A 56,332-nucleotide genomic window follows, 5' to 3' on the forward strand; every position below is an offset into this window, starting at 1 on the left:
GAGCAGTTGCCGACACCGGAAGCGAGGTGAACACCGACACGATCATGGCCCTCAGCGCCTGAAACGAAGGATCAGCAGTTACACCACTACTTGGGACTTGACCCGCAGCAGCCCACTCTTCCGTCGACCAAGGTGAAACGATTCGTGGTTGTCCTCGCCACAGCGACCGCTCTGGTGGCTGTGTCTTTGTCTAACGGCATGGCGGCAGTGGCGGCCAATCCGCAGACGGTGTTCGCGACCCAAAGTTTCACTGGCGCGACAGCTCCCGGATACATCAAGCCAACCGCTCCGGCTGGTGCTAATTCGGCCTGCCTGACCGCGGGGACAGATGCCGCGGCGAACGTGCCCGGATGTGCGAACCCAGCGACAGACTCGGTCGGTAGCGGGGCGTTGCGGCTCACCACTGCGGGCAACGGGCTGGAGGGTGGGGTGGGTGCTACCCAGTCAGTGCCAATATCTAAAGGCCTTGATGTCGCGTTCGACTCCTACCAATACGGCGGCAACGGCGCAGACGGCATCGCGTTTTACCTTGCAGTGACCGACCCCTACAACCCGCAGGTGCCGACAGCGATCGGGCAGGCGGGCGGTTCCCTCGGCTACAGTGCCACCGGTGCCAGCAGCGGCCTAGCAAATGGGTACCTCGGTCTGGGGTTGGATGCCTACGGCAACTTCCTGAACTCCGGCTTCGACGGGACCGGCTGCAGCTCCGCCCCCGGCAACAGCACCCAGCCAACGAACGTGACCGTGAGAGGCCCGGGCAACAATGCCGCTGGCTACTGCGTGCTGCCCGGCTACAACTCGAGTTTGGGCGGCCGCACCGCTCTGGAAGGGACAACCCGAGCGAACTCAGATGTGCCGGTGGAGGTTGCGATCAACTCCGCGGCCGTCGCGGTCGCTTCGGCTGGGACCAGCAAACTCTCCTCCGTCTCGGTTCCTGCCCGCTCGTATGCGATCGTTTTCAAAACCATCGGCGCCGCCTCCCAGACAGTTGTCAGCGGCACTCTTCCTGACCTTCGCTCGAATGCGTATACCGGTCTTATCCCTTCGTCGTGGTTCGATTCCAACACCGGCCTGCCGTTCAAGCTGACTTACGGATGGGTGGCCTCAACCGGCGGCTCAACCGACACGCATGAAATAAACCAGTTCAGCGCACAGTCCCTCGCCGGGCCGGTACCGACGCTGACAGCAACGTCCGCCGTGACCAACTCCACACCAGCACCGGGTGCGACCGACACTTACACGGTGTCGCCCGCGGTGGCCGCAGCCGGCGGTCCGGAAAGTGCCCCAGTGCAGGTAACCACCACGTTCCCCACCGGCATCACCCCCACCGCCTACCCGGGCACCGACTACACCTGCACAATAGATGGCCAAACAGAGTCCTGCACATACACGGGGACAATCGCCGCAGGGTCCGCGCTTCCTGCCTTGGTGTTGCCGTTCACTGCGACCGGGCCGGCAAGTGCTTCCCCGCTGTCCATCTCCTCGGTGGTGTCCTCGACGGATGCCACAGCGGTGCAGACATCATCGTCCGTCACGATCACCAAAATTCCGACGACCACTACCGTTGCGGTGTCTCCCGCCACCACGCAGTACGGCACGTCCCAGACCATCACCGCGAACGTCGGCCCCGTGCCGGATGGCGGCACCGTCGCCATCATCGATACGACCACCGGCCAGACACTGTGCGCCGCAGCACCGGTGACCGCCGGAGTCGCCACCTGCGTGGCGACCGCGACTGGACCGATCGGCGCACAGACCATCACCGCCACCTACTCGGGCGACGCCACCTACGCACCATCCTCCGGGACCACCACTTCCACCGTCACCCAGGCCACCTCGACCATCGGCGTGACCGCATCTCCGGCTGACATCTCTTACGGCGGCGCCTCAACACTCACCGCTACCGGAATGCCCGCGGGAGCTACCGGAGCGGTGACCTTCACCGACGCGAGCGGCACCGTGCTCTGCACAACCACCGCGGCCACACCCTCCTGCACCACGGCGACGACCCTTCCGGCAGGCACCTATGCGATCACCGCGCACTATGCCGGAGACGCCAACCACACGGCGGCCGACTCGGCCAGCACCGCACCCCTGCAAGTAGATCGGGCGACTACGACCCTCGCGGCAGCCGTGAACGGTGCCGCTACCAGCACCATCGTTTACGGCGGTACCGCAACCCTGTCAGCGACCGGGGTGATCGCGGGAAGCACCGGTCAGATCACATTCACCGACACCTCCACCGGCGCTACCCTCTGCACCGCAACTCTGCCCGCAACCTCCTGCGCCACGGACGCGACACTCGCCGCCGGCACCTACACCGTGGAAGCCACCTACTCCGGTGATGCCAACCATGCCGCGTCGACGAGCACAAACCAGCCGACGCTCGTAGTGACCCCGGTTGCGGCTCCCGCGATCGTCGCGTCCGTCGACCACCCGTCCGTTCCATTCGGCACCACCGCGACTTTTGCCACCAGCGGCATCCCGACCACCGATACCGGAACGATCACCTACACGACCGCGGATGGAACGGTGCTCTGCACGGCCACCCTCCCGGCGGTCTCCTGCGCCTCACCGGCCAGTCTTGCCGCCGGAACTTATGAAGTCACCGCCACCTACTCGGGTGACGCAAACCACCAGGGAGCGGCCACCACGCCGATCGCTTTCGAGGTGACGAAAGTCGCAGGCACATTGCTGGCCACGGTCAACAATGGCCCGAACGCGACAACGGTCCACGGCACCTCCGCCACCCTGAATACCTCGGGCCTGGCAGCTGGGGCGACCGGCACGATCACATACACCGCCTCCGACGGCAGCGTACTCTGCATCGCCACACTTCCGACTACCAATTGCGCTACCGCCTCCAACCTCGCCGGTGGCAACTACACGATCACCGCGACCTACAGCGGCGACGCAAACCATGTCCCTGCGACGGGGCCCACTGTGAACCTAATAGTTGCCCCGCAGCCCACCGCAGTCGCCGGGAACGGAACTGCCAGCCTGCGCGGGTCTGAAAACCTGACCACAGTGAACGCGACAGGAATCCCGCCGGCAGCGACCGGCACCATCACTTTCACCTCGAACGGTGCGGTTCTCTGCACCGCCACCCTGCCCGCGACCTCCTGCACGACGACTGCCCTCGCCGCCGGCACACACACGGTCCTAGCCGCGTACTCGGGGGACCCGTCCTACGCTGCGAGCCAAACCACATTCGCAGTCCACGTCAGCCCGTCGGTCTTTGCCCGAATACTCGGCTTCACCGGCGCAAACCCGGGCCCCACCGCAGCATCTGGCATCTTCCTGCTCCTCCTCGGCCTCGGCGCATTACTTATCACACGTCGACGTCGGAACCGCCTCGAAGCGTAACTACGCACTGCGCGCCGCAACCCGGCGGCGCGCACAATAAGGTCCAACGCCCTCCTTGCAGCTCAAAATCACTTGCAACTCAGGTACGCCCAGAGAACTTTAGCCCGCCCCACTTAGCATGCTTCCGAGGCCGTACTCGACTGCCCGCAAGCCGGACGACCAGCGGGCGGGATTTCGAGCGCTCAGGAGAGCGCCCTGGGCACCACGTTTTAGCCAGATGGGCCGCCCGTTAGCGGAACCTCATGTGCACCACCGGTGTAGCGTGAATCCCCTAACTGGCGAGGGAGACGGCGACGATGATCATCGGCTCACACCCCCTGCAGGCGAACGGCGGATCGCAGTCCTTTAGCGAGAGCACCGCCGCGAGACCATGGATGCGCGTCGGTGGAGTCTTCATGCTCGTTGCCGCTGTCTTCATGGTCGTGGTTCTTGTGATCTCCGGCGCCTCATTCTTCAGCGGTCAAACATACGCCGCCATTAGCGCACTATTGGGTGCGTTTCTCCTGATCGCTTTCGGCATCATCAGCATCCTCAATAGGATCACGCTAGAGGTGGAAGGGCACCAGGTGACTTTGGCTTTCTGGCCAATCTGGAAGAAACGTATTCCGCGTGACGACATCAAAGAAATGACAATGGCCGACCTCAATCCGGTCAAGTTCGGTGGCCTCGGCCTGCGACGAGTGCCAGGCCGAACGTGGGCGCTTCTCTTCTCCGGCGGTCCTGGGCTGGCCATCACCAGGGAATCGGACGGCGCTACCTTCTACATCCGTACCAACCACGCTACCGAAGCCATCGCAGCATTTCACGGCACACAGCTCGCATGACCAACCTGAATCCTGAAGGACGGCCGTCATCGTCGCCATCATCATCGGCACTCCCTAGGTCCTGCTCGAATCGCATCTAAGCCTGACCTCGGCTCGAAAGCGGCCGCAGGCGGGACGATGAGCGGACGAAATTTCCCGCCGGCGCAAGAACGCGCTTGAGACCACTTTTCGCCCCGATCGGCCGCCCGTAAGGGGAACGTCAACTGGCGCTGTGACCGTAGAGTTGAAGGCCATCTCAGCGAGTTACCGAGTCACTCGCTTCCCGGGACTTGCTGGTGAGAAATTCGTTTCGCTTGATTTGAGTGCCGCAATCCATCGTCAACGAATTTGGTCAGAGCCGATGTTGGCGACGCGTGAAGCGCAAGCACTTGCTCGATCTGTTTTGCGTACCGCCCACCTTCGTGTCATTCCGATCCAGGGAGCCTGATCTTTATGAATAGGCGGTGAGTCAGCCCACTCGACGGCGGATTGGGAAGCGCGTCAGCGGAAGGCTTCCCTGGAGGTCAGCCCACGTGGCCTGAGTTCGTCGAACGCATCCAGCCAGGGCTCAATACCCGCGCTGGCCCGGAGCGCTCGCTCCAATCGCGCGGGTCCGACGATCTTCCGGTTGGGCAGTCGGGCAACCTCATCCTTGTTTGCTCGCCGTCGCTGAGAGCCCGAGTAATTCACTACATCGAAATGGTCGGCCGACGCCACCGCCTCTTTAAACGCGGGAAGCGGTAGATCGTCACGAACGGGAATCCAGTCCACCACCCTCCAATGGCCTGCGTGGATCTTGGCGTCCAAGGATAGGGTGAGGAATTCGACGGGACCGGCCAGGACCTCGATAAGCCGGGTTGGCAAGTCGGCGGCGGACAGTAGGGGTCCGAAGACAGCGAAGAAGTAGGCGTCCTTCCCGTAGGTCGCGACGACTTGGCCGACGCCGAACCGACCATCTCCTGTCGGGATCGTGAAAACGTCACCGATCCTAGGGCGCTTTATCACCACGGGTTCCCTCCTGCTCCGAGGTATCTGGGACAAGTTCGTCTCGGCTCAACCTTGTTGCCGTGCCTGTTTGAGAACTTCGGGTCTCAGGTTTCGGCGAGCAGTGAGGAACTCCAGCCCGATCAAGTGACCATCATCATCGAAGTCCAGGACTATATCTTCACGTACGTTGGTATCGAGGAGGGTTTCGGATCGTACGGCCCGACTCCATCGACTCTCCTTTGTGAGGAAGGAGATATACGCCGAATCGTTATTAGCGTCAAAGGTGAAATCCATTCGCGAAGGCTACCAATGGGTCGCATTAGAGGTACATACGGATCACGCCAACCCGCGTTCCCCTCACATCAGAGCTGTGTCCGGATGCGGAACGTCCAGCGGGCGGTCCTTTGGACCTCGTGAAGGTGGATCGCAGCTGCACCTCAATCCTGGATGGGGTGCGCGAGGCAAAACACCGACAATGGGCACATCGCCGGTGTGGCAACCCAAAATGTAACCCCCTGCCGAGAGGCCCGCCAAGAAGTCGCAGGCCTAGCGGTAGCGCTTGTCGAGGTCGGGCCTTCCGTCCACAGGGGCACTGAGTCCAGCCCTCGTGCTCATGACGAAGTTGAGAATGATCAACGCAGATCCAACTAGCGAGAACGGCCAGATCGGATAGTTCCAGATCAGAGAACCAAGGGCGCCGAGGAGGCAGATCACCAGAGCGACGAGAAGGACCCACTGAAGCCTTGAAAGTCGCATCCACCGTCTATTCATGAACGTCACCCTACGCGCGCTCCGCTCTCGAAGGCTCCCAAGACGGCAACAAGGAACTCAACGTCCGACGGTGCCCGTGGGGGAACGTGAATCGCGCGAATTCAGTTCTCTGCCAGAGTGGCCTGATGGACGGTCTGAGGCTCTCGCTCAACTCTTTCGCGGAAATGACCAGTGATCGGGCGGCCGCGGTGGGGCGCGCGTTCGATGCCCATCCGACCCTTCGGCCAATCAAGGTCGGCGGAGACCCGGCTCGAATCACAGTTGGTCTATCCCTGGAGGCCGTAATTCGCGACCACGGCCTACCGGTGGAATGGCAGACCGTCCGCCGAAACGGACGATACCCCGACCTTGAATGCGGTTCGATCGACCTACTGCCCGGCAGAGGAAAATGGTTCGGCACCCCGCTGGAGTCACCCCGCGCCGGGCAATATGAATATTTGCTCGTCGGTCACGACATCGAACAAGATTGGCTGCCCGTGACCATGGAAAGCCCGGGCAGTGTGAGCGAAGCAGCCGCACTATTCGAGGAATTAGCTCTCGCGATCGATGCGTCCTATGGCTTCGTGGCTGCAGACTCGGCCCTCAACAGTCACTCGCCTAATAGAGTGACGGCAGATTTGCCGGGTGTCTTCTGGCTGAATTACTTCGGTCCCGCGTTTGTCGTGATGTACCCGCACCTTGCTGAGCAGGACGGAGCGCGCGTTCTGTCTACAGGCGGTGTTCTGATCAAGACAACGGCATTGCCCTGGCGCGACCCCACGTCCCCGCCCCCGCCAGGCGAAGCGCGGCTCGCCAGCATGTTCGGGCGGACGGCATTTCAGTTCGCCAGGCCGAATCTCGTCCTTCCCACCGTTGAGCAGCACATACTCGCATCCCCAGGGACAGGCGAGATGCCTTGGGAAACGTGGCAGTCGAGCCGGGACGTAGCCGCGCAGGGACGTAAGTATGAGTCGGCTCGGAGACGCCTCGCCAAAGCTCTGACCGATCGGTCGACCCCGGTCCTCGCGCCGAACCCTGTTGAATGGTCTAAGTCGCTCGATAGGAGTGATTGGCCAGACTTCGTCACTCACATTGCGCGGCGAGTCCGAGGAGACCTCGCAGGGACCGTTGGGCGAGCAGTCGCCGCGATCGTTGTGAATTCTCCCGTTGGACACGAACAACAGATTCTCATCGACACCAATCTAGGCGCCGTACAGATCAGCTGGTACGTCGAGGACGTCACTACGGTGGAAGTCCGGCTTTTGAGTTCATCCGGCCTAGTCGAGGTCTGTGAAACCTGGTCCGACTTATGACCTGGCGAGCTAGTCGCCTATCTTGTCAACGCAAATCACGAACGTTCAGCGAACCATGCGGTGTGAGAGTCTCGACAAATGATCGACAGCGTATTTCTAAACGGGACAGTCGGCGTCGGAAAGTCGACCGTCGCCGAAGCTCTCAGCACGCTGGAGACGAAAAGTGGCCACCATCATGCTGTGATCGACTTGGACCAAATCAGCCGTGCATGGCCACCGCCCAAAGGCGACCGCTTCAATCATGAATTGGAAATGGCGAATCTGCGCGACCTTGTCGTCAACTATCGCCGTGCCGGCGTCGAGCACTTCATCCTCGCCGGCGTTGTCGAGGAAGCCAGCGAGATACCGCGGTACGAAGCCGCATTGCAGAGTAGCGGGTTCCTTATCTGTCGGCTGGAAGCCGACGCTGCCACCCTGACAAGACGGCTCAGATTGCGCCATGCCGACAACGCTTCCGACCTGGAATGGCACCTAGGGCGTGCAGGGGAACTTGCAGCCATCCTCCGAGTTGCTTCGATCGATCACTTCGTCGTGGATAACTCAGGAAGTTCAATCACTGCGACGGCAACAATTTTGAAGGAGCGAGCGGGCTGGTAGGGAAGCGTGCAACCGGTCCGCCGAAGGGACCATCACCGGGCGGCTTTCCAGACCATCTCGGGAGCGCGGTGGAGGCCCGAGTTCGACCGGAAGGGCGCCCGGAAGCGGAACCCGCGCTGCGAAAATGGTCATACCTTGCAGGCGAACTCAGATGTCACCTATCCGAACAGCGACCCCCTAGTTAATGTCGATGCTGTTCTGATTCGTCCGCATGGTGTTCACTTATCCAAGTGAACGAGCGCGTCGAGCACAGCACGGCCGGTCTCAGCCACCACCTCGGGATAGGAAACAAATCCGAGTGCGCCTCCACTGCTGGACTCGGCTCGAACCTCACTTCCGCCTTTTGGCCGGCTGTGGAAAGAGAAGCGGGTCGATTCTGAAGCTATGGCGAAGTTCGTTTTACGGGCAACAAGCGCACCGTCCGGGCGCACCTCGATCAGGGTGGCTCGAGGGATAGTTTCCACCGCTTGGCGAATGAGGTCGGGAAGGGCTTCAAGCGGTGCAGAAAGGACTACTTTGACCATGATTCACGCTCTCTCGTACCCGACATTGATCTCGCTAGAACGGTACGACTGATGCTCCTCCGGCGAGCGGCGGGGCAAATAGGAATGATGTGACTCGGATCCTGTCGGGGTCCGCCAGTGGTGGTCAAACGGAGTCATCCTTGTTAGCAGATGCCCACTCCGCCGCGCTGCGATGATTTGTGCGTTTCAGGAACCCATGTTCGGGATACGACAGTCTAGGTGCAGTTCAGGGCATGGTGGCTAACACTTGTGGGGCTCGCTCCGTTACGAACGGGATCGATCATCTTCAGCCTTGGCGGTAGAAATAGCCGAATTCACTCGCCGCCTCGTCCGAAATGCGAGCCAACCGATCAAAGCAGTCATCGCCAGACCGACGACCCATGATATCCAGGAGAACGAACCCATAAAGGCAGATATGGTGAGCCCCACCATCCCCAACGCTGCTATGCCGAATGCCACAAATACAACGACGCTTGCCGTCCTCATACCGCCTGCTCCCGATAACGATGGCATAGAAGGCGCTCCTTCCAAGCCTGCGCTGAATTGTTCGCGATCATTGCGAGATCCCAGAGCTATTACAACTGTTGATGCCGTCGCCGATGAAGAGTACTCCACCACTCACAAGGCCAGCAACGGCGAGGGCCTCTCCCGCCGATGCCAGAATAGCGACTCCTCCAGTGAATACATCCGCAAGACCAGCGGCCACAGCGGTTCCAACACCCGCCACAATCGCGGCAGCGCCTACTGAGATCTCGCTCGCGGAGGTGTGAAAGTGCGGGGCGAACTGGTTTCAGAGGCAGGATGGGACTCTCCCACGAACGCCGAATCGTGATCCGCAGGTCAACAGAACAGCTCGGAGGACGGGTTTTATCAGCCCACGGTTCCCTCCGTTGGAGGAAAGTATTTTCCACGCACTACCTCCCGCGCCCCGAGCGCCGACGTCGAAGAGACAGCAGACGTCTGCTGGTCGTGTGGTACCCCCAGTTTGAGACTCACTGGGATGCTCTGCACCCAACTCACGTGTCCGGGAAATCTTCGTTATCACTGGGCTCAGCAGATTTCTTGGGTGGGTGCAAAGCTAGCGGCATGCACACGGAGTCGAACGATCCGAAAGGCGCCGGTCTCCAGGCAGCTATGCCGGAACCGTACATCCTTGGCGGCACGCTGTTCCTTGACGTCGCTGGTGTGATCGCTCCGAACCGTAATCCTCGTGGCGGAGAACCCAGCACCACCGTCCCTGCGACCGGACCGTCCCGGCTAGGCGAGAATCCGCAGCCAACACTCACCATCTCCCCGGCAGTACGGGCGGCGCTGGAACGGGTGATGGGAGACTTCGACCTGGAACTCGTCTTTCTCACGACGGGTAACGAAGAACACTCGATCTCGCTGCTGACAGCCGCTATCGGGTCTTTCCAAAAATCTCGTTCGCTACTGGTCGCCCCGTCCGGCATGACCGGCTCCCCGTATCTTTCGAAGGTTGAGGCCATCGTTCGGGATCTCGGGAAGTCTCCGTCACGGTTCATTTGTGTCGACGCTGACATGGGCAGCCAAGGCAAAGAAACCCTGAACGCCTTGCCCGTGTCGTCCCTCTTGATAGAACTAGAACGGGCAGAGGGGCTCACGAAGACGCACCTGTTGTCGATGCGCCAGTTCCTTGAGGAGACGGTCCGATCGGGTGCCAGGATGGACCGTCGCGAGCAACGCGTTTCACTTGAACTTCATCGTGAAGTGCTTAGAAGACTCTTGGAAAACCCAGCCGCAGTGCTCGGCGTCGTCCCCGGAAATTTGCGCCGCCTTCGAGCGAACGTGCGCGGGGACTCTGGCGAATCGTGGCTCAACGAATGGGAAACATTAGCGGTGACTAACAATATGGAGGGCCTGCGCTCTCGGCTATTGGGAGTCGACCGACGCTCGATCGATATGCGCCAGGTAAGTCCGTTCAGTACGGTACTCACCCAGAGTGAACGCCTCGACGCGATCTATCGGGCCAGCAACGCATCGCTGCCCGAAAATGGAATCTCATTCGAGATGTGGCGCGAGATGGTTTTCGGCGACGACCCGAACACCGATAACAGTTCGCGGCGCGGATTCGAAACACAACTGTGAAGGACGACCTCCAAACCCAGACGACGTCGGGCAATCATTGTTCCGACCGGCAAATGGACCCGTCCCGCCCGCCCCACCTCCGCGGTCGCTAGCGCACCCCGAATAATCAGGTCGACAAACGCGCACTGGCGCCACTATCAACGGACGATCTGGTGAGGAAACTGGGCTCTCAAGATCGCTCCCCACAAGCAGCCTGGAAAGATTCGAGGCTAAGGCTGGAACGAGGCTACGAAGGCAGAGAAACTGCCCAATGATTACGGGGGAAATTAGATTTCCGGAACCACCCACAGAGGAAAAATGCAACAGAAGTAAAACCCAGAAGGCCCGGAATCCTCGCGATTCTGGGCCTTCTGCGTTGGCGGCCCTTTCTTGTTGGCGGGCCTTCGCCAGGGCTGCCGCCCGCACGCCGCGGAAACGGGCGGACAGGTCACCTGTCCCGCAGAGTTTTCGGCCGCGGGCTGAGCTTCGGGCCCGGTGTTGCACGGAGCCGCTCCGGTTTCCAGGGCGCGCACGACGACAGCGTGAAAGCTCGATCTCAGTTGAGGTGATCCCCGTTCACAGTCAGGTCGGCAGTCGAGTCGATCTCCAGCGCTTCGATGGTGCTGCTGCCGACCAGCTCATCGATGAGTGCACGGCTGCCGGCCACGATCGTCGAGTCGAAGTCGACCTCGGTCGCGGATGCCCAGGCGAGGTCGTCCGGCCAGATGATGCTGGGGCCCTCCGCATCCCACGCGTGCCGCACCCAGGGGGCTGACTCCGGCCAAGCGGCAGCGGCGAGCTCGCTGACGCCGGCATCGAACATCAGGTGCCTGCGCCACGGTGTTTCGAAAAAGGTGCCCTCCTCGGCGCCGCCCGGCCGGAACATGCCGCCCCAGCCCTCCCACACGGCGATGATTCCTGCGTGGGGTGTGGCGGTGTGTCCCTCGAGATGCCGGGCGAGCGCGGTCACGGATGCGGCATCCAGGCGTCCCTGCCGAGGTTCGTTATATCGCCAGTCGTTCGCATCGAGGAAGTGATTGTTGCGATCAGGATCGCCCGCCCGCAGCCGGTCGAACTGCGCCAGGGGATGCATGGTGGTGCCGAAGGCCGTCGCGACTGTCGCCCAGCTCACCCGCTCCCGTTCGATCTCCCCCAGGTGAGTGTCACCCGGCAGCCATCCGCGCCAAGTCTCCGGGGCCGCGAGGCGGTCGCGCTCAGCGGGGTGGAAGACGCGTGCGTAGGCATCGAAACCGCTCGGAATGACGAAGTGGATGCTTTCCCAGCGTTCGATGAGGCGCTCTCGATACCAGCGCCCGCGCTCCACCTCACCCGTCCATCGCATATCGACACGCTACTGCGCGAGCAGCTACGACAGGACGTCGCGCAGCAGTTCCTCGTTCACGGAGGTGCGGGCGCGGGAGACCAGGTACCCGATGCCGAGGAGGGCGAAGGGCAGGATCACGAGCACCCAGCCGATCACGCTGAGACCCCAGGGGGTGACGGTCGGGTCCACGCCCTCGGCAACAGTTCCGGCGAGCAGGCCGAAGCGTGACATGAGCAGGTACTCCCCGAGCACGAGGCCGACGGTCGCCAGCACGGGCGCGATGACCGTCTGGAACACGTTCTCGTCGCCCTTGTTGCGGCGGAAGTAGACCATGATCGCGATGCAGACGAGGATCTCGATGAGCACGATCGCCACGACGGACAGCCCGCTGAACCAGTAGAAGAGGTTCAGCACCGGGTCGAGCTGGAAGACGGCGAAGATCACGATGACGACTCCGGTGATCACCGAGGTGACGACGGATGCCGCGGCCGGCGCTCCGCGCCCGTTGACGGTTCCGAGTCGCGCCGGAAGCACCCCGCCGCGACCCATCGCGAACAGGTAACGGCTGGCCGCGTTCTGGAAGGCGAGAAGGCCGGCGAACAGGCTCGAGAGCACCAGGATCGACATGACCGTGGCCATCCACGGTCCGACGTACTGGGTGGCGAGCGAGAACAGCACTTCTGCGGGGGCCGCGAGCGGCACCTTGGCCACCGTCGACAGTTCGACGGTCTTTTCGACGACTCGGGAGGCGCCCATTCCGGTGACCATCGCGAAGGCGGTCAGGGCGAAGAGCACCGTGATCACGACGACCGCGAGATAGGTGGCGCGCGGCACCACCTTCTTCGGGTCGCGGGACTCCTCGCCGTAGATCGCGGTTGCTTCGAAGCCGATGAACGAGGCGAAGGCGAAGGCGAAGGCGATGCCGGCGGAACCCGCAAGTCCTCCCGCGATGATCGCCGTCGGGTTGAACGACGCCCAGAAGTTGATGCCTTCTGGTCCACCGTTGGCGAGGATGACGATGGACGTGATCACGAGAGCCGTGAGTTCGAGAAGCATGAGGCCACCGAGCACCTTCGCTCCGACATCCACGCGCAGAAGCGAGAGCACGGTGACGAGCGCCCAGGCGATGAGCGACCAGGCCCACCACGGGAGGACGCCAACCTGGCCGGCCATGACGGCGCCGAAGAATCCGAAGATGGCGAGCTGGATTGCCACGTAGGCGAGGATCGAGACGAATGCGGAGGCGATGCCGGCATGGCGACCGAGACCGCGGCCGATGTAGGCGAAGAACGCGCCGGCGTTGGTGACCCGCTGGCTCATCGCGGCGTACCCGACGCTGAAGAGCAGCAGGGTGATGCCGACGACGAGGTAGGCGCCAGGGGCAGCTGCGCCGTTGCCGAGCACGATGGCCACCGGAACTGCACCGGTCATGCCGACGAGAGGGGCGGCGGCGGCGACGACGAAGAAGACGATGCCGACGGTGCCGAGTCGGCCCTTGTTGAGAGAGGTGTGGGCGTCCATTTCGGAAGCGGGGGTGTCTTGGGCGAGTGCCATTGCGATACTCCTCGTTGAGTTCGGGCTGAAATGCTGGGTGGGTACGCAAGTCGTCCGTATCCGAACGAGTTAGCTAACAATGGCGAACCTCGGCCCCGTCGTCAAGTCATTCGGAGAATTTCATTCGGATACGAACAAGCCGGGATCTGGGCTACACTCTGGCGCTATGACTGCTCTGAACGGATTTCTCGCCCCGCTGACCCCCACCGGAGCGAGCGCGCTCGTGCCGAAGCCGCCGTGGTACTACTCCGGGACGCTTCTGACCGTCGAATACCTCACCGATCCCGCCAATGTGCGAGCCCTCCTGCCGCCAGACATCGACCTCGCCCCCGACCGTCCGGGTGCCGTCGCCATCATCTGGGCCGACTGGCAGTCCTGCAGCGAGGGCGGCCTCGAACTCCTCGACCCCGTGCGCGCGCAGTACCTCGAGGCCTTCGTCGTCGTTCGCTGCTCTCATCGGGGAGTCACCTACAGCCGCTGCGTCGCCATCTGGGTCACGAAGGACTTCGCGATCGGCCGCGGATGGTTCCAGGGCTACCCCAAGAAGCTCGGTTCAGTGCACGTGACGCGACTGTTCTCGCACGGCAAGGCGACACCGCGGCTCGAGGCGGGAGCGCAGATCGGCGCCTCGCTTGCCGCCTACGATCACCGCCTGGCTTCCGCCGTCGTGACGCTGCGCGAACCCTCCGAAGACAACGGATTCGTCAATGGACACCGGATGCTGCACAACCGTTTCATGCCGTCGATCAGCCAGGGCCAGGGTCTGTCGCTCGACCAGCTCGTGAGCATGGGCGGAACCGACGCCGACCTTGGCCCGGCCTGGCGCGGGGACGCCGAACTCTCGCTCGCCGATTCGCCCTGGGACGAGCTGCACTCGATCCTGCCCGTCGACGAGATCCTCGGGGGGTACTACCGCGAACTCGGTGTCACCTTCGCCGGGGGAGACCTGGTGGAGGACCGCTCGCGCGCCGTGTGACGCGCGAGCCCTGAGGGCTAGTAGTCCTCGAGGTACTCGTCGAGCTCCCATCGCGTCACGTCCCGGGTGCCGGGATCCTCACAGGCCCGCTCGTAGCGCTCGACCTCGTCACGCTTCAGGATGCTGAACACGTCGACGACGGCCGCGCCGAGCGCCTCCCGCAGTACCGTGTCGGCGTCGAGGGCATCCAGGGCCGTGGCGAGGGTGGTCGGCAGTATCGCGGACGACTCGTTCTCGTACGACCAGCCGTCCGCGGTCGGGGGCACCTCGAGCTCGCGAGTGAGCCCGTCGAGGCCGGCCGCCAGCACCGCGGCGATCATCAGGTAGGGGTTGGCAGCACCGTCGCCGATGCGCACCTCGAGCCGCGTGCCGGCTCCGCGCTCCGGCGGCACCCGCACCATCGAACTGCGGTTGTCATGGCCCCAGTTGGCGCGGTAGGGCGCGAGGGTGTCCGGTCCGAGCCGCTTGTAGGCGTTGACGGTCGGATTGGTGAACGCCGCGAGGGCGGGGGCGTGCGCGAGGATGCCGGCGATCAGCCGGTTCGAGGTGGTCGTGAGCTGCCCATCCGGCTCGCACATGAGGTTCTTGCCCGAGGCGTCGACGACCGAGAAGTGCAGGTGGAAGCCGCTTCCGCCCTCGTCGCTCCACGGCTTGCCGAGGAAGGTCGCGAGCTTGCCCGTGCGCGCAACGATGTCCTTGATCGCGGTCTTGAACAGGAACGTGCGGTCGGCTGCGCGCAGTGCCTCGCCGTGCCAGAGGTTGATCTCGTACTGCGAGGGGCTGAACTCGTGGTTGCCGGCCACGACCCCGATGTCCATGCGGTCGAGCATCCGCATCAGATGGAGGAAGGTGCCGTCGGGGTCGACCCAGGCGCCGGTCGTGTACACGCGTCCGGTGCGGCTGAGGGCCCGCTGCCAGTCGCCGTTCTCGGCGCGCTCGGCGATGTAGAACTCCAGTTCCGGGCCGACGACGGGGGTGAGCCCGAGCGCGGCGTACTGCGCGATCACGCCGCGGAGCACGGATCGCGGGGCGAGCGCGCTCGCGGAACCGTCAGGCTCGAAGGCGTCCGCGATGGCGAAGGCCACCCCCGGCTCCCACGGCATCATCGTGACGGAACTCGGGTCGATGCGGCTCACGAGGTCCTGCAGCCCGTCGGACATGATGTCGTTACCGTCGAGCACTCCGCCGCGGGTGGTGGTGACCCAGACGCCCTGGCAGAAGGTGGGTCCGTTGGCGGCCGTGCGCTCGAGCTGGCTCACCAGCAGGTCTTTCGATCGCGTGATCCCCAGGATGTCGGCATAGATCAGGCGCAGAACGTCGATCCCTTTCGCCTCGAGATCCGTGCGAAGAGCGGCTGCGTCGATAGTCATTGATCCTCCACCAATAAATCGTTCGGCCCTGAACGATTAGTGCGATACTAGGGCTAAATCCGTCTCGACGACGACATCCGTGACATTCGCGGGCTTCCGTTCGACCACGAGCGGGGGAGAGGATGCCCATGCGCGCGCTGTTCATCCAGCACGACCATGTGAGCCCCACCGGCCCGGTTTCCGAGCGATTGCGCGAGCGGGGATTCGACGTCGACGAGGTGCTCATCGTCGATGAACACCATGCCGGCAGCCCGAACGTGCACTTCGAATTCCCGGATGCTTCCGCCTACGACCTGCTCGTGCCGATGGGTGCCCCGTGGGGCGCCTGGGATGACCGGGGCATCGGCCGGTGGCTCGTGCCGGAGATCAGCTGGCTGCGGGGCGCCCTCGACGCCGACATCCCGGTGCTCGGCATCTGCTTCGGTGGCCAGCTGATGTCCCGTGCCCTCGGCGGAGCTGTCGCCACCGCGATGCGGCCGGAGATCGGCTGGACGGTGCTGCACAGCGACGACGACGAGCTCGTGGCATCCGGCCCCTGGTTCGAATTCCACTACGACCGCTGGACGGTGCCGGCCGGCGCGCGCGAGATCGCGCGAACGGCATCGGCCAGCCAGGCCTTCACCTTCGGCAGGAGTCTCGCGGTGCAGTTCCACCCCGAACTGACCGCCGCGAGCCTGGAGGGCTGGCTGAACGCTGGCGGCACCGAGAAAGTGCTCGCTGACGGCCAGGACCCGGATGCCATGCTCGCCCACACCCGTGCGGAAGAGCCGTCGGCCCTCGCCCGCACCGCGACCCTCGTGGACGCCTACCTCGACCGGGTCGCCGGGCTGGATCCGAGCCGCTAACGCAGGGTGTCGAGGATCTCGATCACTCGCGCCGCGTCCGTCGCCGGGTTCACGAACGCCAGCCGAAGAACCGTCTCCCCGTCGAGAGTCGTCGGAACGCAGAGCATCGTGCCCTCGACGGCCGTGGCATGCGACCAGGCCTCGTAGTCGGCGGGTTGCCAGCCGGGACGGTCGAAGACCACAACGGAGAGCTCGGGCTCTCGAACGAGCCGCAGGTGGTCGGATGCCCGGATCGCCGCCGCGACGGCACGCGAGGTCTCCAGGGACGCCTCGATCGCATCCCGGTAGCGGTCGGTGCCGTGGGTGGCGAGGCTGAACCAGAGGGGGAGTCCGCGGGCGCGCCGACTGAGGTGCAGCGCGAGTTCGCTGGGGTTCCAGGACTCGCGGTCCACATGGTCGAGGTAGTTCGCGTGCTGCGAGTGGGTCGCCCGCGCGAGGGCCGGATCCCGGTAGAGCAGGGCGCAGCAGTCGTACGGGGCGAAGAGCCACTTATGCGGGTCGACGATGAAGCTGTCGGCCTGCTCGATGCCGTCGAAGAGCGCGCGCACGCTCGGCGCGGCAAGTCCCGCCCCGCCGTAGGCGCCGTCGACGTGCAGCCAGACCCCGAATTCGTGGGCGACCGCAGCGACCTCGGCGAGGTCGTCCACGAGCCCCTCGTTCGTCGTGCCAGCGGAGGCGACGACGGCGAAGACGTCGGGGGAGTGCTCGAGCACGGTTCTGAGCGCCGCGCCGGTGAGGTGTCCCCTGGCGTCCATCGGCACCTCGACGACCTCCACATCGAGCGCTTTCGCGGCTGAGCGGATGGACGAGTGCGCGTTGGCGGTGCAGGCGAGCTGCCAGCCGCCGGCCGGCCGACCGCCGCGGCGGGACTTCGCGGTCTCGCGCGCGGTCATCAGCGCGGAGAGATTGCCGGAGGTGCCGCCGGAGACGAAGCATCCGCCCGCGCCCTCCGGCCAGCCGAGCAGACCGACGATCCAGGCGAGGGCCTCATTCTCGGCGTAGATCGCTCCCGCTCCGGCCTCCCACAGCCCCCCGAAGATGTTCGCGGCGCTCGTGACGAGATCGAAGGCGATCGCGGCCCGGGTGGGTGCCGCGGCGATGTACGCGAGGTTGAGCGGGTCGTCCTGGGCTCGGGTGGCGGGTTCGAGCACGCGGTCGAAGACCTCGAGCGCGGCATCCGCTCCGATTCCCGTCGCGGTGATCGTCGGGCCGGCCGCCGCCGCGAGTTCGGAGGCCGAACGGGCGGTGGACTGGGGATCGGTCTCCCGCACCAGCCGTCGTGCGGCCCAATCGGTGGCGAGTTTCACCGTCGCGGTCTCGTCCCCCCAGATCGAGTGGTCATCGACAGTCACTTCGCGCTCGCCAGCTCGACTCTCACGGGGAACCGTTTGATGCCGTTGACGAAGTTGCTTCGCAGCTTCGAGACCTCGCCCGTGCGCTGCATGCCGGTGATGCGCGGGAGCAGCTCTTCGTACATCACGCGGATCTCGAGCCGCGCGAGCGCATTGCCGAGGCACATGTGCGGACCGCCGCGACCGAACGACATGTGCTCGTTCGGGTTGCGGGTGACGTCCATGCGGTAGGGATCGTCGAAGACCAGCGGATCCCGGTTGCCGGCGGCGAACCAGGTGACGACCTTGTCACCCTCCGCAATGGCCTGACCGTTGATCTCGGTGTCGCGGGTGGCGGTACGGCGGAAGTGGTAGACGGGGCTCGCCATGCGCAGGAACTCCTCGACGGCCCACGGGATGAGTTCCGGCTTCTCCTGCAGAAGGGCCAGCTGGTCGGGGTTCTGCATCAGGTAGTCCATCGAGTGGGTGATGGTGTGACGGGTGGTCTCGTTTCCGGCGACGACGAGCAGCAGGAAGTAGCTGTTGAAGTCGCGCTCGCTCAGCGGGATGCCGTCCATCGGCGTCTGGTTCACCAGTCGCGACACGAGGTCGGTGCCGTCGCCACCGCGGCGCTGCCTGGCGAGCTCGTTGCCGTAGTCGAAGACCTCCTGGGCGGCGGGCGAGCGGAAGGGCAGCAGCCGGAATTTCTCACTCTCTTCCGAGTGCGCGAGCACGTCGGTGTGCTCCGGATCGGTGTTGCCGACCATGCGGTTGCCCCAGTCGATGAGCTTGTAGATGTCGGCGTCGGGCACGTCGAGCATGCGGGCCAGCACCCGGATGGGGAAGTCGGCGGCGACCTCGGCCACGAAGTCGAACTCGGTCTTCGCGAACGCCGCGTCGAGAGTTGATGCCGTGAGGCCGCGCAGGAAGGTCTCGTAGCCGGCGACCGCCTTCGGGGTGAACTCGCCCTGCATGAGCCGGCGAAGGGAGCGGTGCCGAACGCCATCCGTCTCGAGCATGGACTTGCGCGCCTCGATCTGCTCGTCATCCAGCTCCTCGAGGTTGACGGTGCCGCGTTCGCTCGAGAAGGTCTCGGTGTCGCGGAGCACGCCAACGATGTCGTGATACTTCGTCAGCGACCAGAAGCCGTGGTTCGGGGCATCCTCCTCGTCCCAGTGCACCGGCGAGTTCGCGCGGAGTTCGTCGAAGACCCGCCAGGGGTCACCGGTCTCGAAGAGATCCAGATCGGCCAAGGTGACATTCGTCGTTGAAGTCAACTGAATCCTCGCTATCAGTTCAGGGGATGTTGTTCGGACACGAACAAGTTATACCCGACGATAGGGCATTCTGCCGTCGCGCGACAGGGAGGAGGAGCGCGGCGGACGGTCAATTAGAGTGAGCGGAGTCAGCATCGTCTGTGAGAAGGAGTCCCGATGGCCGGAGCGCACACGCTTGCCGAGACCGAGCGCCAGGTCGACGCCCGCCTCGGTGACCTGCGACTCGACTACTCGGCGATGGCCGTCGCCTCGAACCTGTTCCGCGCGGCCAATGCGGTGCGCAATCACTTCGAACGCACCGTGCTCTCCGAGAACAATCTCTCGTGGACGGCCTTCGTCGTGCTCTGGGTCACCTGGATCTGGGAGCCGATCGAGACCCGCCAGATCGCCCTCGAGGGGGGATTCTCCAAGGCGACCCTCACCGGTGTGCTCTCGACGCTCGAGGGGCGCGGATGGCTCCAGCGCGAGCGGAGCGCGAGTGACGGGCGCCTGGTGGTCGTTCGGCTCACCGCGGACGGTCGCACCCTGATGAACACGCTCTTCCCGGCGTTCAACCTGCAGGAGCAGCACATCGCGACCCCGATCGATCCCTCGCGCCGCGACGAGTTCGCCGAGATGCTCCGTCTCGTGACCGCTCACGTGGAGAAGCCGGAGTAAGAGCCGCCGGGGTGGTTGTAGACCCCTCGCGGATTCGCTATGGTCGTTCATTAGCATCCGAATGACTTAACGAGGAGTCTTTCGACACGGGAGGCGGCTCGATGACCAGCACCGAAAGCGCGACGTCCCACCACATCGAGGTCGCGGGCGTCGCGGTCGACACCCGGCACTACATCGGCGGGGTTCGCGTCGCATCCGCCGAGACCTTCACCAACACGTCTCCGATCGATGGCTCGTTCCTCGGCGAGATCGCGCGAGGCACCGGCTCAGAGGTGCAGCAGGCAGTCCAGGCCGCACGGGAAGCCTTCCCCGGCTGGGCGGCCACCGCACCAACCGCGCGCGCCGCGATCCTGCACCGCATCGCCGACCTGGTCGAGCAGAACGTCGATGCGCTCGCCACCATGGAGACCCTCGACAACGGGGGGCTGCTGCGGAGCAACCTGCGCGGGGTCATGCCGCGGGTGGCCCACAACTTCCGCTTCTTCGCCGACTGGCTGGTCGAAAACCTGAAGCATGACGACTTCGAGACCCGCGGCCACAACAACCACGTGTCCTGGGATCCCTCGGGTGTCGCGGCGATCATCACGCCGTGGAATGCTCCGCTGATGCTCGCCACCTGGCGCATCGCCCCGGCGCTCGCCGCCGGCGACACCGTCGTGCTCAAACCGGCCGAGTGGACTCCGCTCACGGCATCCTTCTTCGCCGACCTCACGAAACAGGCCGGCCTGCCCGACGGTGTCTTCAACGTCGTGCAGGGCTACGGGGCCGAGGCCGGGGCCGCGCTCGTCGCGAATCCCGCCCTCAGCCGCATTTCCTTCACCGGCTCCGTTCCCACGGCCAAGTCGATCGCCCGTGCGGCCGCCGATAACCTCACCCCCTGCAGCTTCGAGCTCGGGGGCAAGAGCCCCTGCATCGTGCTCGCCGACGCCGACATCGAGCTCGCGGCATCCCTCGCGGTGGAACAGTACGACAACGCCGGGCAGGTCTGCCTGTCGGGCACACGGCTGCTCGTGCACGAGAGCATCGCCTCGGAGTTCACCGCCGCCTTCACGCGCAAGGTCGAGTCGCTCGTGCAGGGGGATCCTCGGGATCCGCTCAGCGACATCGGCCCGCAGGTGCACCTCACTCACTTCGAACGCATCACCGGTTTCGTCGACCGCGCGAAGGCGGATGGCGCGACCATCGTGTTCGGTGGCGAGCAGAATTCCGGGCTCGGCGGTCTCTACTTCCGTCCGACCCTCGTGGACGAACCGACACCCGGGAGCGAGATCGTGACGCAGGAGGTCTTCGGACCGGTGCTCACCATGCAGACCTTCTCCACCGACGAGGAGCTGATCGAGCTGGCGAACGGCACCGAGTTCGGTCTCGCGGCGGTGGTCGTCTCCGGCGATCGCAGCCACGCCGAGGCGATCACGACCCGACTCGTCGCGGGCACGATCTGGGTCAATTGCTTCTTCGTGCGTGACCTTCGAGCGCCCTTCGGCGGTTCGAAGAAGTCCGGGGTCGGTCGCGAGGGCGGCACCTGGTCATTCGATTTCTATGCGGACGTGAAGAACACGGTCGTCGCTCCCAACGGTTGGAAGGAATAGCTCATGGGTGAAGTAGTCGGGGTGGGCCTCATCGCCCATGTGCCCACCATCATGCTGCCGAAAAAGACGCGCATGGAGCTCAACGAGGGCAAGGACTCCACCCTGGTCTCGGGCCTCGAGAAGCTGCGGGCGGATGTCTTCGAGACCGCGGACTACGACACGGTCATCGTGCTCGACAGCCACTGGGCCTCGACGGTCGAGTTCCTCGTCACCGCGCAGGAGCGCCGCCACGGGCTGTTCACCTCGGAGGAGCTGCCGCGCGGCATGCACGGAGTGCCGTTCGACTACCGGGGAGACCCGGAACTCGCCGAGCTCATCGCCGCCCAGGATGAGAAGAACGGCACCTGGATCACTCCGATCGACGACCCCGACCTTCCGGTGATGTACGCCACCATCAACCTCTGGAAGTACCTCGGCGAGGGACTTCCCGATAAGAAGTGGATCAGCGTGAGTCTCTGCCAGACCGCGACCGACGAAGACTTCCTGCGTGCCGGTCGCGCCATCGGCGAGGCGATCGCGAAGAGCGACCGTCGCGTGATCCTGCTGGCCTCTGGTGCGCTCTCCCATACCTTCTACAAGCTCCGCGAGCTGCGGAAGCACGAAATGGCCGACCCGAGCCACATCTTCTCCGAGGCCGCCCGCGTGGCCGACTATGAGCGGCTCGACTGGTTCACCGCCGGCGACCACGCGAAGGTGCTCGAGACGATGCCGGCGTTCCACAAGGTGCGCCCCGAGGGCATGTTCGGCCACTGGCTGCTCACCATCGGCGCGATCGGCGAGGAGGCCTGCACGGCTCCCGGCACCCTCTACAGCGAATATGAGAACTCGATCGGCACCGGCCAGGTGCACGTCTGGTTCCCGCGTCCCGAGGGCGGATTCCCCGCGGCGAAGGACCTGGTGCTGTCGCGTGAGTGAATCGTCCACGGGATCGAGCACAGTCGAGACCCGCCGCATCCTGCTCGACGGATTCGCCACCGAGGTGGTGCGTCACGGTGACACCCTCGTGGCCGCGGATGGGCGCGAGGTCGGCGTGGAGGACGCGCAGCATCTGCCGCCAACGGTGCCGTCGAAGATCATCGCGGTGCACCTCAACTACGCGAGCCGCACCGACGAGTTCATGACGAAGCTTCCCGCGGCGCCGACCTACTTCCACAAGCCGGTGACGGCACTCAACAGCCATGGTGGTTCGGTCGTGCGTCCACAGGGGTGCAAGTGGCTCAACTTCGAGGGCGAGATCGTGATCGTGATCGGTCGCACCTGCCGCAACGTCTCCCCGGACGAGGCCGGCGACTACATCGCCGGTTACACGATCGGCAACGACTTCGGCCTCCACGACTTCCGGGACACGGATGCCGGCTCGATGCTGCGGGTGAAGGGCAGCGACACCCTCGCGCCGGTCGGGCCCGGGCTCGTGCGCGGCTGGGACTTCCGCGGCAAGCAGATCCGCACCCTCGTGAACGGTGTCGTCAAGCAGGACGACAACACCGCGAACATGGAGTGGGACATGAACTACCTCGTGGCGGACATCGCGCGCACCATCACCCTGAGTCCCGGTGACCTGCTCTTCTCCGGCACTCCCGCGTTCTCCCGCCCGGTCGAGCCGGGGGATGTCGTGGAGGTGGAGGTGGAGGGCCTCGGCACCCTGCGCAACTTGATCGTCACCGGACCCACGGCCATCCGAACTGACGTCGGAGCCCAGCCCACCGAGAGTGAAGAGGTGGTCTCCACCGCGCTCGGAGGCGATTGGGAGTTCCGGGGCATCCGCACCCCCTCCAAAGACCTGTACCCGTCGACCGTAAAGGAACAATCGTGATCAAGATCGAAGTCGACATGGATCTCTGCCAGCACTACGGGCAGTGTGTGTTCGAGGCGCCGAACCTCTTCAAACTCAACGAGGACGACAAGCTCGAATACCATGCAGAGGCCGATGACTCGGAGATCGAAAACGTCGAGGCCGCCGTCGATGTCTGCCCGATGCAGGCCATCCGAATCGTCGAGTAGAGCCATGCCCGACGCTCTGCCCGTCATCATCGTCGGGGCGTCGATGGGGGGACTCCGCACCGCCGAAGCCCTGCGCCGCGCGGGCTACACCGGCCCCATCACGGTGATCGGTGAGGAGTTGCACGCTCCGTACAACCGTCCGCCACTGTCGAAGGACGTGCTGTCCACCGGTGTCTCTCACGAGGCCGTCGCCTTCCCCGCGCGGGCGGCAACCGCCGATGTGACGTGGATGCTCGGAGCTCGTGCCATCTCGACTGACCTCGAGGCCCACACCGTCACGACGGATGACGGACTCGAGCACCCCTGGCGTGCCCTGGTGATCGCCACCGGACTGCGTGCCCGACGGCTGGACCTTCCCCTGATCACCGGACGGCACTGCGTGCGCACCCTCGACGATGCGATGGCGTTGCGAGACGAACTCGATCCCGGTGCCCGGGTCGTGGTGGTGGGCGCCGGCTTCATCGGCTGTGAGGTCGCGGCGACGGCACGCAAGCTGGGGTGCGAGGTGACGATCGTCGCGCCGGGTGCGGAGCCGCTCATCCGCCCGCTCGGGGCGACGCTCGGCGCCGAGCTCCGCCGACGGCACGAGGAGCACGGGGTGTCATTCCACCTCGGTCGCACCGTGGCCGCGATGCTCGGCGAGTTCCAGTTCGAGGGCCTCCAGCTCGATGACGGCACGATCGTGCCGGGAGACGTGCTGGTCGAGGCGATCGGCTCGGAGTGCAACACGGACTGGCTGGACGCCACCGACCTCGACCTCACCGACGGTGTGCTGGCGGATGCCGCGCTCCGCGCCGTGTCGACGGATGGAACGGTGAGCCGCGACGTATTCGTCGTCGGCGACATCGCGCGCTTTCCCAACCTCCTGTTCGACGGCGTCGCCCGTCGCGTGGAGCACTGGAACATCCCCACCGACACCGGCAAGCGGGCCGGCGCGGTACTCGGCGCATGGCTGGCCGCGGATGGGTCCCTCGACGAGGTCGTGGCCAAGGGGTTCACGCCCATGCCCGCGTTCTGGTCGAACCAGTTCGAGATGAGCCTGCAGGCCTACGGGCTCCCGGGACTCGCCGATGGCGACATCCGCATCCTCGAGGGGGAGCTCTCCGGGGCGGTCGCCGTCGGCTACTACCGGGCGGAGCGACTCGTCGGGGTCGTCGGGCTTGGTCTCAAGGCCGAGCTCTTGCCCTACCGCCAGGAGATCGCGGCCCACGCGGCGAGCTGACCCCACGACTCGCGCAACGATCATCGAGTTGCACTCTTTTGTGGCCTTATTTCCCAGGAGGCCGCAAAAGAGTGCAACTCGCGGCCCGCGACCCCGGCTTTCCGGCGTCGCGGCCTGGGCGAATAGGCTGGCGGCATGAGCGACAGAGGCACACCCGTTGCGATCGCCGTCGCACAATTCGCCCCCGGCGAAGACAAGGCGGCCAATCTCGAGCACCTGCGTGACCTCGCGACGACCGCGGCATCCCGAGGCGCAAAGCTGGTGGTGTTCCCGGAGTACTCCTCGCACTTCTCGCCCGTGCTGGGGCCTCAGTCCCTCGCGGCGGCCGAGACCCTGGACGGTCCGTTCGTCGCCGGGCTCGAGGCCATCGCGAAGGTTCTCGACATCCACATCGTGGCCGGAATGCTCGAATCGTGCGAGGAGGACGACGGCCGCTTCTTCAACACCCTTGTCGCGATCGACCCTCACGGCGCCCTCGTCGCCACCTACCGCAAGATGCACCTGTACGACGCCTTCGGCCAGAGGGAGAGCGACTGGGTCGTGCCCGGTCCGATCGATGAGCCGGAGACCTTCGAGCTCGGCGACCTCCGGGTGGGCTTGCAGACCTGCTACGACATCCGCTTTCCCGAGGTGACCCGGCGACTGGTCGATGCGGGTGCTGACCTCGTCGTGCTTCCGAGCGAGTGGGTGCGTGGACCCCTCAAGGAGCAGCACTGGCGCACACTGGTCACCGCGCGCGCCATCGAGAACACGGTCTATGTCGCCGCGGCCGACCAGGCCCCGCCGGTCGGAGCCGGCAACAGCATGATCGTGGATCCGATGGGCGTCGAACTCGTGACCATCGGCGAGGAGACCGCGGTCGCCGTCGCCTGGATCTCCTCCGCACGCATCGCCGAAGTGAGGACCGTGAACCCCGCACTGGGGCTACGACGATTCGGGATCCACCCCGTCACGACGGATCCTCTTCCTTCCGAGTAGACGGACCAGCGGCGGTCGGGGGACCCCGTGGTCGATCAGCCCCATCGCATGGTCGTCGTCGAAGACCATCCCGACGTCGCGTTTTACACCACGATCGTGCTCGAAAAGCGCGACCGTGCTGCGGTGCCCGTGGAGGCTTAGCGCGAGAGCCGAGCGAGCTGGGCGGATGCGCGCTCGAGCACGTCCACCCTTTTGCAGAACGCGAAGCGCACGAGTGACGCGTAGTCGCTCTTGTGCTCATCCGTCACGAAGGCGCTGATCGGCACGGCGACGACCCCCGCGAGCGTGGGCAGGCTGCGGCACAGGTCGGCGGCATCCGTGAAACCGAGCGGCGCGGCATCCGCAACGACGAAGTAGGATCCCTGGGATTCGCTGACGCTGAAGCCCGCGCGGGTGAGTCCCGCGGAGAGCAGATCCCGTTTGCGCTGGAGCACGCTCGCCACCCCGCGGAAGAACTCCTCGGGCAGGCCGAGTCCGACGGCGATCGCCGGTTGGAACGGCGCCGCGTTCACGTAGGTGAGGAACTGCTTGACGGCGAGCACCGCCTGCAGCAGGTCGTGCGGTCCGGTCATCCAACCTACTTTCCAGCCGGTGGTGCTGAAGGTCTTGCCGGCGCTCGAGATCGTGACGGTGCGATCGCTGGCCCCGGGCAGGGTCGCGATCGGGATATGCGGCTGCCCGAAGGTGAGGTGTTCGTATACCTCGTCGGTCACGATGAGAGCGTCGTGACGATTGGCGAGCTCGACGACCAGTTCGAGGGTCGGGCGGTCCATCATCGCGCCGGTGGGGTTGTGCGGATCATTGATCAGGATGATGCGGGTGCGATCCGTCACGGCGCGCCGCAACTCGTCGTGGTCGGGCTGGAAGTGCGGGGCCCGGAGGGGCACCGTGCGGTGCACGGCCCCACTGAGCGCGATCATGGCGGCATACGAATCGTAGAAGGGCTCGAAGGTGACCACCTCGTCCCCGGGTTCGACGAGAGCGAGGATGGATGCCGCGAGCGCCTCGGTCGCGCCGGCAGTTACGATCACCTCCCGATCGGGGTCGACGCTGAGGCCGTAGAAGCGGTGCTGATGGGCGGAGATCGCCTCTCGAAGCACCGGGAAGCCGAGCCCGGGCGGGTATTGGTTCCACCCGTCGCTGATCGCCTGGCGCGCAGCTTCCAGCACCTCGGGGGAACCATCCTCATCGGGGAATCCCTGGCCGAGGTTGATCGCGCCGGTGCTCATCGCCAGGGCGGACATCTCGGCGAAGATCGTGGGCTTGAGGGCGCCGTCGCCACCGAGCAACATCGCGCCCCGCGCCGCGCTCTGCCATGCTCCGCTGAGTTCCAAGGATCGCCTTCGGGGTCGGGGGTTGGCTTCGATTCCACCGTAGCTCCTCCCCAGCGCGAGGTCGGCACGGGGCGGGCACCGCTTGTGGAAACTTCTGGCGGGGTGCGCCCCCGGTGCCCTACCGTCAGTAGCTATGCGGATCATCCCTCGGATCTTCGTCGCGACCCTCGCCGTGGCCTTGATGCTGAGCGGCTGCGTGCCGACGACTCCGTCCGCCTCACGGACCCCGAAGGCGAGCGGCGCGCCGGTCTTCGCAAGCGAGGCGGAGGCGCTCGCGGCGGCGACGAAGGCGTATGCGGCGTACGTGAAGGTGTCAGACGAGATCTTGGCTGACGGGGGCGCGGGTCCAGAGCGGATCAACGCTGTTGCGACCGGGGATGCTTTGGCGGCGGCGCTCTCTGGCTATCAGGAATTTCGATCAAAGGAATGGCGCTCGGTCGGGCTCTCGAGGTTCGACCACGTCACTCTTCAACGTCTCTCGAACAGTTCAGTTGATGGAACCAACCTGGCGGTGATTTACGTATGTCTAGATGTTTCAAACGTCGATGTCGTCGATAGAAATGGCACCTCGGTCGTTTCACCCCAACGCCCCGCTCGCCAGTCATTTCAAGTGTCAGAGGATTGGGACAAGGTGAAAAGTCGACTCGTTGTTTCATCCAGGGAGCCTTGGACAGACGGTGGAGTATGCGAAAAACCCTGATCTTAGGAGTGATTGCATCGTTCGTCGTTCTGACGGCGTCTTTGTGTGGAGGGGCTTTAACCGCCTCAGCGGGATCCTGCTCGGAGGCCGACGTCTATGTTGGCGGTTGTCCAACATCCAGCGGCACCGTCAACGGCGACGGCGTCGACATCCGCGGCACCATCGACCTACCCGGGTCTGCGGGCGCGGGCGGCAGCGGCGGTCGCGGCGGAAGCTCCGCGACGCCCCCTCCGCCCCCGCCGCCGTTGCGCGACGGCTACGGGGTCACCGTTCCTGTGACGCTGGCCGATCTCATCAACTTCAAGCCGGTCGCAGGGATCGACCACATGGAGCCGAACGGGTGGATGGTGGTCGGGCTCGACACCAACTTCTACGCGACCGTCGACTCCGCTGTGCAGACGGGCCTGTTGCTGACCCTGCCGGCGTCGGTCAGGTTCACTGCCGAGCGGTACCACTGGTCCTACGGAGACGGCACAAGCGCCACGCGTTCCGTGAGAGGGTCCAGCTGGGTGTCATCCGGAGTGGGGGAGTTCGACCGCACGCCGACCAGCCACGTCTACCGCACTGCGGGCACGTACGCGATAGACCTCGCCATCGAATTCAGTGCCGAATACCAGTACGTGGCAGGGCCGTGGATCCCCATCACCGGCACAATCCCTGTCTCGGCGAACCGATTGGTCGCCGCGGCGAGCGATGCGAGCACCGTTCTGGTGGGGCGCGATTGCGCCCAGCGACCGTCCGGACCCGGATGCTGAGGTCGCCGCTCCGGGTGCGGTGAAGCTTCGGCCCGCTCTCAGCGCGTCCATATAGAGTGCACAGGTTGGCGGTGGAGGCTAGCACCGCTTGGAAGGAGCAGACCCCATGACCGACGCACCGCAGGATCCCCACTCCGGCACGGAAAACGGCACCCCAGATGCCACTTCGAATTCCGCCGAGAATTCCGAAACCCGCGAGCAGACCGAGGCCCGACTGAACTCGGCCAGTGCTGCGCCGCAGGATGCTCCTCCGACGGCTCCATACGCGCCTCCAGCATCGCCCACCCAGCCTCTCGATCGTGATTACGCCTGGACCCCCGCGGCTCCCGTCGACACGAAGCGTTCCAACAGGGTCGGCATTGTCGCGGCCCTGGCTGTCGGGGCGCTCGTCGGAGGTGTCTCCGGCGCGGGCGTCGCAGCCTGGGCCGTCTCGTCCAACCAGGGCAACAACTCCTCGAGCGCGGTCTCGAACAGCGCTCCCCAGAACATCACGGTCAACGACACCTCCAGCGTCAACAACATCACCGCTGTCGCCGCAAAGGCCGCGCCGAGCGTCGTCACCATCTCGGTCACGAGCAAGACCGCCGCCGGCACCGGATCGGGAGTCGTCCTCAGCAAGGACGGATACGTGCTCACCAACACGCACGTCGTCACGCTCGACGGCGCGATCTCGAACCCGGCCGTGCAGGTCACCACCTCAGACGGTCACCTCTTCTCCGCAACCGTGGTCGGCACCGACCCAATCGCCGACCTCGCGGTCATCAAGCTGAAGGATCCCACCGGACTCACCCCGGCCGAATTCGGCGACTCGAGCAAACTCAACGTCGGAGAGACCGCGATCGCGATCGGCGCTCCGCTCGGGCTCAACAACACGGTCACCGACGGCATCGTCAGCGCCCTGAACCGCAGCATCTCGATCGCTTCGTCGGCCGCCCCGAGCACGGGAGGCGACCCCAGCACACCCAACTCGGGCAGCCCCTTCGACTTCTGGCAGTTCGACAACGGCCAGGGCCAGGGCGGCTCCCAGAGCCCGTCCACCACTGCCTCCGCGACGATCTCCCTTCCGGTGATCCAGACGGATGCCGCGATCAACCCCGGTAACTCCGGTGGCGCGCTCCTCAACTCGGATGCAAAAGTCATCGGCATCAACGTCGCAATCGCCAGCGCCGGACAGACCAGCGCCTCTTCGCAGTCCGGAAGCATCGGTGTCGGCTTCGCCATTCCCGCGAACCTGGCTCAGCGGGTCGCCAACGAGATCATCAAGAATGGCAAGGCCACCCACGGACTCCTCGGTGCGAGCGTTCAGGACGTCTCCGCCACAAGCACGAGCACCGTGGTCGGCGCGAACATCAAGGAGATCACCAGTGGCGGCGCGGCAGACAAGGCCGGACTGAAGCCGGGTGACATCGTCACCAGCTTCAACGGTGTGCCGATCACCAGCAGCACCGACCTCACCGCCCAGGTCAGGTTCCTCGCGGCCGGCGCCTCGACCTCGCTCAGCTATGTTCGCGGTGGCAACACAGGCACCGTCGACGTGACGCTCGGAACGCTCAAGCAGTAGTGCCCTTCTGAACCATGCGAGACGGATGTCCGCGGCCTGAACTCAGGCGGCAGGCATCCGTTTCGCGTCTGTGGGGCGGGTAGAGGTCGACTGATAGGCTCGATCGACTTGGCCGACCTGACATTGGAACCCATGCCCAACGAGGTGCCCTCCCCGCTCGGAGTGTCCTATGTCATCCCCGTTCTCAACGAGGTCGCCTACATCGAGACCGCGATCCGCACTGTTCTCCAGCAGGACTATTCGGGACCGACGGAGCTCATCCTGGCGCTCGGGCCCTCCTCTGACGGCACGACGGAGCTCATCCAGCGGCTGGCGGAAAAGGATGACCGCATCCATGTCGTCTTCAACCCCGCGACCGACATCCCGGTGGGACTCAACCTCGCCATCCGCGCGAGCAGCCACCCGGTGATCGTGCGAGTTGATGCCCACTCGGAACTGGATCCCAGCTACACCCGCCGCGCGATCGAGACGCTCACCCGCACCGGCGCCGCGAACGTCGGCGGGGTGATGAAGGCTCGCGGCAAGACCCCCTTCCAGTCCGCCGTGGCGCGCGCGTACAACAGCCGCTTCGGGCTCGGCGGTGGCAGCTATCACGGCGGGGTCGAGGAGGGGCCGGCCGAGTCGGCCTACCTCGGAGTGCTGCGCCGCGAGGTGCTCGACGAGGTGAAGCTGTTCGACGAGTCCGTTCGCCGCGGCGAGGACTGGGAACTCAACCTGCGCATCCGCAGCGCCGGGCATTCGGTCTGGTTCGATCCCTCGCTCGAAGTCACCTATTGGCCGCGAGAGAGTTGGCCGAAGCTCGTGCGCCAGTTCGCGGCGACGGGGATCTGGCGGGGGGAGCTGGTGCGCCGCTACCCGGCGCGCAATCCGTGGCGGTTCTTCGCGCCGCCCGTGTTGGTGGCGACCATCGCCCTGAGCATCGTCGCCCTCGCCCTCCAGCTGACCGGGGTGCTCCGCGGCTGGCCGAGCGCCGTGCTGTCCCTGATCTACCTCGGCCCGGCGGCCTATCTCGTGCTGCTCCTGCTGATCTGTTTCTCGCGTGCAGGGGGACCGGGATTCTCGGACCGCTGGAGGTTCTTCCTCGTGCTCCCCACGATGCACCTGAGCTGGGGGGTCGGATTCATCGTCGGGCTCATTCGCGGCGCTCGGGACACCGTCGATACTTCCCGCACCGGCATCTGACTGACCGTCGGCAGCGCCCGTGGCACGCTAGCCGATGATCCCTTCGGCGAGCAGTCGGCGCACCACCCGCTCGGCCGCGTGTCCATCGTCACGCGGGTTGAATCGTTCGCGCCAGGCACTGTACTTCTCGGCGAATCGCCGCTGAACGGCATCCCGGTCGCGCACCAGCGTCACCAACTCCTCGGCCGTGGAGACGACCGGCCCCGGCGCCACCGGGATCAGGTCGAAGTAGAACCCGCGGAGCTTTCGGGCGTAATGCGCCAGATCCGGGGTGAAGAAGAAGACCGGCTTGCCGGTGACGGTGAAATCGAACATCACCGAGGAGTAGTCCGTTATCAGCGCGTCGGCCACGAGAAACAGCTCCGAGACATCCGGGTAGCCGGTCACGTCCAGCACGTTCGGCGCGTGCACGTCCTCGCCGGGCAACAGGGTGCGGGAGTGTCCGCGGATGAGCGTCACATAGTCATCGCCGAGCATTTCCGCGAAGTGGGCCACATCGAGATGGTCGACGTGATCCGGCCGATCGTCACGCCAGGTCGGGGCGTAGAGCAGCACCGTGACGCCCGCATGGATGCCCAGCCGGGCTCGGATGCGGTCGCGGTCTCCGGTCAGGAGCACGTCGTCACGGGGGTAGCCCTCCTCCCAGACCCGCCCGGTGAACGCATACGCCCGGCGGAATACACCGCGGCTGTAGGGATTCTGGGCAAGCAGGATGTCCCAGCGGGCCCGTTCCCGCAGGGTCGCGATCGCCGGCCGCAGACCGAGCCGCACGCGGCTGAGAGCGAGCTTCTTCAGCATGGTGCCGTGCCAGGTCTGCAGCACGGTCTGGTGACGCCGAGACCGATAGCGCTTGCGCAGCCAGTCGTTGACCACGAGCAGGCGGGCGGATCCCCGGATGCGCCACCACTCGGCACTTCCCTCGAGCAGCGCGACCGCACCGTCCGGCACCGACACCGAGGCATCCGAGACGCTCCAGTAGCGCTCGACCTCCGGGCGCAGCTGCGCGAGTGCGCGGTCGATGGCGAGCGGATTGCAGGAGGCGTTCTGTCCGTAGAAGCTCTCGAAGAAGACCGCGTTCAGTGGCTCGTATTCGGTGGCCCGGTAGTCGGACTCGAGCGATGCCTGCTGCAGTCGACCGCGTTCCCGGTCGGACAGCGGAGACGAGAGGGTGATCGCCAGCGACGCCTCCGGCGCGGCGAACGTTACCCGGGTGATGGCGGGCAGCAGTTGCGATGCGGGCAGTTCCGCCGGCAGGATCACGGGCATCCGGGATCCGTCGTCGGCCGAGGCGATCACCGCGTAACGACCGGAGCGAGCCGGCATCAGCGGGCCGTTCCAGGTGGAAACGAGCAGCGGCACCCGCGCTGACCAGCGGGAGCCGAGCGAGATGAGTTGCGCCGGAAGCACCTGGCGGGAGGCCCGGAGCCGAAAACCGGCGGGGGCGAGGCCCGGCCCCTCGAACACGATCGCCGGCAGCTGGCCAGTGGTGACGACCACGGTGTCGATGACGAGCGAAGGCGCCGTCGAGCGCAGGGTCATGGGTGCGCCTTCAGGCGACGCACGAGCTCGGAGTACACCCTCTCAGTATTGCGCCCGTCGCGGAAGGCGAAGTGCCGTGACGCCAGCGCGGCTGAATGTGCCCGCACGATCTCCGCCCAGTCGGCATCCGAATCGAAGCGGGACAGCTGGTCGAGGATGCCGCTCCAGCTGCGCACCTCGCGCCCGCCGCTGAACTCACGGTAAGGCTCATAGAGGCCACGCGAGCCGGTGTAGTTCTCCTCATCCGGGGCGATGAAGAGGATCGGGCCGCCGGTGAGGGAGTAGTCGAAGGCCACCGACGAATAGTCCGTGATGAGCAGTTCGATCGCGTCGAGGACGGGGGTGAGATCGGATTGTCGGGCGGACGACAGCAGCTGGATGTTCGGCGAACCGGCGATTCCCGCCGCGTAGTCCCCGACACCGTTCGGATGTGGGCGCACGAGCAGCATCGCCCCCGCATCGCGAAGCCAGGCGTCGATGCGCGCCCACTCCTCGTCGGTCGGCACCGCCGGATCCGCCTCTCCGTCGCGCCACGTCGGCGCATAGAGTACAAGGCGGGAGTCCCCGGGGTCGGTGTCGAGAGCGGCCGTGAGCACCTGCCGCGCGAGGCTCGCTCGCTCGAGCGCCGTGCCGTGGGACAGCACGTCGTCCCGGGGATCGCCGGTGACGATGACCCGCTCGGCCGGCAACGCGAACGCCGTGCGCAAGCGATGGGCGACCAGCTCCGACGCGGCGGGCATCAGGGCGATGCTGCGGTAGCCGCGGCGATAAAAACGACGCAGCAGCCCGCGCACCTGGGCGGAGACCACCGGCACGGAGATGCGGGTGGTGGCGGCGGAGTCCAGCTGGATGAGCTTGAGCGGGATGCCGTGCCAGAGCTGCACGACGACCGCGCCGCGCTGCCCGAATCGATTCACATCGCCGAATCCGTGGGTCACCACGACCACCCGCGCGCGCAGGGTGAGCCAAAAACCGCGGCGCGACAGCTTCAGCACCGCGGGGATGCCGAGGGCCCGCGCGGCGGCGAGGTCCTGCTCGTCGCGAGCGAGCCAGGTCAGCCGGAGTGCGGCATCCGCCCGACTCGCAAAGCGGAAGAGGGCGAGGGATCCCTCCCCGACTCCCGAGCCGCACCCGAACACCCAGAGGTCGTCGACCCGCGCCACGAATACACTCGCGAGAGCGCCGAGGGCATAGAGCGGGAGGGCGGCGAGCTTCTTCGCATTCCCCGACGCAAAGCTGAACCCGGGCACGGGGGGAGCCTAGCAGCCGAGCCATTCGCGCGTCTTCGCCGCACCTCGGATGATCGCCATGGGAGGGAGCTCTCACCGGAGGCTGGTTTAATCGAGAGGTGCCCCTCCTCAAGGACGTCAAGACGGCCGCGCGGATCGTGCGGAATCTCGTCAGCTCCCGCCGCAGCCGAGTCGAGCTGGCGCGACGGCAACCCAGCCTTCCGAAGCCGAAGCCCCACAGCATCCAGATCGCGGTGTATTTCGGGGACAGCGCGGTGAACCTCTACCAGATCCGCCAGTGGTACGGCCCGCTGGCGGAGTTGGCGAAGACCATTCCGGTGGCGATCATCTCCCGGTCGCCGGGAGCGGCGCTCAGCCTGTTCGATGAATCCCCGGTTCCGGTCGTCTGCCTGAGGTCGGTGTCCGAGCTGGAGGCGTTCGTCGCCGAGCAGGATCTCCGCCTCGTCTTCTATGTGAACCAGAACTCCAGGAACTTCCAGATGTTCCGGTACGGGCGCATGTTGCACGTCTTCATCAACCACGGTGAGAGCGACAAGATGTACATGACGACCAACCAGTTCAAGGCCTACGACTACAGTTTCGTGGCGGGGGAGGCGGCGCGGGATCGGCTCCGGCACCGGCTGTGGGACTTCGATCTCGACCACCGCACCCTCATGATCGGGCGCCCCCAGGCTGATCACTTCGCCGGCTCTCTTCCCTACACGCCGGATGATCGCACCGTCGTGTTGTACGCCCCGACCTGGGAGGGCGACCGCGATTCGGCCGCGTACGGCTCGGTCGCCTCCCACGGCGAGGCCCTGGTCGGCGCTCTCCTCGCCACCGGAACGCACCGCGTGCTCTATCGACCGCATCCTCGCACCGGGGTGATCGATCCCGAGTCCAAGCGGGCGAATGAGGCGATCATCGCCTCGATCGCAGCGGCGAACGGCAGGGATTCGTCGGCACAGCACGTCTACGACGACGGGCCGGACCTCGGCTGGCAGCTTGCGGTTGCTGATGTCGCGATCACCGACATCTCCGCGATGGTCTACGACCGCCTCGCGACCGGTAAGCCGCTCATCGTCACCCGACCGGTTTCGGCGCACGCGGAGATCGACGAATCGGGCTATCTCGGGGCGGCCGAATGGTTGTCACCGTCGGAGTCCAGCGAGATCGTCTCCATCGTCGATCGCGTGCAACACGACGTGGAAGCACGACACCGCCTGGAATTCTGGGTGGAGCGCCACTTCGGTGACACCACACCGGGGGAGGCGACACGGCGTTTCCACGCCGCGATCGACCGGATGTTCGCGATCTGGGAGCGCGAAGCCTCCGCTCATGCCGACGATCTGCGCTCACGTGAGGCCGACCCGTTCCAGACCGACTCCGACGAAGCGGACTGATCACCCCCGGGCACCGCCCTTACGGTCACGCCATTAGGGTTTCGATGGCCGCAGGGCTTTCGGTGGACGCGGCGTCTTCGGCGTCTTGGAGTCCGCCGTGCCGCTTCCGAAGCGGGGAAGGTTGATCCTGGCTCGCCGGGTGAGCACGATCGGGCTGCGCACGATCGGCTCCAGGACGACGGGGAACTGCGGCGGCGGAGGCCCGAAGGCATCGCGTGAGCTGGACACCACCTTGCGCCCCAGCATGTGGTTGCCTGTGCCCCCGATCACGGCACCGATGCCGAAGGGGATGGCGCGACCGACCACGCTCGCACTCTGGGTGGCGACGAAGCGCTTGAGGAACGATTTCTTGATGCGATCGCCGATCTGTCCCATCGCCGCCTGCGGCAGGCTCTTGGTGACGAGTTCGCCCCAGAACCGTCCGCGCGTCGGGCCGACGCCGGCGGCCTGTCCGGCGAGTTGCTTGACGAGATCGGAGCCGGCGGTGCCGAGCATCATCGTCATGACGAGGGTGCGCGCACGCTCGGGATCCTCCACCGCGATTCCGTGCACCTCGGTCACCGACTGGGCGAAGAGGGCGCTGGACTCGAGGAATCCGGCGGTCTCGACGCCGGAGAGGGCCAGTGAGATGCCGACGCCGACGCCGGGGATCACCGAACTCGCGCCCACGGCGGCTCCTCCGGCGGTGACGGCGGCGAGGTAGCGGGTCTCGAGGATCCTGATGACCTGGGCCGGCGAGGCGTCCGGATTTCGACGACGGATGCTGCGGATGTGCAGCAACACCACGGGACGTTGCACCGACAGCAGCCGCTCCACGCCCTTCTCCACCTGCGGGGAGGTCTTTCGCGGGAGCTTACCGGGCACCACGCTCACGGCTTCACGCCGTACTCGGCGTTGTACCGGTCGAGCACCTCCGAGATGGGCGCGTCGAGAACGAGCGCCCCCTTGTCGAGGTAGAGGCCGCGGGTGCAGAAACGTCGGAGATCTTTTTCATTGTGGGACACGAAAAACAATGTACGCCCACCCTCCAAGAGCTCTTCGATTCGGCGGTAACACTTCTCGCGGAAGGCTTTGTCGCCCACCGCGAGCACCTCGTCCACGAGGATGATCGGTTCCTCGAGACGCGAGATCACGGCGAACGCGATGCGCACCTTCATGCCGCTGGAGAGGTGTTTGTAGGGGGTGTCGAGAAAGTCGCCGATCTCGGAGAAGGCGATGATCTCGTCGAACCGCTCGTCGATCTCCGACCTCTTCATGCCGTGCAGCCCTGCGGTGAGGTAGACATTGTCACGCACGGTGAGGTCGTCGACGAAACCACCGGTGATCTCGATCAGCGGAGCGACTCCGGCGCCCACCCGCACACTGCCCTCGTCGGCGAACACGACCTCCGCGACCAGTTTGAGCAGCGTCGACTTGCCTTGGCCATTGCGCCCGACGACCCCGATTGCTTCGCCCGGTGCGACGGTGAACGACACGTTGCGCAGCGGCCAGAACTCGTCGGGTCTGCTGCGGCGTTTCGAACCGGCGAAGAGATCCTTGAAGCTGCGGCGAGACCGCCGGTTGCGCTTGAACCGGATTCCGGCATCCGTCACCTCGATGACCGGCGTGATTGCCGTCGGCACAGTGGTCATCAGATCTCCTTCAGCACGGTCTTGATGGTGCGCCGGAAGACCAGCAGGCCGATGCCGAGGATCACGAGAGTGAGAACGGCGCTCGTCGCCACATCGAGCCAGTTCAACTCGCGGGGAAAGAATGCGGCGCGGTAGATCGAGAAGATGCCGGACAGCGGGTTCAGCGCCATGTACGGCTGCAACCAGTGGGGCACGAGTTCGAGTCCGTAGACGATGGGGGAGGCGTAGAACAGGAATCGCAAGCCCAGTTTGACCGCACGCTCGAAATCACGGAAGAAGACGACGAGGGGCGCGACGATCAACCCCACGCCGAGGGCGAGCGCCGCTTCGAGGATCACCGCGATCGGCACGAGGGCGACCTCCCAGTGCAGCTTCGCCGGATCGGGAGTGGCGAAGGTGATGAACACGAAAATGGCGATGACGGGGATGCTGACGAGAAACTCGATGCCCTTCGAGAGCACGATCCTCGACACCCAGATCGTGCGGGGGATCTTGGTCGATCGAATCAGCTTCGCTTCCCTGGTGAAGGCGCGTGTCGCGTCGGAGATCACTCCGTTGAACCAGGTCCACGGCAGGAGTGCCGTGAGGAGGAAGATGATGTACGGCTCCTCGCCGACCTTGCCGCGATGGAAGATCTGCGTGAAGACCACCCAGTAGATCGCGGCCATGACCAGCGGATCGAGGATCGACCAGAAGTAGCCGAGGAACGACGTGGAGTAGCGCACCTTGAGGTCGCGCGTGGTCAGCAGCCACAGGGAATGCCTGTAGCGCGCGAACTCCGAACGCTCGGGGCGTGCTTCGAGAACTGCACTCACGCGTTACGGGTCCTTAGAGTCACGCACTCCGCTTGACGTACGCGGAGGCGTGAACTCAGACGAAGAGGTTCGCCCGCTCGAGGTCTTCCGCGAAGTCAACCTCTACGGCGTAGAGGTCGGAGATGTCTACCGGCTCAAATCGTAGCTTGTCCTGCTCGATTGCCAGCTCAATACCGCGTTCGAAGTAGTCCTGGTCGTCGACGCGGCCGAGCTGGCGGATGAGCGCAGCCTTGTCGCCACGAGCGACGTAGTTGATCCCCACGGCCTCGCCGAGACCGCCCTTTACGGTCTTCGACAGCTGGTTGATGTACCCCTCGGCATCCACCGTGTACTTGACCTCTTCGTCAGAGACCTTCTCGGTGTTCACGGAGACGAAGGACTGGTCGGCGTCGACCATCTTCTTAGCGCGCACGAGAGCCTCGGGGTCGAAGACGACGTCGCCGTTCATCCAGAGAACGCCACCCTGGCCAGAGGCGCGCAGTGCGCGCATCAGGCTCTTGGAGGTGTTGGTCTGGTCATACTGCTCGTTGTAGACGAAGGACGCGGCGGGGAAGGCCTCGATGATGTGCTCGAGCTTGTAGCCGACGACGATCGTCACCTTGGCGCTGGTGCCGAAGGCCTGCTTGATGTTGTCGAACTGCTGCTGCATGATAGTGCGGCCGTCACTGAGCTCGGTGAGGGGCTTCGGCAGGGAGCGTCCAAGACGGCTGCCCATGCCGGCGGCCAGAATTACGATCTGTGTGCTCACGATTTGTCTCCTCAGTTGACTGTGGTCTTGACCGGGGCAAGTGTCCGAATCCGATCGACCGTCAATCGTCATTAGGTTGCGATTGCGAAGAGATTCACCGTTTATTCATCCCCAGACTGTTGCCTGGACACGTCGTTGTGCAGCTCCACCCTACCTTTTAGAGCCAATTTGGCACAGGGGTGGGCGGACGGCGTTTTCAATTCGTGATGAGTTGCCCAGTTCTCGCACAGGCATCCCAGTCAGCGTTGGTACGGTTGACTGGTGGATCTAGAACCTGAGGAGAAGCCAGCAGGGGAGCCGGCGGCTCCGAATTCCGGCGACGATTCCGGGACTCAAGCGAATCCCGCAAAGCCCGCGGGGGCTGCGCCCCGGGCACGCCGACCTGCTGCTCCACGGGTGAATTCCGACGCCTCCGCCTCGTCCGCGAAGGCGGCCCAGCGCACCCCCGCATCCCGCACGCCCAACCCGCGCACGCCCGCGGCACGGCCATCGGCCGCGAAGCCTGCGACGCCCCGGAGTTCCGCGGCTAAGGAGACGTCCTCCTCGGGAGCCACCGCTCAAACTCCGCCAACGAAGCCCGCCGCGCCCAAATCGAGTGCTGTGAGGGCGACAACTCCGCGGACGACCCGCCCGAAAGCGCCAGCCCAGGCTGCCACCGCACCAGAGACGCCGACCACCGACGATCCCACGGCCCCCCACTCGGCTGTCCCCGCGACTGAAGCACCAGAGCCGGTCGTGCCCGAGAGTCCCGAGCCCGTTTCCGCCGAAACCACAGCCGCTGGCGCGCAAAGTGTCGAGCCGACGGCGACCCCGGCCGTGTCGGGGATTCCGCGGGCGACGCGACCTCGCTCCTCCATTCCGCGGTCGACGATCCCGCGCTCGACGACCCCACGTTCGACGATCCCGCGCTCGACCTCGGTGCGCGCTCCCGCTCCCGCTCCCGCTCCCGCTCCCGTGGAACCCCCGCCTGCTGGTCGCGCGAAGCCGACCACGACCGCCGTCCAACCGTCGCCGGACGAGACGGTCCCCGACGACATCCTCGCCCCGTCCGCTGCCAGCGCGGGCGCGGCCGTTGCGGTCGGGCAGCCCGTGCTGGTGGTCTCCGACCTGGTGAAGCGGTTCGCCGATACCGTCGCGGTGAATCACGTGAGCCTCAGGGTGCCCGCGGGCACCATGTTCGGAATCGTCGGTCCGAATGGAGCGGGGAAGACCACGACACTGTCGATGGTGACCGGTCTCCTCCGCCCGGATGAGGGATCCATCCTCGTGCACGGGGCGGACGTCTGGATGGATCCGGCGGCCGCCAAGCGTGCCATGGGAGTGCTTCCCGACAGACTGCGGCTCTTCGACCGCCTCACCGGGAGCCAGCTCCTCTACTACGCGGGCACGCTCCGCGGGCTCGACGCACGAACAGTGAAGCAGCGCTCCACCGACCTGGCGGTCGCCTTCGGCCTGGAGGATGCCCTCGGACGCCTCGTCTCCGACTACTCGGCTGGAATGACCAAGAAGATCGCACTGGCCTGCGCGATGATCCATTCGCCGCGGTTGCTGGTGCTCGACGAACCCTTCGAGTCCGTCGATCCGGTTTCCGCGGCGAATATCACGACGATCTTGCAGCGCTATGTCGCTGCCGGCGGCACCGTGGTGCTGTCGAGCCACAGCATGGACCTGATCCAGCGCATCTGCGACCTCGTGGCGATCGTCGTGAGCGGCGAGGTGCTGACCACCGGCACGATGGAGGATGTGCGTGGCGGCGGTTCGCTCGAGGAGAGATTCCTCGAACTCGCGGGTGGGCGCAAGACTGCGGAGGGCATGGAGTGGTTGCACAGTTTCTCGGACTGAAGCTGCGGCTGCTCGCGAATACGTTTCGCCGTAGTCCGCTGCAGGTCTTCGGAATCGTCGTCGGCCTGCTCTATGCGATCGGAGCGACCGGGTTCACGGTTGCCGGCTTCGCGTCCCTCCGCCGGGTGGAACCGGTGCTGGCGGGCGACATCACCGTGGCCGTCGGGTCCGCGATCGTGCTCGGATTCCTGCTCGTGCCTCTCGCCCTCGGCGCGGACAACAGCCTCGACCCTCGATCGTTCTCCCTGTTCGGCATACCCGCGAATCGTCTCGCGGCAGTTCTCGCCCTGGCGGGGCTCGTCGGGCTTCCGTCACTCGCGATCGCCGCAGTCGCCATCGCGCAGGTGGTGACCTGGGCACGGGATCCGCTGTCCGTGATCATCGCTCTCTTCTCTGCGGTGCTGATTTTCGCCACCTGCCTTCTCGCTGCACGAGTCTCCAGTTCGGTCGCCTCCCTCCTGTTGGCCACCCGCCGCGCTCGAGAGCTGACGACGCTCATCATGCTCGTGGTTCTCGTGCTTCTCGCCCCGGCGATCGCGCTGCTCGCTTCCGTCGACTGGGATCGTGGCGGGCTGGACGCTCTCAAATCCGTGGCGGATGTTGCGGGCTGGACGCCGATCGGGGCGGCCTGGTCTGCGCCAGCCGAAGCCGCATCCGGCAATGCCGGAGGGGCCGTGCTGAAGCTCCTCATCGCCGCTGCGACCGCCGGGCTGCTCTGGGTGGCCTGGCGCGCCCTGGTGGGATGGCTGCTCGTGGCCCCTCAGCGACGCGAGCGAGCCTCGAACTACGTGGGTCTCGGCTGGTTCGGTCGTCTGCCGGACTCTCCCGTCGGCGCGATCGCCGCCCGCAGCATCACTTACTGGATCCGCGATGCCCGGTACCACACGACTCTCCTGGCCGTGCCGGTCGCGCCGCTGCTGTTCGTGGTCGTGCTCGCGGTCGCCGGTGTATCCGTCAGCGTGCTCGCTCTCCTCCCGGTTCCCGTGATGTGCCTGTTCCTGGCCTGGTCAATGCACAACGACGTCGCCAGCGACAGTTCGGCCGTGTGGCTTCACCTCGCGTCGAATACCTCGGGATGGGCTGACCGGCTCGGGAGAATGGTGCCGGCCCTGGTGATCGGCATCCCGCTGATCGCGATCGGGTCTCCGATCGCCGCCGCGATCTCCGGCGACGACGGGGTGCTCCCCTCGCTGATCGGGGTCAGCTCCAGTCTGCTGCTGGCCGGACTCGGTCTGTCGAGCGTGGTCTCTGCACGCTTTCCCTACCCATCGGTGCGCCCGGGCGACAGCCCCTACGCGCAGCCCCAGGCGAGCGGCACCGGCGCGGGTCTCATCCAGTCCCTCACCTTCTTCGCGGCGATCGCGCTGTCGGCGCCCGCTCTCTGGTTCGCCGTGCAGGGCCTCCTGCATCCCGGTGTGACCAGCTGGTCGACGTTCTCACTCCTGGTCGGGCTGGGGATGGGGCTGGTCCTGCTCGCCCTCGGGGTGCTCTGGGGCGGACGCATCTACAGTCGTCGGTCGCCGGAGCTGCTCGCATTCACGCTGCGACACTGACTCCTCACCGCTGGGCTCTTTACCGGTAAGGGCTCTCGCGCACGCGTAAAATGGCGTCATGAGCGGCGATACACAACAGGGCGGCGGCGGTACGGACACGCTTGACCGCGAACTCGAAGAACTCCTGAACCAGGAGCAGATCGAAGAGGGCGACCACGAGCGCTTCTCCCATTACGTGCAGAAAGAGAAGATCCTCGCGTCGGCCCTGAGCGGCAAGCCCGTGATCGCGCTCTGCGGCAAGGTGTGGACGCCGGGGCGCGATCCGGAGAAGTTCCCCGTGTGCCCGACCTGCAAAGAGATCTACGACGGACTGAAGAAGTAACCGGAGACGGTGCGGCCCGGCGCAGTGGGTGACGGGCGCAGTGGGCCTCAGGCGTAGCGGGTCGGGATCACCGGGTCGCCGCGACCGAGGCGGAATGCCTCCTCCGGCAGTTCAGCGATCGCCGCCGCGCGGTGCTCCCGGGCGAGCCGCGTTCCGGCCTCCCCGCGGTACTTCTCCACGGCGACCCCGTCGACAACCAGCGGCACGAGCAGGGGCCGGTGAGCGGATGTCGCGGCCTCCGGCTTCCCGACGTGGATGACCTCGGCACTCGCCGTGCCCGCGGCGGTGAACTCGCGCACGGGAAACTTGCGACCGCCGATCGACACCTTCTCCGGGGACTTCTTTGCGACGGAGATCCAGTCGCCCGCGGCGTCCTTGCGCGCCACGAGCTTGTAGACGAGACCGGCGGCGGGGGAGCCGGACCCGGTGACCACCGAGGTGCCGACGCCGTAGGAGTCGACCGGTGCGGCCCGGAGGGCCGCGATCGTGAACTCGTCGAGGTCGTTCGTCACCGTGATCCTGGTATTGACCGCACCGAGCGCATCGAGTTGGCGGCGCACCGCTGCGACCTGCTCCGGCAGGTCACCGCTGTCGATCCGCACGGCGCCGAGTCCGGTTCCCGCGACCCGGACCGCGAGATCGACGGCGGCGGTGACGTCGTAGGTGTCGACGAGGAGGGTGGTGCCGGGGCCGAGGGCAGCGACCTGGGCTCGGAAGGCATCCTCCTCGGTGTCGTGCAGAAGGGTGAAGGAGTGCGCCGAGGTGCCCATCGTCGGCACACCCCAGCTCCGGCCGGCCTCGAGGTTGCTCGTCGCAGCGAAGCCGGCGATGAAGGCCGCGCGGGCGGCGGCGACGGCGGCGCGCTCACCGGTGCGCCGCGATCCCATCTCCGCGAGAGGACGGCCGCTCGCGGCGGAGACCATGCGGGAGGCGGCCGTTGCCACCGCCGAGTCGTAGTTGAGCACACTGAGGGCGAGGGTCTCGAGAATCACGGCCTCGGCGAAGGTGCCTTCGACGACGAGGATGGGGGAGCCGGGAAAGTAGACCTCGCCCTCCTGGTAGCCGGAGATGCTGCCGGTGAAGCGGTAGTCGGCCAGCCAGTCGAGAGCGCGGTCGTAGACGACGTCGTTGTCGCGCAACCAGTCGAGTTCACGGTCGGTGAAGCGGAAGTCGTCGATCAGATCGAGCAGCCGCCCGGTGCCGGCGACGATTCCGTAGCGACGCCCACCGGAGAGACGGCGTGCGAAGACCTCGAACACGCAGTCGCGATCGTGAGTGCCGGCGCGGATGGCGGCGTTCAGCATCGTGAGCTCGTAGCGGTCGGTCAGCAGCGAAGATACGGCATCGGTCACGAGTGCCAGCCTAGCCAGCAGTTCGCTCGTGTACCGTGACACCGATGGAACGCACCCGTTGGATCTTCGCCGGCCAACTGGGCGATTCGTTCGACGATGGCGGGCGGATGCTGCTGGTCGAGTCCCGCGCCGCGCTGCGCCGTGCTCCGCTCCATCGGGCCAAGGCTCACCTCATCCTCTCGGCGATCCGCCACCGGGCCGCCGAGCTCGGGGACCGGGTGGAGTTCCACCAGGTCGAGCACTACCGGGACGTGGTGGAGGGGCGTGACGACCTCGAAGTTGTCGATCCGACCTCCTATGCGGCGAGGCGCCTCGTGCGATCGGTCGGAGCGACAGTGCTGCCGAGCCGTGGCTTCGTCACGAGTGAGGCGGATTTCGCCGAGTGGGCGGATGCCCGAAAGGGTCGCCCGATCATGGAGGACTTCTACCGTTGGGTGCGTGGTCGCACGGGCATCCTGCAGGACGGCGATGCTCCCGCCGGCGGCCAGTGGAACTTCGACCACGAGAACCGCCAGCCCCCGCCGAAGCGGGCCCTCACCCTCGGTCTGCCCGAACCGTGGTGGCCCGAGGAAGATGACATCGACCGGGGGGTGCGGGCCGATCTCGATCGCTGGCAGGCCGCCGGCGAGGTCACCCTCGTGGGTGACGACGGCCCGCGGCGATTCTCGGCGACCACGGGGGAGGCGCGGCTGGCCCTCGACGACTTCATCGAGAGTCGCCTCGGCGACTTCGGCCCGTTCGAGGATGCCACGCTCACCGGGGACTGGACGATGGCGCACTCCCTGCTCAGCGCGCCGCTCAACCTCGGCTTGCTCGATCCGCGTGAGGTGATCGACCGGGTCGAGGCCGAGTACCGCGCCGGGAAGGCCCCGATCGGCAGCGTCGAGGGCATCGTGCGCCAGCTGTGCGGCTGGCGCGACTGGGTGTGGCACCTGTACTGGCGGCTGGGCGAGGACTACGTGAACAGCAACGCCCTCGCCGCGACGGAGCCGATTCCCCGCGCGGTGCTGGAGCTCGAGGCATCCGCCATCGAAGCCAACTGCCTGAGCCAGACGATCGGCGGGGTGCGCGAGCACGGCTGGGCCCACCACATCCAGAGGCTCATGATCATCGGCAACTGGGCGCTCCAGCGCGGCTACGACCCGAAGCAGATGAACGAGTGGTTCATCGGGATGTTCGTTGACGGCACCCCCTGGGTGATGCCCGCGAACGTCGTCGGCATGAGCCTGTTCGCCGATGGAGGCATCGTCGGCACCAAGCCCTATGCGGCCGGGGGCGCCTATGTCAACAGGATGACGGACTACTGCGGCGGCTGTCGATTCGACCCGAAGGTGCGACTCGGCCCGAACGCCTGCCCGGTGACCGCCGGCTACTGGGCATTCCTCGACCGGGTGGAACCGCAGATCCGCGGCAACTTCCGCATGGCGCAGCCGCTCGCCGGCCTCCGACGGCTGAGCGACCGCGAGCAGGTGGTCGACCAGGAACGGCGGCGCACCGCCCTGTAGGGCATCCCGCGTAAACTCGGTCCCTATGGATGACGCGCCGATCGGGATCTTCGACTCCGGGGTCGGCGGTCTCACGGTGGCCCGCGCGGTGCTCGACCAGCTGCCCAACGAATCGCTCGTCTACGTCGGCGATACCGCACACTCGCCGTACGGCCCCAAGCCCATCGCCGACGTGCGGCGTTACACGCTCGAGGTGCTCGACGATCTGGTCGCGCAGGGCGTGAAGATGCTCGTGATCGCGTGCAACACGGCCTCGGCGGCCATGCTGCGGGATGCTCGGGAGCGATACACCCAGGCCCTGGGCATCCCGGTCGTGGAGGTCATCCAGCCCGCCGTGCGTGCTGCGGTTCGGCAGACCCGCAACGGCCGGGTCGGGGTGATCGGCACCGTCGGCACCATCACCTCCCGGGCCTACGACGACGCCTTCGCCGCGGCACCGCACCTCACCCTGTTCAGCGAGGCGTGCCCCCGATTCGTCGAATTCGTCGAGGCCGGGGTGACGAGCGGTCCGGAACTGTTCGAGGTCGCCGAGCACTACCTCGCACCGCTCAAGCACGCCGGAGTCGACACGCTCGTGCTCGGCTGCACGCACTACCCGCTGATGTCCGCCGCTATCCAGTACGTGATGGGGGAGGATGTCAGCCTCGTCTCGAGCGCGGAGGAGACGGCCTTCGACGTCTATCGCACCCTCGTGCGGCACGGCCTCGAACGCGAAGCAGGTGTCGCACCCACCCACGTCTTCGAGGCGACCGGTGACTCCCCGCTGGAGTTCACCCGCCTGGTGCGTCGTTTTCTCGGGCCGGAGGTCTCCACGGTCGAACTCGTCGAGACCGGCGCTCTCACCCTTCCCACCCTCAAACAGAAAGGCGGCACCGCATGACCGCATCAGGACCCCGCATCGATGGCCGTGAGCTCGACCAGCTGAGGCCGGTCACCATCGAGCGTGGCTGGAGCGACCAGGCCGAGGGATCCGCCCTCATCTCCTTCGGGCGCACGAGGGTGCTCTGCACCGCGTCCTTCACCAACGGCGTTCCGCGCTGGATGACCGGGAGGGGCAAGGGCTGGGTCACCGCCGAGTACTCGATGCTTCCCCGTTCCACCAACGACCGGATGGATCGCGAATCGGTGAAGGGCAAGATCGGCGGGCGCACCCACGAGATCTCCCGGCTCATCGGCCGGTCGCTGCGTGCCGTCGTGGATATGAAGGCCCTCGGTGAGAACACCATCGTGATCGACTGCGACGTTCTGCAGGCCGATGGCGGCACGCGCACCGCGGCGATCACGGGTGCCTACGTTGCCCTTGCCGACGCACTCGAGTGGGGCCGCACCAAGAAGTTCATCGGCCAGAAGGCCGTGCCGCTCATCGACAGCGTCGCTGCAGTCTCCGTCGGCATCATCGACGGCACCCCGATGCTCGACCTCGCCTACACCGAGGACGTGCGTGCCGAGACAGACATGAACGTCGTCGTCACGGGACGCGGCCTCTTCGTCGAAGTGCAGGGCACGGCCGAGGGCGCGCCGTTCGACCGAACCGAGCTGAACGCCCTCCTCGACCTCGCCCTCGGTGGTGGGGCCGACCTGACCAGACTTCAGGTGGAGAGTCTCGCTCGATGACCACGGTGCTTGTTCCCCTGGTGCTCGCCACCCACAACGCGCACAAGGTCATCGAACTCCGAAGGATTCTCGGGCGCAGGCTCGACGGGATCGACCTCAGGGCCTACGACGGGCCCGAACCGGTGGAGGATGGCGACACCTTCGAGGTGAACGCGCTGATCAAGGCACGGGCGGCATCCGCCCACACCGGTTTCGCCGCGATCGCGGATGACTCCGGAATCGCGGTCGCGGCTCTCGGAGGCGCCCCTGGCATCCATTCGGCTCGCTACGCCGGCACGCGGGACGATGCGGACAACGTGCGCCTTCTCGTCAAGAACCTCGAGGGGGTGGATGACCGCGCCGCCGAGTTCCTCTGCGCCGCAGCGCTCGTGCTGCCCGACCGCCGCGAGAGAGTCGAGCTCGGCCGCTGGCCCGGCACCGTGCTGCGCGAGCCGGTCGGCGCTGGCGGCTTCGGCTACGATCCCGTGTTCAAGCCGGCCGGCTACAACGTCTCCGCCGCGGAGCTGCACCCGGACGAGAAGAACGCGGTCAGCCATCGCTCTCTCGCCTTCGAGGCCCTGATGCCGATCGTGCGCGACCTGCTGCTCGGCCAGCCGACCTAGAATTCGGGGATGACCGCCACCGCCCGCAGCACCCGCCCGGCGGCCCGCGGCCTCTTTCTTCTCGGCCCTGCTTTTGTGGCGGCGATCGCCTACGTCGATCCCGGCAATGTCGCTGCGAATATCAGCGGGGGCGCGCGGTACGGGTACCTGCTGGTCTGGGTGCTGGTGTCCGCAAGCCTCATGGCGGCACTGATCCAGTACCACTCCGCCAAGCTCGGCCTGGTGAGCGGCCGCTCCCTTCCGGAGCTCCTCGGTGACCGGATGCGAGACCGCTCCCGCCGATTGTTCTGGGCGCAGGCGGAACTCGTGGCCGCAGCCACGGACCTTGCCGAGGTGATCGGTGGCGCGATCGCGCTCAACCTGCTGTTCGGCCTTCCGCTCTTCCTCGGCGGCATGATCGTCGGCGCCGTGTCGCTCGGTCTCCTCGCCGTACAGTCGCGCTACGGCCAACGGCCGTTCGAATCGGTGATCATCGGTCTGCTCGCGATCATCGCGGTCGGATTCCTCGCTGGACTGTTCATCACCCCGCCGGACGGCACCGCCGTGCTCGGTGGCCTCGTGCCGCGATTCGAGGGCCCCGGCTCTGTGCTGCTCTCGGCGAGCATGCTCGGCGCCACCGTCATGCCGCACGCCATCTACGTGCACTCGGCGCTGGCCAGGGACCGCCACGGACACGTGACCGCCCCGGAGGCCCGACGCCGCATCCTGCGTGTCACCCGGTGGGACGTGATCATCGCCCTCGGCATCGCCGGACTGGTCAATGTCGGGATGCTGCTCCTCGCCGCGGTCAACCTGCGCGGGATCGGCGCGACCGACACCATCGCGGGAGCCCACACGGCCATTGGAACCGCGCTCGGACCGGGGATCGCCCTGGTCTTCGCCATCGGGCTCCTCGCCTCCGGTCTCGCCTCCACCTCGGTGGGAAGCTACGCGGGAGCCACGATCATGGCCGGGCTGCTCAAGCGCCGCGTCCCCGTGTTCGTGCGCCGAGTGGTCACCCTGGTGCCGGCGGTCGCGCTTCTCGCGGCGGGCATCGACCCGACCTGGGCTCTGGTGGTGAGCCAGGTGTTCCTGAGCTTCGGCATCCCCTTCGCCCTCATCCCCCTGCTGAGGCTGACCAACGATCCCGGGGTGATGGGGGAGCAGGCCAACCGGCGACCGGCCCGATGGGCGATGTCGCTCATCGTGGTGTTGGTGATCGCCCTGAACCTGGCGCTCGTCTGGCTCACGATCACGGGATAGGCCCGGGCGCGGTACCGTTGAACCCGCCATGACTGACGATTCCGCATCCACCGTCCAGATCGACGATTCCCCCGGGGACCGCATCACCGCCGCCGTCGCGCGCTTCGGCGAGCAGGCGGTGGTCGACCGTTCCGCCTCGCTGCTCATGGGGGGTAACGAGGGCGAGGAGTTCTTGCTCATCGTTGGCGGGCGTCACGCCCAGGGCGTGCTGGATGGAGCCCCGCCCCTCTACTGGCCAGAGGTCTGGGGCGCACGGGCTCTCACCTTCGTGTGGGCCGACTCCGCGGCATCCGCCGTGCATCGCGGACTCGGCGACCAGGCCTGGCGGGTGCGCGAGATGTGCGCCCGCGCTACCTTCATCCGCCGGCTCGACGAGCAGGAAGCCCTCACGGCGATGCTGTCCGACGAGGTGGCGCGAGTGCGCGGTGCCGCCGCGCGGGCTCTCGGCGAAGTAGGGGATGCCAGCCACCTGCCAGCCCTCACCGTGCTGCTCAAGGACGACGAGAAGGAAGTGCGCCGCTCCGCCCACGATGCGATGGTGCGTCTCGAGAAGCGCACCACCGCACCGTAACGACTGGCGGTAGCGCTACTCGTAGCGCAGGGAATCGATGGGGTCCTGGCGCGCCGCCTTCGCGGCGGGAAGGGTGCCGGCGACGAAGGCGATCGCCATCACGACGAGGATGATCGTGGCGATCGACCCGGGGCTGAACGCGATCAGCGTGAGGCCGGGAAGGGCCGAGAAGACCGATCCCGAGAGCGCCGCGCTCACGCCGGTGCCGACGAGGATGGCGATCCCGGCCCCGATCGCACTGCCGAGGAAGCCGATGAAGACCGCTTCGAAGCTGAAGAGGCCGAACACCTTGCCGCCGCCCATGCCCATCGCCTTCATCAACCCGATCTCCTTGGTGCGTTCCTGCACCGACATCAGCAGGGTGTTGACGATGCCGAAGCTCGCCGCGAGCAGAGCGATCACCGCGAAGGCGTTGAGCACGAGCACTATCGCGTCGATCACCGTCTTGAAGGTGCCGATCTGGTCCGCGACAGTCTGGCCCTCGTAGCCGGCCTTCGTGAGGCGGTCCTTCAGCTGGGTGACCTCTGAGGGTGTCGCGGCGGAATCGAATCGCACGGATGCCTGCGAGTAGCGGTCCTTCGCCGACCCGGTGAGACCGACGCTCTGGGTATCGAAGAGCTTCTGCGTGAGCGCGGAGTTGGTGGTCGCCACGTCAGCGACCGCGCCGAGGCTGGCGTCGGAGATGCCCACGATGGTCGCATCGACGGTGGAGGATTTCTGCGCGGCATCCGTCACGCCGATCTTCACCATCGTGCCGATGGCAGCGGAGTTGCTGGAGAGGCCGAGGGCCTTCACGTACGACTTCGCCACCACGATCTGGGACTCGCTCGAGGTGGAGCTCGGTTGCGCCCCCGCGGCGAGCTGGAGCTTGATGCCGGGCACCGCGCCGCTCGCGTTGAGCGCGTATTTCGTGCCGGATCCGACCTGGATGTAGTTGGGGCTGATGGACAGCGTCGGTTGCACCGACTTCACACCCTTCAGGGCCGTGATGGTGCTGATGTCGCTGGGCGTCAACGCCTGAACGGTGCTGCCGGGACGACCAGCGCTGGAGGCGAGGAGGTCGGGGTTGTACTTCTTCGGCCCTGAGGTGGTCGCATCGGTGCCCACCTTCGTCACGGTGAGCACGTCCTGGGCGCCGATGGCCGCGACGGTGGTGTTGATGTAGTCGTTGATGCCTGTGCCGAGACCGTTGGTGATGGTGAGGGTGAAGGCACCGATGAAGATGGCGATCACCGTGAGCGTGGTGCGGAGCTTGCTGCGGAAGCTGTTCTCGATCGCCGTGCCGATCACGTCGATGGTCCTCATGCGGCCACCGCGCTCTCGGAGTCGACGATGAGACCGTCGCGGATGTAGATGCGCCGGTCGCACCGGGCCGCGAGGTCTGCGTCGTGGGTCACGACGATGAGGGTGATCCCCTTGTCCCGGTTGAGTCCGAACAGGATGTCTTCGACCACTGCACCGGTCGCGCTATCGAGGTTTCCGGTCGGTTCATCAGCGAAGATGATGCGCGGATCGTTGACGAGGGCCCGCGCGATCACCGCCCGCTGTTTCTGGCCCCCCGAGAGGTCGCTCGCTTTGTTGGTGGCCTTGTCTTCGAGCTCCAACTGGGCGAGAGCGGCCCGTCCGCGGCGCTTGCGGTCGCGCACGCCGACACCGGCGATCTTCAGCGGGAGGATCACGTTCTCGAGGACCGAGGCGCCACCGGTGAGGAAGAACTGCTGGAACACGAATCCGAAGGTGCGATTGCGGGTGACGTTGAGGGTGCGGCCGGTGAGGAGGAGGGCATCCGATCCCGAGAGCTCGATGGACCCTCCGCTCGGCCGATCGAGCAGCGCGAGGAGGTGCATGAGCGTGGACTTGCCGGATCCGCTCTTGCCGACGATGGCGACGGACTCGCCCTCGTAGATCTCGAGCGACACACCTTTGAGCGCATCGAAACGACCGGGCCCCCGGCCGTAGGACTTGGTGACATCGCGCGCCGCGAGAATCGGTACCGGCATGAGGGGAGGGCTCCTTGGTAGGGGTGTGCGACCAGCTTGCACCCTCGACGGCCCCCGGACGGCATCCTCTCGGACGAATCCCGGCTACTCCCGGGGGCGTAGGACCTGTCGGTCAGTCCTTCTTCTGGTCGAAGTACTTCTGGTCGATCGTCACTTCGGCATCGGTCGGAATGGGCACCGCACGGCCGGAAAGCCGGGCGGCCCTTCGTGCCTTCAGCCTCGACTGGAAGAGGTGGAAGAGGGTGGGGATGAGCGTGAGAAGCACCACGGCGAGCAGCACGAGATCCACGTACTTGATGACGAAATCGGCCACGGGCTTGATGTTGCCGAGCAGGAAGCCGAGCGTCGTCACTCCGCCGCCCCAGACGAAGGCGCCGATCGCGTTGTAGAGCGAATACTTGCGGTAGTTCATCTTTCCGACACCGGCCGCGATCGGCGCGAAGGTGCGTACGATCGGTACGAATCGGGCGAAGATGACGGCAGAGCCACCGAACCGTTCGAAGAACGCGTTGGTGCGCTTCACGTTCGCGATGCTGAAGAGCCCCGTCTCCTTGCGCTCGAAGATGCGCGGTCCGGCCTTCTTGCCGATGTAGTAGCCGACCTCGCCGCCGATGAATGCCGCGAGGCCGATGGCGAGTCCCACCCACCAGATCTGGATCTGGATGGTGCCGGTGAAGGTGAGCAGGCCGGTGATGAGAAGGAGGGTGTCGCCGGGGAAGATGAAACCGATGAGCAGGCCGGTTTCGGCGAAGATGATCGCGCACACCAGCAGCAGCGCCCACGGTCCTGCCTGGTGGATCAGCAGGGTGGGATCGAGCCACGGAACGAGTGCGTTGTGCAGCAAGGCGAGGTACTCCAGTCGTCTGTTGGTGTCAGGGTAGTCGATGACCGCGCCGTGGGGCTGGGCGGCGACGACATCGCCCGGGGAAACGCTGTGCGGAAGAAGGGACTTGAACCCTCACGCCTTGCGGCACAGGTACCTAAAACCTGCGTGTATACCAATTTCACCACTCCCGCGAGTGCGCCCCAAGTGTACCGGGCCGGGTCTGCGAGGGCCGATTACAGCCTGCGCCGAAAGTCGGTCGAAGAAATCAGTCCGCAGATGTATCTGTGGGGGCTTGCCGCGCTCCTGAGGGGTGATGAGAATTCAATCCATGACTGACAACGACTCCGTCCGCGGCCGACCCGAGGGCCACCGGACGGAGTCGCATGTCATCTGGGATGATTCCGCGGCGGCTTTCAGCCGTTGGCTCTCCGGCGATCCCGGAGCGATGGATGAGTTGGTCCACACCATGACACCCGTTCTCTGGCAGGTCGTCCGCGCCTATGGTCTTGCCCAGGACCAGGCGCAGGATGTCGTTCAGACCACATGGCTGACACTCGTTCAACGCTCCGGGTCGATCGCCGACCCCCATGCCATCGCCGCCTGGCTCCTCACGACCGCGCGCCGTGAGGCCTGGCGGGTATCCAAACGCAGTGCCGCGAGCATCCCCGTCTCAGACGAGGTGCTCGAAGCGGTGACCGAAGACGAGGCGTCCGCCGAAGACGTGGCCATCGCGCGGGACGGCGAGAACCGCTTGTGGGGCTGTGTGCGAGAGCTGTCCGAGCGATGCCAACGACTGCTGCGCATCGTGGCCTTCGAGCAGCGGCCCGATTACTCCAGAATCGCGAAGGACCTGGGCATGCCGATGGGGAGCATCGGCCCGACCCGTGCACGCTGTCTGTCGAAGCTCCGGGATGCCCTCGAGCTGATGGAAGGTGCATGATGTCGATCCGCGATCACTCTCCGCTCTCTGACGAGGACCTGTTTTCCCGCCTTCGAAGGCTGTGGCGGCAGCGCGATCCGATGCCGGCCGGGCTGGTGGACGATGTGCTCGTCGCGCTTGCGACGCGCGACCTTGGTGTGGAGTACGCCATGCTCACCATGCTCGAGTCGAGCGGGGCGGCGGTCGGGGTGCGCGGGGTCTCCGATGTGCAGCTTCTCGAATTCGCCCGTGGCACCCGGTCGATCATGCTTCGGGTGAGCGATCTCGGTGACGGCCGACGCCGCGTCGACGGGTGGATCGCGCCCGCCGCGGCCTTGTCGGTGAGGCTCGAGCAGGACGATGATGACTTCACCACCGCTGCGAGTGCCGAGGGGCGTTTCGATTTCCCCGACATTCCCGCGGGACGAACGCGGATGTGGCTCCAGCCCGAGCGCGGGCCGGGGGCCGCGGCTGCGCGGCAGGGTTTCACCACCGACTACTTCACGGTGTGACGGGCACTGCATAGCGAGCACGGGTAACGGAATCGACCAAGGGCAAGGAGATCGGGTTGAGCGAGCAGGGCGGCAGCGAATTGGGCAGCGGCGCATCCCACGGCAGGGCGCGACCCCGTCGCCGTTGGGACGATCGGTATCCGGCCCAGGCGGGCAGGATCCTCGATCCGGCGGCGGTGACTGTCGACGGTATCCGCGCCTATCCGAGCTCGTACATTCCCGATCGCATCCTCGTCTCCACTCTCGCCGACGTCGCAGCGAATGCCGAGCGTCTCGGCCGCGTCGCGGGCGAACTGGGTTGGGACCTGACGCGCGACGAGAGTTTCGCCACCTCCCTGCTGCCGGAGCCGGATGCCTCGCGCCAGGAACGCGTGCGCCGATATCCCTGGGCCACCGGGGTGCTCGGCGTCTCGCGATTCCTGATCACGGCGCGGGTGGGTGAAGCCGTGCCGGCTCCGGATGCCTGGACGCTTCTGCAACGAGCACGCGCGCTGCTCGGCCGCGATGCCGTTCAGGGGGTCGGCCTCGATCACCTGCTCACCGTCGACTCGATCGGCGTGAATCCGTTCCACTCGACCAATCCGTTCCACTCGACTAACCCGTTCCACTCGACGAACCCGTTCCACTCGACGAACCCGGCCGGGTCGAGCGTCGACGTGGGGGCGATCGCCAGTTACGGCTCGCAGGGCAGCGGCGGGCTTCAGCCGGTGGCCTACGCGGGCGCGGCTCCGCATCGTCGCGATCGCACGACCGATGATGGTCGACGACCAGTGGTTGCGACCCTCGACACCGGCTGTGGGCCGCACTCGTGGCTCGATCCGATCGTCAACACCGCGGTTCGACTCGACGGGGTTCCGATCGGTCAGGTCGGGGCGGCCACCGATCCGGAGCTCGACGGCGACCTGGTCGGGCCGTTGGATGGAGCGCTCGACGAGGTCTCGGGTCACGGGACATTCATCGCCGGACTCATCCACCAGGCCTGCCCAGAGGCGGACATCGTGACCTGGCGGGTGGTGGACGCCACCGGCGTGATCGTCGAGTCCGAGCTCGTCGCGGCGCTCACCGCCATCGCGACGCTGATCGGCCGGGCGGCGCAGGGCCGCACCGACGGCTGCGACATCGACGTGTTCTCCCTGTCGATGGGGTACTACCACGAAACGCCAGAGGATGGGCTGTTCGACCCCACGATGTACGAGTTGCTCGCGTCGATGGGGCGCTGCGGAACCGTGGTCGTGTGTTCAGCGGGAAATGACGCGACGGACCGTCCGATGTTCCCCGCCGCGTTCGCGCCGTGGCTGGGCGGGGGAGGGCCGGTGCATCTGGTCGAGGACGCCGTGCCTATCGTCGCCGCGCGGGCCCTCAACCCGAACGGTTCGACAGTGGCGCTGTTCAGTAATGACGGTCCATGGGTCTCGTGCAGCGCCCCGGGCGGCTCCGTCTTCTCGACCATGCCGGCCTTCAACGGAGGCGACCAGCCCCTCGCCCGCGTCTCGAGCGACTTCGGCAGTGGCATCCGAATGCGGGAGTCGATTGATCCGGATGACTTCCGCGGCGGTTTCGCGATCTGGAGCGGCACCTCCTTCGCCGCGCCGCTGATCGCAGGGGCCGTCGCATCCGCGCTCGACGCGGGGCCGCTGCCACAGGCGGGTTCAGGCTCCGTCGCCGAGCGGGTGAAGCTCGCCACAGCCGCCCTGCAGAAGGTCACTGCCGCCGCGCGCTGAGTACTGCCGCCGCGCCATAATGGGGCATGCTGTCGGCGGCAGTCCTGTACCAGCGCGGTGTCGCGCACTCGAACGCGGGGCGGCATGCCTCCGCGCGCACGGCCCTCGATGAGGCATTGCGGCGCTCGCGGGATGCCGAGCTCACCGCTCGGATCATCGGCACCGTCGCCTACCTCGAGTCCGAGACCGGGGATCCAGACCGCGGGATTGCTCTCTGTCGGTCGGCGTTGGAGGCGTCCGGCCTCAGCGCCCACACCCGAGCGGTGCTCGGCAGCCAGATCGGCCTGATCGAACTCCGACGCGGCAACGGCGATGCGGCAGTCGAGTTTCTCACCGGGGCCATGTCGAAGCTGGACTCGGATCCGGCGCGTCTGGGCGTGGTGCTCCTCAATCGCGGCCTCGCCTTTCTCGACCGCCGGGAGGTGGGGGCTGCCGGTCGGGATTTCGACGCGGCGGCCGAGGCGTTCGAGCGAGCCGGCGATCCGGTGGAGCTGGCCAAGGCCCGCAACAACCAGGGCTATGCGGCGATGCTCGCCGGAGACCTGATCGCCGCCCTCCGCCTGATGGACGAGTCCCGGCCGGTGCTCGCGGCCCTCTCCCCGGTCGCTCTCGCGACCTGTGATGCGGACCGCGCGGAGGTGCTGCTGAGCGCGGGGATGACCTCGGAGGCGATCGAGCTGTTGGCGGCTGTCGCCCGCACTTACGGACTGCGCGGACTGCGCCAGGCGCAGGCCGAGGCGGAATTCGCCCAGGCCAGGGCTCTGATCTTCGAGGATGCACGGCGAGCCGCCGCGCTCGCCCGCCGTGCCGCCCGGCGATTTCGGGCGCGCGGCAGTGAGAGCTGGGCACTGCGGGCCGAGGCCTTCGCTTTCGGTGCCACCGTGTCCTTCCGGGCGGTCGGTTCGGCGGGGTCGGCAGGCCGACTCCTCGAGCAGATCGAGCAGGTGGCGCTCGCCCTCGGCGCGCGGCACTTCGAGGGGGATGCGGTCACGCTGCGGCTTCACGGCTGCCGTCTCCGCCTGCAATCGGGGGATGCCGCGGGGGCACGTTCTGCACTCGAGGGGGCTCAACTCGGCCGCGGAACCATGATCGGCGCTCGGTTGCTCCACCGCCAGGTGGGTGCAGAGATCGCGGTGCTCGAGGGGCACCGTTCGCGCGCGCTGTCGCTGGCTCGCACCGGCCTCGATGAGCTCGCCGAGTGGCAGTCCAGCTTCGGGAGCCTCGACCTGCAGAGTGCGCTGGTCGCTCACGGCACGGGATTGATCACCGTCGGGATCCGGCAGGCGGTCGCGACCGGGCGGGCAT

General features: G+C 66.1%; 54 protein-coding genes and 1 tRNA gene (1 of these 55 cut by a window edge). 33 read left to right on the forward strand and 22 right to left on the reverse strand.

The window, feature by feature from the left end:
- Nucleotides 1-90: 90 nt before the first annotated feature.
- The gene (locus ABIB54_RS14195; protein WP_354576172.1) at nt 91-3,366 is read left to right on the forward strand and encodes an Ig-like domain repeat protein; all 3,276 of its coding nucleotides are present in this window, start codon (nt 91-93) and stop codon (nt 3,364-3,366) included.
- Between the two features lie 271 nt (nt 3,367-3,637).
- Here ABIB54_RS14195 and ABIB54_RS14200 read toward each other — a convergent pair whose 3' ends face one another.
- Nucleotides 3,638-3,763, reverse strand: a complete 126-nt coding sequence (locus tag ABIB54_RS14200; protein WP_354576173.1) for a hypothetical protein — start codon at nt 3,761-3,763, stop codon at nt 3,638-3,640.
- Between ABIB54_RS14200 and ABIB54_RS14205 the strand changes: the two genes are divergently transcribed.
- Entirely contained in the window at nt 3,762-4,190 is a 429-nt protein-coding gene (locus ABIB54_RS14205; RefSeq protein WP_354576174.1) for a hypothetical protein, read from the forward strand. The genes ABIB54_RS14200 and ABIB54_RS14205 overlap by 2 nt on opposite strands.
- Nucleotides 4,191-4,670: 480 nt before the next feature.
- Here ABIB54_RS14205 and ABIB54_RS14210 read toward each other — a convergent pair whose 3' ends face one another.
- Nucleotides 4,671-5,177 carry a hypothetical protein gene (locus ABIB54_RS14210; RefSeq protein WP_354576175.1) on the reverse strand — a complete coding sequence of 169 codons (507 nt, stop codon included), beginning with the start codon at nt 5,175-5,177 and terminating at the stop codon, nt 4,671-4,673.
- Nucleotides 5,178-5,222: 45 nt separating this feature from the next.
- A complete protein-coding gene (locus ABIB54_RS14215; protein ID WP_354576176.1) occupies nt 5,223-5,450 on the reverse strand; it encodes a DUF2283 domain-containing protein in 228 nt (75 codons plus the stop codon).
- A gap of 602 nt (nt 5,451-6,052) precedes the next feature.
- On the opposite strand from ABIB54_RS14215, the gene ABIB54_RS14220 reads away from it, so the two are divergent.
- Both ABIB54_RS14220 and ABIB54_RS14225 read left to right on the forward strand, forming a co-directional pair.
- Entirely contained in the window at nt 6,053-7,219 is a 1,167-nt protein-coding gene (locus tag ABIB54_RS14220) for a hypothetical protein (RefSeq protein WP_354576177.1), read from the forward strand.
- Nucleotides 7,220-7,297: 78 nt separating this feature from the next.
- Entirely contained in the window at nt 7,298-7,816 is a 519-nt protein-coding gene (locus ABIB54_RS14225) for an AAA family ATPase (RefSeq protein ID WP_354576178.1), read from the forward strand.
- A 218-nt stretch (nt 7,817-8,034) separates the two neighbouring features.
- Here the strand turns inward: ABIB54_RS14225 and ABIB54_RS14230 are convergent, their stop codons facing one another.
- The gene (locus ABIB54_RS14230) at nt 8,035-8,340 is read right to left on the reverse strand and encodes a hypothetical protein (protein ID WP_354576179.1); all 306 of its coding nucleotides are present in this window, start codon (nt 8,338-8,340) and stop codon (nt 8,035-8,037) included.
- A 292-nt stretch (nt 8,341-8,632) separates the two neighbouring features.
- Here ABIB54_RS14230 and ABIB54_RS14235 point away from each other — a divergent pair, with 292 nt between their 5' ends.
- Nucleotides 8,633-9,088: a hypothetical protein gene (locus ABIB54_RS14235; RefSeq protein ID WP_354576180.1), complete on the forward strand. Its 456-nt coding sequence runs from the start codon at nt 8,633-8,635 to the stop codon at nt 9,086-9,088.
- 338 nt (nt 9,089-9,426) lie between these two features.
- Nucleotides 9,427-10,446 (forward strand): hypothetical protein, encoded by a 1,020-nt coding sequence (locus ABIB54_RS14240; RefSeq protein ID WP_354576181.1) that lies wholly within the window; start codon nt 9,427-9,429, stop codon nt 10,444-10,446.
- Nucleotides 10,447-10,981: 535 nt separating this feature from the next.
- Here ABIB54_RS14240 and ABIB54_RS14245 read toward each other — a convergent pair.
- Nucleotides 10,982-11,767, reverse strand: a complete 786-nt coding sequence (locus ABIB54_RS14245; protein WP_354576182.1) for a hypothetical protein — start codon at nt 11,765-11,767, stop codon at nt 10,982-10,984.
- 24 nt (nt 11,768-11,791) lie between these two features.
- Nucleotides 11,792-13,303, reverse strand: a complete 1,512-nt coding sequence (locus tag ABIB54_RS14250; RefSeq protein ID WP_354576183.1) for an APC family permease — start codon at nt 13,301-13,303, stop codon at nt 11,792-11,794.
- Nucleotides 13,304-13,469: 166 nt separating this feature from the next.
- Here ABIB54_RS14250 and ABIB54_RS14255 point away from each other — a divergent pair, with 166 nt between their 5' ends.
- A complete protein-coding gene (locus ABIB54_RS14255) occupies nt 13,470-14,279 on the forward strand; it encodes an acetoacetate decarboxylase family protein (protein ID WP_354576184.1) in 810 nt (269 codons plus the stop codon).
- Nucleotides 14,280-14,296: 17 nt separating this feature from the next.
- On the opposite strand, the gene ABIB54_RS14260 is transcribed toward ABIB54_RS14255, so the two are convergent.
- Nucleotides 14,297-15,649 carry a glutamine synthetase family protein gene (locus ABIB54_RS14260; RefSeq protein WP_354576185.1) on the reverse strand — a complete coding sequence of 451 codons (1,353 nt, stop codon included), beginning with the start codon at nt 15,647-15,649 and terminating at the stop codon, nt 14,297-14,299.
- Between the two features lie 128 nt (nt 15,650-15,777).
- Between ABIB54_RS14260 and ABIB54_RS14265 the strand changes: the two genes are divergently transcribed.
- On the forward strand, nt 15,778-16,494 hold the full coding sequence (locus ABIB54_RS14265) for a type 1 glutamine amidotransferase (protein WP_354576186.1): 717 nt from the start codon (nt 15,778-15,780) through the stop codon (nt 16,492-16,494).
- Here the strand turns inward: ABIB54_RS14265 and ABIB54_RS14270 are convergent.
- Nucleotides 16,491-17,846, reverse strand: coding sequence for a pyridoxal phosphate-dependent decarboxylase family protein (locus tag ABIB54_RS14270; RefSeq protein ID WP_354576187.1), 1,356 nt, complete (start codon nt 17,844-17,846; stop codon nt 16,491-16,493). The genes ABIB54_RS14265 and ABIB54_RS14270 overlap by 4 nt on opposite strands.
- On the reverse strand, nt 17,843-19,102 hold the full coding sequence (locus tag ABIB54_RS14275) for a cytochrome P450 (protein ID WP_354576188.1): 1,260 nt from the start codon (nt 19,100-19,102) through the stop codon (nt 17,843-17,845). Before ABIB54_RS14275 ends, ABIB54_RS14270 begins: the two co-directional genes overlap by 4 nt.
- 156 nt (nt 19,103-19,258) lie before the next feature.
- On the opposite strand from ABIB54_RS14275, the gene ABIB54_RS14280 reads away from it, so the two are divergent.
- The 7 genes from ABIB54_RS14280 to ABIB54_RS14310 all read left to right on the forward strand — a co-directional run bounded on the left by ABIB54_RS14280 (nt 19,259) and on the right by ABIB54_RS14310 (nt 25,549).
- Complete coding sequence (locus ABIB54_RS14280) at nt 19,259-19,759, forward strand: MarR family winged helix-turn-helix transcriptional regulator (RefSeq protein ID WP_354576189.1); 501 nt, start codon at nt 19,259-19,261, stop codon at nt 19,757-19,759.
- A 101-nt stretch (nt 19,760-19,860) separates the two neighbouring features.
- Entirely contained in the window at nt 19,861-21,348 is a 1,488-nt protein-coding gene (locus tag ABIB54_RS14285; protein ID WP_354576190.1) for an aldehyde dehydrogenase, read from the forward strand.
- 3 nt (nt 21,349-21,351) lie between these two features.
- Complete coding sequence (locus ABIB54_RS14290) at nt 21,352-22,263, forward strand: DODA-type extradiol aromatic ring-opening family dioxygenase (RefSeq protein ID WP_354576191.1); 912 nt, start codon at nt 21,352-21,354, stop codon at nt 22,261-22,263.
- Complete coding sequence (locus ABIB54_RS14295; protein ID WP_354576192.1) at nt 22,256-23,161, forward strand: fumarylacetoacetate hydrolase family protein; 906 nt, start codon at nt 22,256-22,258, stop codon at nt 23,159-23,161. Before ABIB54_RS14290 ends, ABIB54_RS14295 begins: the two co-directional genes overlap by 8 nt.
- Nucleotides 23,158-23,349 carry a ferredoxin gene (locus ABIB54_RS14300; protein ID WP_354576193.1) on the forward strand — a complete coding sequence of 64 codons (192 nt, stop codon included), beginning with the start codon at nt 23,158-23,160 and terminating at the stop codon, nt 23,347-23,349. The genes ABIB54_RS14295 and ABIB54_RS14300 overlap by 4 nt, the downstream gene beginning before the upstream one ends.
- Before the next feature lie 4 nt (nt 23,350-23,353).
- Nucleotides 23,354-24,571 carry an NAD(P)/FAD-dependent oxidoreductase gene (locus ABIB54_RS14305; RefSeq protein ID WP_354576194.1) on the forward strand — a complete coding sequence of 406 codons (1,218 nt, stop codon included), beginning with the start codon at nt 23,354-23,356 and terminating at the stop codon, nt 24,569-24,571.
- 135 nt (nt 24,572-24,706) lie between these two features.
- A complete protein-coding gene (locus tag ABIB54_RS14310; RefSeq protein WP_354576195.1) occupies nt 24,707-25,549 on the forward strand; it encodes a carbon-nitrogen hydrolase family protein in 843 nt (280 codons plus the stop codon).
- A gap of 137 nt (nt 25,550-25,686) precedes the next feature.
- Here the strand turns inward: ABIB54_RS14310 and ABIB54_RS14315 are convergent, their stop codons facing one another.
- The gene (locus ABIB54_RS14315) at nt 25,687-26,841 is read right to left on the reverse strand and encodes an aminotransferase class I/II-fold pyridoxal phosphate-dependent enzyme (protein ID WP_502917135.1); all 1,155 of its coding nucleotides are present in this window, start codon (nt 26,839-26,841) and stop codon (nt 25,687-25,689) included.
- Between the two features lie 175 nt (nt 26,842-27,016).
- On the opposite strand from ABIB54_RS14315, the gene ABIB54_RS14320 reads away from it, so the two are divergent.
- From ABIB54_RS14320 to ABIB54_RS14335, 4 genes are all read left to right on the forward strand, one after another.
- Nucleotides 27,017-27,583: a hypothetical protein gene (locus ABIB54_RS14320; RefSeq protein ID WP_354576197.1), complete on the forward strand. Its 567-nt coding sequence runs from the start codon at nt 27,017-27,019 to the stop codon at nt 27,581-27,583.
- Between the two features lie 8 nt (nt 27,584-27,591).
- Nucleotides 27,592-28,338, forward strand: coding sequence for a hypothetical protein (locus ABIB54_RS14325; protein ID WP_354576198.1), 747 nt, complete (start codon nt 27,592-27,594; stop codon nt 28,336-28,338).
- Nucleotides 28,339-28,444: 106 nt separating this feature from the next.
- Nucleotides 28,445-29,899, forward strand: a complete 1,455-nt coding sequence (locus ABIB54_RS14330) for a S1C family serine protease (protein ID WP_354576199.1) — start codon at nt 28,445-28,447, stop codon at nt 29,897-29,899.
- Between the two features lie 132 nt (nt 29,900-30,031).
- On the forward strand, nt 30,032-31,081 hold the full coding sequence (locus ABIB54_RS14335; RefSeq protein ID WP_354576200.1) for a glycosyltransferase family 2 protein: 1,050 nt from the start codon (nt 30,032-30,034) through the stop codon (nt 31,079-31,081).
- A 27-nt stretch (nt 31,082-31,108) separates the two neighbouring features.
- Here the strand turns inward: ABIB54_RS14335 and ABIB54_RS14340 are convergent, their stop codons facing one another.
- Nucleotides 31,109-32,620: a CDP-glycerol glycerophosphotransferase family protein gene (locus tag ABIB54_RS14340; RefSeq protein WP_354576201.1), complete on the reverse strand. Its 1,512-nt coding sequence runs from the start codon at nt 32,618-32,620 to the stop codon at nt 31,109-31,111.
- Nucleotides 32,617-33,870 (reverse strand): CDP-glycerol glycerophosphotransferase family protein, encoded by a 1,254-nt coding sequence (locus tag ABIB54_RS14345; protein ID WP_354576202.1) that lies wholly within the window; start codon nt 33,868-33,870, stop codon nt 32,617-32,619. The genes ABIB54_RS14340 and ABIB54_RS14345 overlap by 4 nt, the downstream gene beginning before the upstream one ends.
- 98 nt (nt 33,871-33,968) lie before the next feature.
- On the opposite strand from ABIB54_RS14345, the gene ABIB54_RS14350 reads away from it, so the two are divergent.
- Nucleotides 33,969-35,252: a CDP-glycerol glycerophosphotransferase family protein gene (locus ABIB54_RS14350; RefSeq protein ID WP_354576203.1), complete on the forward strand. Its 1,284-nt coding sequence runs from the start codon at nt 33,969-33,971 to the stop codon at nt 35,250-35,252.
- 33 nt (nt 35,253-35,285) lie between these two features.
- On the opposite strand, the gene ABIB54_RS14355 is transcribed toward ABIB54_RS14350, so the two are convergent.
- From ABIB54_RS14355 to ABIB54_RS14375, 5 genes are all read right to left on the reverse strand, one after another.
- Nucleotides 35,286-36,125 (reverse strand): hypothetical protein, encoded by an 840-nt coding sequence (locus ABIB54_RS14355; protein ID WP_354576204.1) that lies wholly within the window; start codon nt 36,123-36,125, stop codon nt 35,286-35,288.
- A complete protein-coding gene (locus ABIB54_RS14360; RefSeq protein WP_354576205.1) occupies nt 36,122-36,883 on the reverse strand; it encodes an ABC transporter ATP-binding protein in 762 nt (253 codons plus the stop codon). The genes ABIB54_RS14355 and ABIB54_RS14360 overlap by 4 nt, the downstream gene beginning before the upstream one ends.
- Complete coding sequence (locus ABIB54_RS14365) at nt 36,883-37,698, reverse strand: ABC transporter permease (protein WP_354576206.1); 816 nt, start codon at nt 37,696-37,698, stop codon at nt 36,883-36,885. Before ABIB54_RS14365 ends, ABIB54_RS14360 begins: the two co-directional genes overlap by 1 nt.
- Nucleotides 37,699-37,753: 55 nt before the next feature.
- Entirely contained in the window at nt 37,754-38,446 is a 693-nt protein-coding gene (locus ABIB54_RS14370) for a phosphocholine cytidylyltransferase family protein (RefSeq protein WP_185202987.1), read from the reverse strand.
- A 332-nt stretch (nt 38,447-38,778) separates the two neighbouring features.
- Nucleotides 38,779-39,000 carry a hypothetical protein gene (locus ABIB54_RS14375; RefSeq protein WP_354576207.1) on the reverse strand — a complete coding sequence of 74 codons (222 nt, stop codon included), beginning with the start codon at nt 38,998-39,000 and terminating at the stop codon, nt 38,779-38,781.
- A gap of 400 nt (nt 39,001-39,400) precedes the next feature.
- Here ABIB54_RS14375 and ABIB54_RS14380 point away from each other — a divergent pair, with 400 nt between their 5' ends.
- From ABIB54_RS14380 to ABIB54_RS14390, 3 genes are read left to right on the forward strand one after another with little or no spacing between them, the layout of a single operon-like run.
- Nucleotides 39,401-40,288: an ABC transporter ATP-binding protein gene (locus ABIB54_RS14380; protein ID WP_354576208.1), complete on the forward strand. Its 888-nt coding sequence runs from the start codon at nt 39,401-39,403 to the stop codon at nt 40,286-40,288.
- A complete protein-coding gene (locus ABIB54_RS14385; protein ID WP_354576209.1) occupies nt 40,264-41,841 on the forward strand; it encodes an ABC transporter permease in 1,578 nt (525 codons plus the stop codon). The genes ABIB54_RS14380 and ABIB54_RS14385 overlap by 25 nt, the downstream gene beginning before the upstream one ends.
- Nucleotides 41,842-41,899: 58 nt before the next feature.
- Nucleotides 41,900-42,163: a DUF3039 domain-containing protein gene (locus tag ABIB54_RS14390; protein WP_185202991.1), complete on the forward strand. Its 264-nt coding sequence runs from the start codon at nt 41,900-41,902 to the stop codon at nt 42,161-42,163.
- A gap of 47 nt (nt 42,164-42,210) precedes the next feature.
- Here the strand turns inward: ABIB54_RS14390 and ABIB54_RS14395 are convergent, their stop codons facing one another.
- Nucleotides 42,211-43,467, reverse strand: coding sequence for a nicotinate phosphoribosyltransferase (locus ABIB54_RS14395; RefSeq protein ID WP_502917136.1), 1,257 nt, complete (start codon nt 43,465-43,467; stop codon nt 42,211-42,213).
- Between the two features lie 92 nt (nt 43,468-43,559).
- Between ABIB54_RS14395 and ABIB54_RS14400 the strand changes: the two genes are divergently transcribed.
- Genes ABIB54_RS14400 through ABIB54_RS14425 form a run of 6 tightly spaced genes read left to right on the forward strand, consistent with a single transcriptional unit; the run spans nt 43,560 to nt 49,049 of the window.
- Nucleotides 43,560-45,020 (forward strand): cryptochrome/photolyase family protein, encoded by a 1,461-nt coding sequence (locus ABIB54_RS14400; protein WP_354576211.1) that lies wholly within the window; start codon nt 43,560-43,562, stop codon nt 45,018-45,020.
- A gap of 25 nt (nt 45,021-45,045) precedes the next feature.
- Nucleotides 45,046-45,900: a glutamate racemase gene (gene murI, locus ABIB54_RS14405; protein WP_354576212.1), complete on the forward strand. Its 855-nt coding sequence runs from the start codon at nt 45,046-45,048 to the stop codon at nt 45,898-45,900.
- Entirely contained in the window at nt 45,897-46,634 is a 738-nt protein-coding gene (gene rph / locus ABIB54_RS14410; RefSeq protein ID WP_354576213.1) for a ribonuclease PH, read from the forward strand. The genes murI and rph overlap by 4 nt, the downstream gene beginning before the upstream one ends.
- A complete protein-coding gene (gene rdgB, locus ABIB54_RS14415) occupies nt 46,631-47,236 on the forward strand; it encodes an RdgB/HAM1 family non-canonical purine NTP pyrophosphatase (RefSeq protein WP_354576214.1) in 606 nt (201 codons plus the stop codon). The genes rph and rdgB overlap by 4 nt, the downstream gene beginning before the upstream one ends.
- A gap of 9 nt (nt 47,237-47,245) precedes the next feature.
- Complete coding sequence (locus ABIB54_RS14420; protein WP_354576215.1) at nt 47,246-48,478, forward strand: Nramp family divalent metal transporter; 1,233 nt, start codon at nt 47,246-47,248, stop codon at nt 48,476-48,478.
- A gap of 28 nt (nt 48,479-48,506) precedes the next feature.
- On the forward strand, nt 48,507-49,049 hold the full coding sequence (locus ABIB54_RS14425) for a HEAT repeat domain-containing protein (RefSeq protein ID WP_354576216.1): 543 nt from the start codon (nt 48,507-48,509) through the stop codon (nt 49,047-49,049).
- 15 nt (nt 49,050-49,064) lie between these two features.
- Here the strand turns inward: ABIB54_RS14425 and ABIB54_RS14430 are convergent, their stop codons facing one another.
- The 4 genes from ABIB54_RS14430 to ABIB54_RS14445 all read right to left on the reverse strand — a co-directional run bounded on the left by ABIB54_RS14430 (nt 49,065) and on the right by ABIB54_RS14445 (nt 52,066).
- Nucleotides 49,065-50,354 (reverse strand): ABC transporter permease, encoded by a 1,290-nt coding sequence (locus ABIB54_RS14430; protein WP_354576217.1) that lies wholly within the window; start codon nt 50,352-50,354, stop codon nt 49,065-49,067.
- A complete protein-coding gene (locus ABIB54_RS14435) occupies nt 50,351-51,049 on the reverse strand; it encodes an ABC transporter ATP-binding protein (RefSeq protein WP_354576218.1) in 699 nt (232 codons plus the stop codon). The genes ABIB54_RS14430 and ABIB54_RS14435 overlap by 4 nt, the downstream gene beginning before the upstream one ends.
- Nucleotides 51,050-51,161: 112 nt before the next feature.
- Complete coding sequence (locus tag ABIB54_RS14440) at nt 51,162-51,890, reverse strand: DedA family protein (RefSeq protein ID WP_502917137.1); 729 nt, start codon at nt 51,888-51,890, stop codon at nt 51,162-51,164.
- Nucleotides 51,891-51,984: 94 nt separating this feature from the next.
- Nucleotides 51,985-52,066 (reverse strand) — tRNA-Leu (locus tag ABIB54_RS14445).
- Nucleotides 52,067-52,203: 137 nt separating this feature from the next.
- Here ABIB54_RS14445 and ABIB54_RS14450 point away from each other — a divergent pair.
- The 4 genes in view from ABIB54_RS14450 to ABIB54_RS14465 are tightly spaced (at most 56 nt apart) and all read left to right on the forward strand, a layout consistent with a single transcriptional unit that may run on beyond the window.
- Nucleotides 52,204-52,815, forward strand: a complete 612-nt coding sequence (locus ABIB54_RS14450) for an RNA polymerase sigma factor (RefSeq protein WP_354576220.1) — start codon at nt 52,204-52,206, stop codon at nt 52,813-52,815.
- A complete protein-coding gene (locus ABIB54_RS14455; protein WP_354576221.1) occupies nt 52,812-53,306 on the forward strand; it encodes a hypothetical protein in 495 nt (164 codons plus the stop codon). Before ABIB54_RS14450 ends, ABIB54_RS14455 begins: the two co-directional genes overlap by 4 nt.
- Nucleotides 53,307-53,362: 56 nt before the next feature.
- Nucleotides 53,363-55,027, forward strand: coding sequence for a S8 family peptidase (locus tag ABIB54_RS14460; protein ID WP_354576222.1), 1,665 nt, complete (start codon nt 53,363-53,365; stop codon nt 55,025-55,027).
- A gap of 26 nt (nt 55,028-55,053) precedes the next feature.
- A protein-coding gene (locus ABIB54_RS14465; RefSeq protein WP_354576223.1) for a CHAT domain-containing protein crosses the window boundary here: on the forward strand, nt 55,054-56,332 show its 5' portion. Its footprint extends 1,196 nt past the window's final position; the window shows 1,279 of its 2,475 coding nt (coding positions 1-1,279); the start codon lies at nt 55,054-55,056; its stop codon lies beyond the right edge, outside the window.

The organism is Frigoribacterium sp. UYMn621 (assembly GCF_040549525.1).
GTDB lineage: Bacteria > Actinomycetota > Actinomycetes > Actinomycetales > Microbacteriaceae > Lacisediminihabitans.

Excerpts from the sequence above, each read along its gene's own strand:
- ABIB54_RS14225 (WP_354576178.1), top strand. The coding sequence starts at position 7,298 with ATGATCGACAGCGTATTTCTAAACGGGACAGTCGGCGTCGGAAAGTCG.
- ABIB54_RS14230 (WP_354576179.1), bottom strand. The coding sequence starts at position 8,340 with ATGGTCAAAGTAGTCCTTTCTGCACCGCTTGAAGCCCTTCCCGACCTC.
- ABIB54_RS14205 (WP_354576174.1), top strand. The coding sequence starts at position 3,762 with ATGCTCGTTGCCGCTGTCTTCATGGTCGTGGTTCTTGTGATCTCCGGC.
- ABIB54_RS14400 (WP_354576211.1), top strand. The coding sequence starts at position 43,560 with ATGGAACGCACCCGTTGGATCTTCGCCGGCCAACTGGGCGATTCGTTC.
- ABIB54_RS14340 (WP_354576201.1), bottom strand. The coding sequence starts at position 32,620 with ATGACCCTGCGCTCGACGGCGCCTTCGCTCGTCATCGACACCGTGGTC.
- ABIB54_RS14395 (WP_502917136.1), bottom strand. The coding sequence starts at position 43,467 with ATGCTGAACGCCGCCATCCGCGCCGGCACTCACGATCGCGACTGCGTG.
- ABIB54_RS14285 (WP_354576190.1), top strand. The coding sequence starts at position 19,861 with ATGACCAGCACCGAAAGCGCGACGTCCCACCACATCGAGGTCGCGGGC.
- ABIB54_RS14260 (WP_354576185.1), bottom strand. The coding sequence starts at position 15,649 with ATGACTATCGACGCAGCCGCTCTTCGCACGGATCTCGAGGCGAAAGGG.
- ABIB54_RS14245 (WP_354576182.1), bottom strand. The coding sequence starts at position 11,767 with ATGCGATGGACGGGTGAGGTGGAGCGCGGGCGCTGGTATCGAGAGCGC.
- ABIB54_RS14360 (WP_354576205.1), bottom strand. The coding sequence starts at position 36,883 with ATGACCACTGTGCCGACGGCAATCACGCCGGTCATCGAGGTGACGGAT.
- ABIB54_RS14315 (WP_502917135.1), bottom strand. The coding sequence starts at position 26,841 with ATGTTGCTCGGTGGCGACGGCGCCCTCAAGCCCACGATCTTCGCCGAG.
- ABIB54_RS14290 (WP_354576191.1), top strand. The coding sequence starts at position 21,352 with ATGGGTGAAGTAGTCGGGGTGGGCCTCATCGCCCATGTGCCCACCATC.
- murI (WP_354576212.1), top strand. The coding sequence starts at position 45,046 with ATGGATGACGCGCCGATCGGGATCTTCGACTCCGGGGTCGGCGGTCTC.
- ABIB54_RS14425 (WP_354576216.1), top strand. The coding sequence starts at position 48,507 with ATGACTGACGATTCCGCATCCACCGTCCAGATCGACGATTCCCCCGGG.
- ABIB54_RS14320 (WP_354576197.1), top strand. The coding sequence starts at position 27,017 with ATGCGGATCATCCCTCGGATCTTCGTCGCGACCCTCGCCGTGGCCTTG.
- ABIB54_RS14390 (WP_185202991.1), top strand. The coding sequence starts at position 41,900 with ATGAGCGGCGATACACAACAGGGCGGCGGCGGTACGGACACGCTTGAC.
- ABIB54_RS14240 (WP_354576181.1), top strand. The coding sequence starts at position 9,427 with ATGCACACGGAGTCGAACGATCCGAAAGGCGCCGGTCTCCAGGCAGCT.
- ABIB54_RS14215 (WP_354576176.1), bottom strand. The coding sequence starts at position 5,450 with ATGGATTTCACCTTTGACGCTAATAACGATTCGGCGTATATCTCCTTC.
- ABIB54_RS14435 (WP_354576218.1), bottom strand. The coding sequence starts at position 51,049 with ATGCCGGTACCGATTCTCGCGGCGCGCGATGTCACCAAGTCCTACGGC.
- ABIB54_RS14420 (WP_354576215.1), top strand. The coding sequence starts at position 47,246 with ATGACCGCCACCGCCCGCAGCACCCGCCCGGCGGCCCGCGGCCTCTTT.
- rph (WP_354576213.1), top strand. The coding sequence starts at position 45,897 with ATGACCGCATCAGGACCCCGCATCGATGGCCGTGAGCTCGACCAGCTG.
- ABIB54_RS14455 (WP_354576221.1), top strand. The coding sequence starts at position 52,812 with ATGATGTCGATCCGCGATCACTCTCCGCTCTCTGACGAGGACCTGTTT.
- ABIB54_RS14280 (WP_354576189.1), top strand. The coding sequence starts at position 19,259 with ATGGCCGGAGCGCACACGCTTGCCGAGACCGAGCGCCAGGTCGACGCC.
- ABIB54_RS14250 (WP_354576183.1), bottom strand. The coding sequence starts at position 13,303 with ATGGCACTCGCCCAAGACACCCCCGCTTCCGAAATGGACGCCCACACC.
- ABIB54_RS14310 (WP_354576195.1), top strand. The coding sequence starts at position 24,707 with ATGAGCGACAGAGGCACACCCGTTGCGATCGCCGTCGCACAATTCGCC.
- ABIB54_RS14220 (WP_354576177.1), top strand. The coding sequence starts at position 6,053 with ATGGACGGTCTGAGGCTCTCGCTCAACTCTTTCGCGGAAATGACCAGT.
- ABIB54_RS14305 (WP_354576194.1), top strand. The coding sequence starts at position 23,354 with ATGCCCGACGCTCTGCCCGTCATCATCGTCGGGGCGTCGATGGGGGGA.
- ABIB54_RS14430 (WP_354576217.1), bottom strand. The coding sequence starts at position 50,354 with ATGAGGACCATCGACGTGATCGGCACGGCGATCGAGAACAGCTTCCGC.
- ABIB54_RS14255 (WP_354576184.1), top strand. The coding sequence starts at position 13,470 with ATGACTGCTCTGAACGGATTTCTCGCCCCGCTGACCCCCACCGGAGCG.
- ABIB54_RS14200 (WP_354576173.1), bottom strand. The coding sequence starts at position 3,763 with ATGAAGACTCCACCGACGCGCATCCATGGTCTCGCGGCGGTGCTCTCG.
- rdgB (WP_354576214.1), top strand. The coding sequence starts at position 46,631 with ATGACCACGGTGCTTGTTCCCCTGGTGCTCGCCACCCACAACGCGCAC.
- ABIB54_RS14450 (WP_354576220.1), top strand. The coding sequence starts at position 52,204 with ATGACTGACAACGACTCCGTCCGCGGCCGACCCGAGGGCCACCGGACG.
- ABIB54_RS14265 (WP_354576186.1), top strand. The coding sequence starts at position 15,778 with ATGCGCGCGCTGTTCATCCAGCACGACCATGTGAGCCCCACCGGCCCG.
- ABIB54_RS14330 (WP_354576199.1), top strand. The coding sequence starts at position 28,445 with ATGACCGACGCACCGCAGGATCCCCACTCCGGCACGGAAAACGGCACC.
- ABIB54_RS14335 (WP_354576200.1), top strand. The coding sequence starts at position 30,032 with ATGCCCAACGAGGTGCCCTCCCCGCTCGGAGTGTCCTATGTCATCCCC.